Raw genomic sequence first — 57,671 nt, 5'->3', positions numbered from 1 at the left:
GAAGAGGTTCTCAAACAACAATTAAAATCAACCAACCATTAATTTAAAATTTCAACGGTATTTCCTTTGATCCATGTTTTGAATTCATCACCGTAATAGGGGTAAACAGTGCTGGCAGGAGCTTGGTACTTTCCAGCGATATCAGCTTTAAGATCTAATCGAATTGTCTTAATTTCTTTCGGGTTAAATGATCGCCAATAAAAAACCAGATAATTATCAAAAATCTCGTAATACGCTACTTTCTCTTCTTCCAAAATAGCTTTTAATTGCCATGGTTGTGCGGTCGTTCCAGATGGCAACCCAATTATTGAAGTCACCATTCCCAACGATTCGTTTTTTAAATTTTTGACATCAATCGTCATACTCACATTATCACCAACATTAAATGATTGATTTGCAACACTGGTTTTTAAATCCAGAAATGGAGTGGTCGAAGAATCGGGCACATAACTGTCCCAACCAATCGCCATAGTATAAGGAAACGTTGATTTTTCATTATTAAATCTAACCACAACGTTTTGCTTGCCTTGTTTTAAATATGCACCCAAACCGTCAACAGTAATTTTACCATTAGCACTGATTTGTAATTTTGAATTTAATGACTTCCCGTTAATTACGATTTCTACGGAATCATTTTCATTGATCACCTTTTGTTTCTGTTGCTTTGTATAAGTAATCAAAGCCTTTAAAGCCATTGCTGTAGATTGTGTAGAGCCAAATCTATTATGTTGTCTTTGGCCTACTAAATACTCAATGCCTTTTGCAATAAGAGCGTCATCTGGATTTTTTTCTCGCATCAATGCTAGTAATGTAAACGCTGTAGTTTCTAAGTTTTTAGCATTTCCGTAAGATTTTGTGATGGTTTCTTCAACTGGTAATTTGTCGAAATCATATGTAGAGATATTCTTTTTAATTTCAGAAAGTAATACTGCTGCATTTTCGGTCTCTTCTAAATTATAACTTGCCAATGCCATCATGGCCATTTTATAGGTATCCTTACTTTTTAAAGCATCTTTAAAAGCAGTTTGGTACTCAAAACTAACGTTGGCATCAACTCCAGATTCGGAAATCGCATACACGATATAAGCGTTGGCAACATCAATGGTAGAACTTCTAAAACTATCATAGCCTTTTTCGCTTTTTTTGAAACCACCATTTCCATCTTTTCTGCTCATGAGCCACTTCACGGTTCTATCGATCATTTTTTGATCGACGCCATCAAAAACAGATTTCATTTCTGTAAATTCCAAAACGCCATAAGCAGTTAAGGTTTCGTGAGGAGGCGTTTTTCCAAACCATTCAAATCCATTTTCTCTGGTTTCAAAACTAATAAGTCTTTTATACCCTCTTTCAATAAAATCTAATGCCTTAGCTTCAATTTCTTGATTGCTTTTTCCAGATTCTTTAAGATATTGAAGCACCATAATATTTGGGTAGGTTGACGATGAGGTTTGCTCAAAACAACCGTAAGGTTCTCTAATAAGTGCATCAATTCCATCCATCACATCGCCAATAACATCTGTGTATAAATTGAATTCTGCTTGAAGACTTCCAGGTACAACACTGTTAATATCAAACTTAAAAGCTTTTGAGCTTGATCCAGAAATTGATGTTGCTGTTGGAAAATACGGACTCAAAATTGTGACTTCTTTTTTGACAATATCACTGTGCTTTTTTGATTTTACTGAAATATATATCGTGGTATTTTTAACCGTTTTAACTGGGATCACAGCAACATTTTTCAATACGGAACTATTAGCAGCAATGCTTACTTTCTTTTCATAATCGTTAGCAAATTTTAAATGTTCTGGTAACGAGATATTCAAATCTGCTTCGATAGGGTTTTCTGTGTTATTTATGATTGTTATTGGTAAAATGACTTCATCTTCAAGAGCCATATAGTTTGGTGCCTTGAAATCTACATTCAATAATTTTTTGGTAGCGTAGGTCTTTTCTATTCTGCCAAGTTTCCCGTTATAGCTTATACCTTCCGCAGTAATTTTAAAAGAGGTGATGGCATCACTGTTGTAAAATTCTAATTCTGCTTTTCCATTTTCATCGGTTTGAACAACAGGGTTCCAATAGATGGTTTCTCTAAAATCTGTTCGCTCCTCAGGTACATCTTTAGATTCATATTTTGGGATATAAAACTGTTTGGGTTGATCAATTCCGATAGGTTTGTAAAAAGTGAATTGTTCAACAGCATAGTTCTTGTATTTTCTGTTATTGAGTTTTTTCTTCCCGTAGTTATTAATATAATAACCATTGTTTGTTGAGATAACAATAACACCTCCAGCAGCTCGATTACCATAAACTGCTGTGGCAGCTGCATCTTTGAGAACAGTCATGGATTTGATATTTGAAGAACTCAAGTTTCTAAAATTACTTTGATCAACAGGAACACCATCAACAATAAACAAGGGCTCAACATCACCAGAAAGACTATTTCTACCTCTAATAAGAATCGTCGCACTCTGTCCAGGTTGCCCAGAGCCAGTAGATACATTTACACCTGCTGCCTGACCTTGCAATAACTGGTCAATAGAATTTGTTGGAACAGAAATAATACTTTCACTACTAACTGTTGCTACAGCACTTGTGATTTTACTGCTGTTGGTTGCTCCAGCGTAACCTGTTATGACAACTTCATCTAAAGCCGATTGATCTTCATCCATAGCGATTGACGCCACTGCTTGCTGCTCATTTGTAATTGCCCTAGGGGATTTGTCTTTAGTTTTAAAGGTCTCAACTTTTTTGGTGTTCATTTCATTTTCAACCAATTTTTGATTAGCAATTTGATTTCTGTTGAGTTCAAATTTTTTGATGGTTACCGGTGTTTTGTCATCGCGGTAAGCCAATAAAACCAGAGAACGATTATCGCCAAGTTTGAAGGAATATGAGCCATCATCCTTTGTGTCAAAAACCAGTATTTTATTGCCAAATTGATCCAATAAAAGTAAATGTGCAGTAGTAGGATTTCCTTTTTTATCTACAATAAAACCAGATTGTGTGGCATGTTGCTCTGGTAAAAAAGAGGTCGTTTCAATGTTAGCTTTTGCTTCATCTCTGTGATTTCTCCAACCATGGGTGAGCATAAGATAATCCAAAGCCTCTGTAGATTTTTCTTCATTTGGATTAAAATAAAAACTCGGTTCATGGATTTTTCCTTTTAATTCTGAAGACAATAATAAGTAAGATAAAATATGATCTTGTTTGTCATCTGCGAAGGACAATAATTTATTGTCTGCAACCGAAATTGACAGATTTGACGGTATGGGGTTTCCGTTAGAATCGCTGGTAGTTATGGTCAAATTTACTTTTTCACGAGTTTGGTAAACGGTTTTTTCCATCTCGATATCAATACACAATTCTTTGTTAGCATTGATAAAAACCAACCGTTCTGCAACGATGTTTCCTTTTGAATTTTTAATACTGAAGGTGGAAATCCCCATCGGAAAATCTTCAGTATCTATACTAATTGGCTTTCTATTTGGTGTCACTTTCTTTTGAAATAAGACAGCTGTTGCATTTGATACTTCTAAAAGTAAAGGCTCATTTTCCGAAGAAAAAAGCTTGAGTTCTGCTTTAGAATTTTGGGTTTTTACAGTAAACCGTGTGCCTTTATTTTCAACTTGTGGCAATCTTACAATTCTAGTAGAAACGAATGGTGTTTTCAATTTGGCGACATACTGTTCTCCTTTTTCTGCGGAAATCGTAACACTTCCCATCCCGTCGTGAAAACTGGAAAAATTAGCAACGATTTGACCTTTTCCATTTACGATATCGCCACTCACATCAACTGGTTTTGCAAACTCATTGATGGCTTTAAAGGCTATTGTGTTTTCTGTGCCAGCGATGAGTTGTCCGCTCTCTGCAAAAAACTGAAGATCGATAGTATCTAAAACTATAGGTACTGCACGTGAAATAGCTTCTGTACTGCCATTGTGCGGTATCAGCACATTGAGCACCACATCTGTAGATTCTAAATCATTGGGTAAAGTAAATGTAGGTTTTGCTTTTCCGTAGGCATCGGTTTTAATGGTTTGAGTCAATAAATGTTCTCCTTTGATGGTGACTTCAAAAGTGATTTCTTTTTCTGTTAACAGATTATTGTTTAAATCTTTAGCTTCGAAATTGGCGATGACATCAGAGCTTTTTCCGTAGCCTTCTTTTTCAAATTCTAATTTTAATAGCAAGTTGGGTTTTACGACTTTTTGTACAGTTATTTGTTTTGTAAAAAAGGAGTCTTCTCCAAAATTTCGCATCCAATTTGTAAACACTTTTAGTGTGTATATGCCACCAACCCAATTAGAATCCACATAAAAATCGCCATACACGTAACCGTCTTTTGCAGCAAGTTTAAGTGAGTTGACCACTGTGCCTCTTGGAGAAATGAGCTGTGCATGCACCACATCACTAATATTAGAAATCGTGTGATCTTGATTTACCAAATACGACTTGAACCAAATCGTTTCGCCAGGAAAATAAAAAGGTCTATCGGTTTGTGTATAGATTTTTTCGACTGGAGCCATCGTCTTTTTGTAAGCTTTAAAAGCAGTAAAAGACAAGGTGGTAACTATTGCAAAAAGCAACAATTTGAGTTTGTTTTTTATAGTATTCATAACGTTATATTTTAATGTTGAGTTTAAAACCAACTTCACTTGTAATTGGCATATTAAAAAAGTTTAAAGATTGACCAGATGGAGAATCATAGAGGTTTCTATAAGGCGATGCGCCTTCAAAAGCAGTCCAGGTGATGAGGTTATTGGCGTAGAGAGTAACATCAATTTCCCTAAAAAACTTATGGTCGTTTTTTCTGTTGATTTTATAGGATAGTGCTATTGATTTTAGATTGATATAACTCCCATCCTCAATAGAATCTTCGTCAACTCCCGAAAATCCGTAGCGCACAAATCTGTTTTGTGAAATATCGTTTTCAGGGTTGTAGAAATCAACAGGAATTGTGTTTTGGGAACCGTCTTGATTGACACCTGCAAAAATGAAATCTGTGATGGTTCTCTCGTTTGCCGATTGTTGTGAGGTGCCCAGATAATTGAGTGTATTTTGTGTTCCGTTCCAAACATCACCACCTTTTTGAAAGTCGAAAACAAAATTGAGATTAAAGTCTTTAAACTTAAGGTTGTTTTCAAAACCCAAATTGAAATCTGGAATAGGATTGCCTATTATTTTTTCTTCGGAAGCCACTATTGGAAATCCATCATCATCGATAATCATATTATTTTGTGCATCTCTTTCATATGCAGATCCAACAATAACACCTGCCTGTTCTCCAGCAATTAGGTTTTTTGATACTGAAGAAAATCCAGCGATTGGGATTATTTCAGCATCATTGTATAGTTTAAGAACTTTGGTTTTGTATGTGGAGAATACAATACTTGGTGAATAGTAAAATTGATAATCTAAATAGACGTTTGTATTTAGATTTAATTCAAAGCCACTGTTGCTAATATTTGCGGTGTTTTGAAGTGAAAACGTGTTATTTTCCAAAACAGGAAAGACAGAACCTTTGGTTTCAGAATTGTAATATGAAGCAGTAAATTCAAAAGATGTATCAAATAAATAATAGTCTAATGTTGCACCTAATTCAAAGTGGCGTTTTTCTTCTAATTGAAGCGTATTACTTAAAAAAAGATCATTATTTGTGGTGTAAGAAAGACTTTGCTCTGGAGTAAATAAAAGACTGTTATGACTTGTATTGTTATAGAATAGTTGGGGTTCTTTCACATCGTAAGATGTTGTCGCAGTTAAGCTGAAAAGATCAAGAAAATTAATATTTAAAAGTTCTTCCACATCAATTTCTAATTCAAGATATGGCAAAAACCACTTGTTATTTTGAATGGAGGAGAGGTATGAATTATTGGCAAGAGTAATTTTAATATGTTCTTTTTTAAAATCCTTTGCCCAAGAATTCAGCAATCTTAGACTCGATCTTGTAAGTGTTGTAGTGTTGGAGTTTTCTGTAGTTGGATTTTGAAATGAAAATGGCGCAAAACCAGAAGCCTCATTGAATGCGTAGTTCATTTTTTCCGAAGAAAAATCAAATTGCGAGACAGCCTCAATGGACGGATTGTATCTCCTGCTTTTAAAATGAAATTTTAATAAAGCATTGAAATCATCATTTTTTATAGATTTTGAAGTTAGATAACCATCTTCAAATCCAGCAGTAGTTGCTATTAAACCGAAATTCTGGGTGTTTTTATTTTGAGTATAACTCAGGTTGCTTTCAATGTTTATTTTCTCTGAAAGATCTATGTCATTTTGAAGGGTTGCAATAAAGAATTGATTGGTATCGCTGTTTTGATTATTGCCAAGTAGCCAATTGGGATTATTAAAATTTGCATTAAAGCGACGAGGAGAGAAATCTTGAAGAACAGTACCTTGATTATTGCTAAACGTTGGAGGTGTTGCCCAAGTATTGAGCAAAACGTTATTTATGAATCCGTTGATATTGGGTTGGTTGTTTTCAAAATCGCCATACTTTACAAAAGCCATCCAGTTAAGATTATTGATGCTTTTACCTTTTCTTTTAAATGAGAAACTTAAATCATTTCCTTGGCTTTGTTCCCTGTTAAAAACATCTTTTAGTGTTGTATTTATGTAATTCAGTTCGATGAGGCTTTTTTCTGAAGACATATTAAAAAACAAATGGTTTGACGTTTTAATAGAAGTGTCTAAAACCGAATTATCATAACGATTTGCCAAATTGCCATTACCTGCTCCCAACGCAACTAATTGACCGTTTAGATCATATTCGTAATTACTGCCATCAAATTCTAAATTGCTAATTTTTGGTCCGTATGAAAACGGATTCCCAGTATCTGCACCTTGAAATGTGAGTTCCCCATTTTGAGATACACCTTGCGCATAGGTAGATTGGAGCTTTGGAAGATTTCTATCCTTAAAATACTGAACTCCAAAAATACTATTAAAGCCAACTTCATAAAAAATACTGGGATCAAAATAGGTAAAGTTTACGGTTTTGTTTTTTACGTCAATATGTTTAATTTTTTGGTACTGATAATCATTTAGTTTATTGTAGGTACGATTGGTTTGTTGTAAATCGGGAATCAATAGTTTAGCACTTGTCTTGTCTTTTATGGCTTTTTTATACGCATCGCTTTCGATGGGTTTAACAGGGATTTCCTCTATAATCGCGTCATGTGTTTGACTTTTAAATAACTGAGGCGTCACTCTCACCTCACGAGATTTCATCCCTACAAAACTGTAAATAAGCGTTTCGCCAACCCAACATTTGATACGGTAATAACCATCAAAATCGGTTTGCACGCCTCTTGTTGTGCCTTTTACAATGACGCTCACGCCTGGTAATGGCAACCCGTCTGTTTGTGATTTTAATGTTCCGGAGACAATGCCTTCTTGTGAATATGCTATTGAAGAGATTAAGAAGATAAAAAGTAGAAATCGAGTCATAGTGTGGTGGTTTGATGACTCAAATCTATAATAGCATTACGATTTTAAAAACCAGTAATGAGTGAACAGGTGTTTTTAATTAGGGAAGTATAAAAAACCTCTATTTTCCGAAGTATGGAAAGAAGAGGTTGATTCAAATTTCGAAACATATTTATTAGCTCTTATTCAAAAATTTATTTCCCTTTTTAAGTTTGCGTTCTTCAAAAGAGTTTACCAACCCATAAATTAAAAATGCAATTCCCACTAGTCTCCAAACAATGCCTTGAAATATTAGTTGAGGGTCAATGGTGTAGAGAAATACATAATACGCCAATAAAAGTGCTAGTGCCAGTGATATAAAAACTAATGGTTGTTTAGGTGAGAGAAACCCAAAAATTATAAATAGTAATCCCAAGATGAAGTAGAACATATAATCAACCATTTCAAAACCTTGATAAATAGCAAGAACTCCATTAAAAACCTGAAATCCTCCTATGATATAAAGAATAAGTCTTACTTTATTCTGAGACGCTTTAGCGTTACCAATTTTAGATTTATTTGCAATTTGTTTTCCAATAAAAATTGATTTTTCTTTTTCAGTTCCAGATATTGGAAACCCACAGTTAGAGCATTCAAATTCTATTTTTGAAATTAATTCTTGGCAATTAGGACAATAAGAATCTTCCATAATTAATATTTAGATCCATCATGCTTACCAACCTCAAAACCATGCTTGCCCAAATATTGGTTTCCGGTTTCTACCGCTCCCTCTTCAATGTCTGTTCCCATAGAATCATTCCAACGGTTGAGATAACCAAACAATGAAATAACTCCAAGCATTTCTACGATTTCTCCTTCATTCCAATGTTTGTATAAACGCTCTTTAATATCTGCATTTACAGCATTTGGTACTTGAGAAGCAGCGAGACTAAAATCTAGTGCAGCACGCTCTGCTTCGCTAAATGCACTGTGTGTTCTGTAATCCCAAATATTATCTAATTGCTCTTGCTCTGCACCATAACGTTCTGCAGCACGAATAGCGTGAGCTTGGCAATAACGACAACCTGTAGCGTTACTAGAAACCCACGCAATCATTCGTTTTAAAGCAGAAGTCACACGACCCTCATTAGCCATTACAGCTTTGTTTAAATTTATAAACGCCTTTGAAATGGCAGGACGACGTTGCATTGTTAATACCGAATTTGGACAAAACCCAAGCGTCTCATTAAAAAAGGTTGCAAGTTCTTTTGTTTCGGGATCATGTTCCGCAGATAAAGGAGTAACTAATGCCATATTTTGTTTTTTTTAGTAGTATTTTTGAGTTAACAATAAACGAAAAATTCTTTAGATATGTCTCATAAAGTCGTCACTCATTGGAAAGGAAATTTACAGTTTGAGTCTGATAATCCTAGTGGTCATCTACTAACTATGGACACCTCACAAGAGCATGGAGGTCACAATTCTGGTTTAAGACCAAAAGCAATGATGTTGTCTTCTTTGGCAGGATGTTCTGGATTGGATGTGGTTTCGATTCTTAAGAAAATGAAGGTGCCATTTTCCGATTTTAGGATTGATACCTATGGCGAATTGACCGACGAACATCCAAAATATTACCATACCGTTTCAGTAGAATATCATTTCTACGGAAATGAGCTAGACCAGAAAAAGATTGAAAAAGCAGTTCATATGTCTATTGATACATATTGTGGTGTTATGGAAATGTTCCGAAGGTTTTCCGAAGTAAAAACATCTATTCATTATCATAATTAATACCTATTATGAAACAATTATTTGTTCTTACAGGTTTCTTGTTTTTTGGTTTGTTTTCATCGTCAATAATGGCTCAAGAAGATCCTTTTATTAAAGACTTTTTAGAACGATTTGAGAATTCACGCAAGTATTTAATTCTTGTTGCCGAAACAATGCCAGAGGATAAATATAACTTTAAAGCTTCTCAAGAATCATTGACATTTGCTGAAAATCTATTGCATATTGGATACGCTGTAGATTGGCATAGTCAATCCTTATTAGGAGGAAGAGAGGCTCGAGATTGGAAAACCGATACTGTATTTAAGACTGATAAAAAGTCTAAAAAAGAAATGATTGTAACCATCAATGACACATTTGAATCTGCAATACAGCTTCTTAAAGAATTTGATCCAAAACAATTGGGCGACGAGCTGGATTATTTTGGATTAAACAGAACAAAACGACAAATTTTCTTATTACTTGCAGATCATATTACACATCACAGAGGGCAAATGTTAGTTTACATGAGACTTAACGGACTTGTGCCACCAAGATATGTGTTGTTTCAATAATTAAAATTCTCTACAAAACTATGCGTTGGACGTTAAAGCCAAAACCAGATTCTAAAACTGTTGAAGATTTGCAAAAGTCGCTTCAGGTAGATGAATCTGTTGCAACTTTACTCGTTCAAAGAGGAATTGAAACTTACGAAGAAGCCAAGCGTTTTTTTAGACCAAGTTTTGAGGATTTGCATGATCCTTTTTTAATGAAAGACATGGATAAAGCAGTCGCAAGAATTGAAGATGCACTACATAACAATGAAAATATTTTAGTCTTTGGAGATTACGATGTAGATGGCACGACCTCTGTAGCATTGATGTCGTCGTATTTGAAAACAAAATCACATAGGATTGCAACCTACATTCCAGATCGCTACGATGAAGGTTACGGGATTTCATACAAAGGCATCGACTTTGCCCAAGACAACGAGTTTTCGTTAATAATAGCATTAGATTGTGGTGTAAAAGCGATTGAAAAAATAAATTATGCTTCGGAAAAAGGCATTGATTTCATCATCTGTGACCATCATAGACCAGGAAGTGAATTGCCAAAAGCGGTTGCTGTATTAGATCCAAAACGAGACGATTGTGACTATCCGTTTAAAGAACTGTGTGGTTGCGGAGTTGGATTTAAACTCGTTCAAGCTTTAGCATCAAAAGATAATAAAACTATTGAAGATTTAGGAGAATACCTCGATTTGGTAGCCACAGCTATTGGAGCAGATATTGTACCCATTGTTGGCGAAAATCGTGCGTTGGCCTATTTCGGTTTACAAATTATAAACACACAACCACGACCAGGAATAAAAGCCATTATAGAACAAGTTAAAAAAGAAGAACTTACTATTACCGATGTTGTTTTTATTGTGGCTCCAAGAATTAATGCTGCAGGCAGAATGAAGCATGGAAATTATGCAGTAACATTATTGACAGAAACCAATGAAGAACTCGCCAAAGAATACGCCAAAGAAATCAATGAGTTTAATTTAGATAGGCGAGAAGCAGATAGAAGAATAACTGAAGAAGCTCTCGTTCAAATTGAGGAAAACAATGAAAAAGATAGATTAACATCTGTAGTTTATCATGAAAATTGGCACAAAGGAGTAATTGGCATTGTGGCTTCAAGATTAACCGAAACCTATTACAGACCAACGCTCGTATTTACAAAAAGCGGTGATAGGTTAGCAGCATCTGCGAGATCTGTAAAAGGATTTGATGTGTATAATGCATTAGAAGCTTGCTCAGAGCATATTGAGCAATTTGGCGGACATAAATACGCAGCAGGATTAACGCTTAAAGAAGAAAATTACGAAGCGTTTAAACAAGCCTTTGAAGACGAGGTTACGAAAACAATTGATAGAAGTTTGCTCACTCCAGAAATACGAGTGGATATGCAAATCGATTTAAAAGATATTACTCCGAAGTTTTATAGAATCATTAGCCAATTTGCACCATTTGGTCCAGGAAATATGACACCAATTTTTATGACCGAAAAGTTAAGAGACACCGGTTATGGTAAGTGTGTTGGAGAAGATGATAAACATTTGCGAATAACAGCTATTCAGGGCAAAGAGAAAGTAGTTTGTATTGGTTTTAACTTAGGTGATAAATGTGATTTGATTACAGATAATAAGCATTTTGATGCAGTATATTCTATTGATGAGAATCATTGGCAGGGCAATACGAGTTTACAATTAAAATTGAGAGATATTAAAGCATAACCAATGGCTAAAAAAGATCCATACGCAGCATTGCGGTATAGGGAATTCAATATTTTTTTAATATTAAGGTTTGCGCTGGTTTTTGGCTGGTCTATGCAATTTATCATAATTGAGTGGCAAGTCTATTCCTTAACAAAAGATCCATGGTCATTAGGGTTAATTGGGCTAATGGAAATTATTCCTGCCTTTACTATGGCATTATTTGCTGGTCATATAGTAGATCAAAAAGAAAAGCGAAATCTACTCGCTATTTGTATCGCAGCATTTTCATTGATAAGTTTTGGGTTGTTTTGGTTAACTTCGGAAGACGTAACACAGAACTGGTCAACACAAAATATTTTATATAGCATTTATGCATTGGTGTTTTTTGGAGGGTTTCTACGTTCGTTTTTTGGGCCCACGATATTTTCTTTGGTTGCGCTCATAGTTCCGAAGAAAATATATCCAAACGCAGCGACTTGGAACAGTTCGACTTGGCAAATGGCTTCGGTATTAGGACCTGCTTTTGCAGGATTTTCTATCCATTGGTTAGGAAAAAACGACCAAATGGGTGTGCATTACTCATTGCTTATAGTATTTGGGCTTGTTTTGTTATCCTTGTTTGTGTTGATGTTTATAAAAAAGAAACCCATTTTAAACCCAAAAATTGGAGAACCTATTATTGAAAGTCTCACAGAAGGTGTGAAATTCGTATTTAAAACAAAAGTCATTTTAGGTGCCATAACTCTGGATATGATTGCGGTTTTATTTGGTGGAGCCATTGCTTTATTGCCTGTATTTGCACAAGATATTTTAAAAGTTGGTAGTGAAGGTTTTGGAGTATTACGAGCAGCTCCTGCTGTTGGTGCTTTTTTGACGATGTTGGTGACTGCCTATATCCCAATTAGTAAAAACGCTGGAATGAAATTATTGGCTGCTATTTTTGGCTTTGGAGTCTGTATTATTGTATTTGGTTTATCATCCATATTTTGGGTTTCGGTAGTGGCATTGTTTTTTAGTGGTGTGACCGATGGTGTGTCAATGGTGATACGTCAAACCATATTACAACTTAAAACTCCAGACCATATGAGAGGTAGAGTGGCATCTGTAAATTCAATGTTTGTTGGGTCGAGTAATGAATTAGGCGCTTTTGAAAGCGGACTCACCGCAAAATTAATGGGAACTGTGACTGCAGTCGTTTTTGGAGGAACCATGACATTAATAACTGTGGTGACTACAGGATTGGTATCGCCTTCATTTAGAAAATTAGATTTGAGAAAGGATATTGAAGAGCATGAGAGGGAGGAACTCTAAACTATTTATAAGTCTTCAGCTCAAATTCTTCACCATCAAAAACACCATAAGTAAAATACTCTATCCAATCACCAAGATTGACGTATTTGGAGTTGTCGTTTAAAGCCACTTCCATAGGTAAATGGCGATGACCGTATATAAAATAATCGCGATGTTGTTTTTCTAATTCCGACTTGCTAAAGAGGATGAGCCATTCTTTGTCTTCACCCAAATAGGTAGCATCGTGTTCTCCAGAAATCAGCTTATTTTTAACAGATAGATATTGCGCAACTTTCATCCCAATATCTGGATGTAACCATTTAAAAAGAAACTTAAAAACTGGGTTTGTAAATACTTTTTTCATGCGTTTATAACCTTTGTCATAAGGTCCTAAACCATCTCCATGCGCAATATAAAATGTTTTATGATTGAAAATAAATTCTTTTGGTTTATGAAATACTGGGATATTGAGTTCTTTTTCAAAGTAACCATTCATCCATAAATCATGATTACCAACAAAGAAGTAAATCGGGATTCCTGAGTCACTAATTTCCGCAAGTTTACCTAATGTTCTTACAAACCCTTTAGGCACTACCGTACCATATTCAAACCAAAAATCGAACAAATCACCCAGTAAAAATATCGCTGCTGCATCTTTTCTAATCTCCTCTAACCAGGCTACAAACTTCTTTTCTCGTGGCAATGACGCTTCGTTTGTTGGAGCACCCAAGTGATTGTCTGACGAAAAGTAGATTTTTTTTCCAGCAGGTATTGTTATGTTATTTGGTCTATTCATTATCTGAAGCAAACCACTGCGCGTAGGAAGTTGCTGTTTCTTGAAGTTTTAAAGAATGTAATTTGATGTTGTTTGGTAAACGTTTTTTGATTTTTTCAGCAAAATCGATGACCATCATCTCACTTGTAGGCTGGTAATCTACCAAAAGCACATTATGGTCTCTTGATGCCAATTCCTTAGCCAATTCTACGTGAGGCGTATTTTTATTAAACACGGTTGCATGATCAAACACATCAACGATATCTTCTTTTACGATTTTTTTGAGATCACTAAAATCAATGACCATACCAAATTTGACGTTCTTATTGTCAGAAATAGGTTTTCCAATCACTGTCACATCCAGTCTATAACTGTGACCATGTACATTTTTACATTTACCATCGTAACCGTAAAGTGCATGGCCAGTTTCAAAAGAAAATTGTTTTGTGATGCGAATGTTGCTCATTTAATTATAGGTTTACAATGCAAAGATATTCATTTTGTAAAAGTAATTGGTTTTTAGATTACATTTGCGCGCTTTTAACGATAGAAGCTCTAATTTTTTTAAAATAAAAGTAATGATAGATGCCATGCCTAATCAACTTTTTGTAGAGATTCCTTTTGTTGAAAATCCAATCTACGAGCAGATTATTCAAGATATTGGATCCCATAAATTCAGTATTATAGATCATTTTTTTTCTTCGGAAACCGTCTCACATTTAAGAAAGTCCCTTTTTGATAAACACGAAGAAGATCGATTTAAAAAGGCTGCCATTGGCAATCGCGTTAATGAATTAATCATTAAATCTATTAGAGGCGATCATATTTTATGGATTGATGAAGCCAAAACAAACCCAGCAGAAGACTTGTTTTTTGATCAAATAAATGATTTAGTAGCTTATTTGAACAGAACTTGTTTTATGGGAATTTTAAACAAAGAATTTCATTACGCGTTGTATCCCAAAGGCACATTCTACAAACGTCACATAGATACGTTTCAAAATGATGACAGACGCAAACTATCGTTTGTTTGTTATTTAAATACTGAAGATTGGAAACCAGAAAATGGAGGAGAGCTCGTTTTGTATCTTGACGACAACGGTGTCGAAACCGAAAAAATAATTTATCCGTTCCCTGGACGCATTGTTGTTTTTGAAAGCCAAATTATAGAGCACGAAGTTAAACCCGTAGAAACTGAGCGTTTAAGTATTACAGGTTGGTTTAAAACGAGGTAACTAACGTCTTTTGTTTCGGTTATAGAAATATACAATAACAAGGACGATTCCTAAAATTAAAAAGAGTCCGCTACCACTAATAAAAGACATGAAATCCATAAGCTAATTTTTAGATTTTTTTTAAAAAGAAATTAAAGATCAAAGTTACGCCTTTTGTGAAAGTGACAAAAATAGTTGTCTAAATTTTATGATCAAGGGGAAGCCTCTTGCAATAATCCAAAAAGTCAAGGCAATAAATACCGCATATAATTTTAGGTCCAAGCTGTCTAATAAAAATAAAATTGGGATAAATACGAGTCCGGTTGAAAGCAACAATAAATTTCTAAGAAACTTCATTTTACCCATGCCTTTAAACATCCCATCAAAAATAAAAGCTAATGCACAAAGTGGTTGCATTGCTAAAACAATCCAAAATATAATATAAAACTGTTCTAAAACTTCTGGGTCTTGAGTAAATACAGAGCCCACAAAGTTATAAGCAAGAAGTCCTAAAACGGTTAGGATGATGCCCACTCCAATTCCGCATTTAATGAGAAAATTACTTAGTTCAATGAGCTTTTCATATTGCTTTGCACCTAAGAATTTTCCGGAGAGAATATTACCAGCACTAGCATAACCATCAATAATAAAAGCACCCAAAAACCAAAGATTAATGGCAATGGTATAAGCTGCAATGTAGGCTGTACCATACGATGTTGCAAACCGGGTTGCAAAGTAGAGAGTTGCGTTTAATGCCAAAGTGCGCACAAAAAGATTGAGAACCATCAAACTAAAGTTTATAATTTCTTTATTAAACGGAAATGAAACTCGTAAAGAGATATCTGTTTTTTTGAGTAAATAATAAGCAGAGCAAAGTGCCATCACAATTTGAGCAATCACACTAGCATAGGCAGCTCCTTTGATATGCATGGGGTTTATAAAACCATCAATACCATAAACAAAAGCAAAGTCTAATATTATATTTACAATAGTACCAATAATGGCAATGATCATTGGGTAAAATGTATTTTGAAGCCCTCTAAATGTCCCAAATATGGCGATTGTGAACAGCGTAAAAGGAAACCCGAAGACTCTAATTTGGTAATATTCTGTACTGTAATCTAGTATTAAGCCCGATGCATTGTAGAGTTTAAAAATTTCCGAAGAAAAAGGTAATGTGAACACAATGATTAAAAGGCTAATAGATGTAATTATAAAAATAGCTTGGGCAGGAAGATTTTTTACAGCATCTAATTTATTAGCACCTAAATGTTGCGATACAATTGATGAAATGGCGCTTCTGGTTTGTCCTAAAACCCAAATTAGCATTGAAATAAACGTTCCAACGATGCCAACAGCAGCTAGAGATTCTGCTGCGTTGTAATCTACATTTCCAATTATTGCAGTATCGGTTAAAGATAATATAGGCTCTGCCACTCCCGAAATTAATGCAGGAATAGCCAATTTATTTATATTTTTTAAGGTGATATCTGTTTTCAAAGTACTAACTCATAACAGTGAAATGGATATTTACTTTGCTTCGGAAAAAATATATCTCCCAATTTTTTATAACCTCTTTGCTCATAGAATTTTTGGTTTCTTTGGTTTTGGGAAAACGTGTCTAATCTTATGGAATTTTTATGGTTTTTACGAGCGTGAATTTCCGCATAAGCCATTAAATCCTGGGCATATCCTTTGCCCTGATATTGTGGATGGACTGCCAATCTATGGATATACATATTATGTTCATTTGGTGTGAGCCATTGTATTGGTATATACTCATCGTCCATGTGAGTGGAAATAACAATGCAGCCAATTACGGTATCGTTATTTTGGAGCACGTAGAGTTCGTCTCTTTCCAAATCATTTTCGAAAGCTTCTTTGCTGGGATAATGTTCGTTCCACTGAAAAATACCTTTAGAAACCATATGTTTTGCACATGCTCTTGTGATTTTTAAAATTGCTTCAAGATCTTTGGATGTTGCTTTACATATCATTATAATAGTTACCTTTGCGAAATATTTACACAAAGTTACTTTTAAATATTTGATTATGAAGTCTATTCTCGTCCCAGTTGGATCATCTAAAAACGCAGAGAGCCATTTACAATATGCTGTTGATTTTGCAAGAGCTTTTGGCGCAAAACTTTATGTGGTTCAAATTTATAATGTCTATACAAAAGCTGGCACTATGATAAAAGTGGACCATATTTTAGAACGTGAAAGCTTAACCTTTTTAAAGAACCATGTTGCTAAAATTGATACCAAAGGTGTTGAGGTTGTAGTTAAAACCTTTAAAGGGAAATTAGTAGATACTTTAGAGTTGGCTTGCAAGGCGTTGGATGTCGATTTAATTTTGCTTGAGCCAAGAACAAATTCTATAAAAGATGAGGTTTATTTAGGTAAAACTTCTGGTAAAATTATTAAGCAAACCAACATCCCCTCTTTAATAGTGCCAGAAGGTTATGCTTACAGGCCAATTATTTACATTTTGATTGCTTTAAAATCTGCAATTATTAAAAATGAAGATGCACTTGATCCTTTAAAATCTATTAAGGATCAATTTAAATCTATTGTAAATTTATTATTGGTAAAGACACCATTTCACAACGAAAACGATTTTAACGTTGGTGAGGATCTGGCTTCATTAATTACAAATACAACTTATTCTGAAAACCCAACAACGTTTCAAGGAGTTCTTGAACACCACAAAGAGAACAAGCCCGATTTGTTGTGTGTAGTAAGACGTAAAAGAGGTTTTTTTACTAAACTTTGGGAAAGTAACACCATACTAAAAAAGGATTTTCACAGTTCTAGTTTACCTGTTTTAGTTCTAAGCGGATTGAAGTAAAACATGCGTTTAAAATTTTTAAATTATTTAAAGTCATAGACTTCTAGATTGTTTTTCAATTTTTATGAAAGATGCATTTCGTCGAATATTTTGAAAATTAAAATCCACAAACGTTAGAATTTCGTAAGTTTCATTGAGTTAAATGCCCCAAACGTGAAACTAACACTACTATTTACCCTTTTTTTAGGCTTGAGTTTATATGCTCAAGACGTAACTTATAATCCAGAAACTAGTAAAGGCAAGCTCTTTGAGTATGCTGAATTTGCTAATGTTGGCAAAGAAACATTTGGTCTGGAATCCATCTTAACAAACCCTGACATCGAGTATGAAAACCTAGAGTCTGAAAACCATAGTGTTGGTTTTACAACAGATAACTTTTGGGTACGTTTTAAGTTGGAAAATTCAGATGATATTCAAAAAACGTATTATCTAGAGACCGCTAGACCTATTACAGATATTGCTTTGATGTATCAAATTTCCGAAGAAGGGATAACTACAGCAAAAAGTGGAGATCAAATTCCATTTAAAGAACGTCAATTAAACCATAGGGCCACGATTTTTAAATTAGAGTTGCCCGCCAACTCAACCCATCAAATCTATTTACACTTAAACAGTGATGGCGAAACTATAAATATGCCTCTCAACCTTTATAGCGAGACTTCATTTTGGGAGATGAATTATAGGCAACAACTGTTTTTAGGCTTGTTCTATGGTCTATTGTCTTTAGCTGCTATCATTTACCTGTTTTTCTACACAAGTCTAAAAGAAAAAACATTTTTGTATTATGGGATCTATGTCTTTTCTATTGGTTTAATGCAAGCTGCGCTAGATGGATTTATACATCAATATATACTGCCAGATGGTGGTTATTTAAATGGCAGAACTGTTTTAATTGCTGCTTTGTTTTCTAATTTCTTTTTGCTTAAATACTGCGAATACTTTTTAAAAGTTAATGAAAGACTGGCTAGTTTCAAAAAGTTTTACAATGCTATATATTTAGTTATTGGTGTTCTTTTTGTGATGATTTTTATAAGTCCAAAAACACTAGAATTGGTTTATCCAATAAGTAATCTTAATGGTCTTTTGAGCTTAATACTTATTTTGTCTACAGTATTTACATTGCGGTTTAAGAGGATGTCAATTGATCCTTATTTTTCCTTCGGAATATTCTTTCTCGTTGTTGGGCTTTGTGGTTTTGTAATGAACAATTTAAGCTTACTTCCAAATAATTTTTATACGCTAAACAGCGCTAAATTTGGTTCTGGATTTGAGGTTATATTTTTATCGCTTTCAATGACGAACCTTATTAGAAACTTACGTCTTGAAAAGGAAAAATCACAGAATGAGGCACTTTACAAATCTGAAGAAATAAGTGAGCTTAAAACCTATTTTATGTCCAATATTAGTCATGAACTACGAACTCCAATAAACGCAATAATGGGTATTGCTGAGTTAGAAATAAAAGATCAAAATAACACCGTTGAATCAAGAAAACAATATGAAATCATTAAGAATGCATCGTTAAGTCTACTGAGTAACGTAAATGATATTTTAGATTTTGAGAATATTCAAAAAAATGAACTGGAGTTGAAACATGAAGAATTTAACCCATCTATAGCAATTCGTCAGATAAGTAATAACTGGAAGGTTGAAGCTGAAAATAAAGGGTTGGCATATAGTTTTGAAATGGATCATGAAATTCCAACAAAAGTTATTGGTGATGCAGAGCGTTTTATGCAGATTATTAATAATGTGTTGGGCAATGCAGTTAAATTTACAGAGGAAGGTTATGTGAAATTCAAGTTGAAATGTTTTACACAGCCTAATAATATCTCTCGTTTTTCTTTACAAATATCAGATTCTGGCGTTGGTATAGATACAGAACGTAGAAGAAGCATGTTTGATAGTTTTAACCAAATGAAATTAAACCATAAACGTAAATTTGGCGGGATTGGTTTAGGGTTAACTATTGTTAATCACTTAGTCGGGCTTTTTGGAGGGACCATAAATTTAGAGAGTCAAGAGGAAAAAGGTACAGATGTATTTATTGAGTTGCCATTAGAATATATACCTAAAGCTGATGCACCAACAAATGATGATATTCAAACGCAATCAAACCCACAACATGTTTTAGTTGTAGAAGATAATAAACTCAATCAAATGGTTATGAGAAAATTGTTGAGCAGCTCATCCCATATCAGTTTTGCAATTGTTGATAATGGTCAAGAAGCACTTGACGCCTTAAAAAATGATGTGTATGACATTATTTTAATGGATCTTCAAATGCCAATTATGGATGGCTACGAAGCAACAAAAATTATAAGAAGTGGTCAATTAGGCTTAGAAATTGGAGGTATCCCAATTATCGCTGTAACTGCAGATGCCATGCAGGAAACAAGGCAAAGAGTTTTAGGATTAGGAATGAACGATTATATGACCAAACCGGTTAATAAAGAATTACTCTTCAAAAAGATAGACGAATGTCAAAGCAAACAACACCTTAAAATCGCTTAATTATTTATAAACCCGATACTTTTTTCAACAACATTGTTAAGTGCTTTTGGCAATTTAGAGTCATCCCATGGGTGACGAGATCCAAATACGTGGTCTGAATTATTTATGGTAACGAGTACGTTGTCATGATTCCAAGAATATAGATCTTCTGCTTCAGAATATGAAACTGAAGGATCTTCTAAAGCATGAATAATCATCACAGGGACCTTAATGTTTTTTATTGCAGGTTCTATGTGCAACCGTTTTTCATTGGCTTTAAAATCTTCATAAAACTGAAAATTATGTGGCATTTTTTGTTTTGTCCTTCCGTTTAAAACATATTTGACACCATCTTTTCGCCATTGTTCTAATTCGCCAGTTGTTGAAGCCCTTTCTCCAAAATCACTTATACTGGCCCAAGTAATTAATCTTGAGATACGCTCGTCTTCATTTGTTTTTATGATAGCGATACCACCACCTCGAGAGTGCCCAATTAAGGTTACATTTGTGGTATCAATTTCATTTTTATGTTTAAATTCTTCGGAAAGCAGATGGTTTAACATTTCATCTAAATCATCAAGTTCTTTAGTGTAATTATTTTCTGCAAAGGCATTTAAATCTGGAAAATCAATAGGATTTTCTACTGTGCCACCATTATGGGAAAAATTGAATTTCACAAAAAAGTGATTATTTTCACTAAATGAACTGGCAACGAGGTCCCAAGTTCCCCAATCTTTAAAACCCTTATAGCCATGACAGAATATAACTAGTGGTTTTTGCGTTCCGTTTTCATTGAAAAAAGCATCCCAAACTATTGGTTTTTTAGGGGTTCTGTCTAAAACTTGATTTTTGATAACCATATTAAATTTCTTTTTCTTTGAAGTTGATGTCTTTATTAAAGATTTCGGTTATTAATTTTTTGAGCTCAATTTCAAATGCGCTTAATGTTTCCGAAGTAATTAAAAAATCCTTTGATTGACTTCTTGAAGAAGGTTTGGTTGCGAATTTTAACAATCCAGCATTTAAGTTTTTAAATGATATAATTCCTGCCTCAACAGGTAAGCTTATTTTGTTCTCTTTTTGCATCATGTAAGCATACATAAGTATTTGAAAACTTTTGCTGTACTTCTCATAGTCTGTAGTTAAGTCTTCCCAATCTACGATTTCTACTTTGTTTGACTCTACTTTTCCTGTTTTGTAGTCAATAATTCTAACAGTCCCATTATAGTTATCTACACGATCAACTTTACCGGTTAAATGAATGGTTCTTGATAATGATTCTATGTAAATTGGAACTGTGTTTTTTGTTTCGATAGCAATGATCTTGATGGTATTTCCTTGTTTTAAATCTTTTATTTCAAGATTTAAAAAATTTGAAACATATCGTTTTGCAATTTCAAAAATGATGAGGTTCTTGCCTCTTGTGATATCACCTTCTTTAAATTCTTGATTAAAATGATGGGACACTTTATCATCAACATTGGTAATCATCTGTTTTAAAGAATCAACGGTTAGGAATTGATTTTCCAAAGGTTTGTAGAAATCTTCCAATGTATTGTGAATGACTGTTCCCAGTGTGTTATAGGCTACGCTTTCTTCTACATCTTCAAATTTTTTTATGCCCAAAATTTTCTCATAATAAAAATCAATGGGATTTCTCATATAGTTGGTTAATGCGGAAGGCGAAAACCCTTTTTGACCTAAAACATTTAGTGTTTCAATAATATTAGGCGTCTTTATTATTTCTTTTAAATTCTGCTCATAAGAAGGCACATGAGCAGAAACAATTTTATGCTGAATATTATGAATGTTCTCGATTTCTAATTGGGTAATAAATCTACTTTTTTCACCACCGTTTAGCACATCTGGTTCTGTATTGTATAATATGAAGGCTTTTTTAGCACGTTGTAATAATCTGTAGAAATGATAGGTGTACACCGCATCTTTCTCTTTATAAGTTGGTAGGTTGTTTTCAACTTTGACATCAAACGGAATAAAAGAATTATGACTTTTACCTGCTGGTAAAATACCTTCGTTTACAGATGTAATAATTACAGTCTCAAAATCCAGAACACGGGATTCTAGCATACCCATGATTTGTAAACCTCTCAAGGGCTCTCCTTTGAAATCTAATGTTTCACTTTTAATTAGTTCTCTGTACAGGCTAAAAAGTGTTGCAATAGAGTTGATGTGGGAGAATGAACTATTTAGTGTTTCTAGGGTGTTAAAAATTTGATTGAAACGAAATAGATATTCTAATGAAAGGTGGTTAGTGGTTTTGTCCTTTTCTAATTTGTTCTTAATTCTATAGATTAGTTTCGAGCAGTTTTTTAAAGCTTTTTTAGGGTTATCTTCCCAATTGCCAAATATAATTTCTAAAAGTTCATGATTACTATCTACAATATTTTTAATTTGTTCACAATTTAAATAAACAATGTTGTTGGTTTGAATGTGATTTATTAGAAATTCTGCACCATTATGATGTTGTGAATCAAATAGGTGCTTTATAAATGAATTGGATAATAGACTAACAATATCTTTATAATAATAGTTTTGATTTAGTGATTTGTTGACATTAAAAAGACTCTCAAATAATGAAGCAAGAGGTATGGATTTTAAAGGCAAACCCATAGTAATATTAATGGCTTTAATAGAGTTGGGAATAGAATTAAGTAAGGGGATTAATAAGGTCTCATCACCAAGTACTATTGCAGTATCTTGAAGATTATTATTTTCTGCATAGATGTTTTCCAAAATCTCACCAACATACTTGATTTGGGTAATGTTTTTTGGAGCTCCAATGATTTGGATATTCTTTTCTTTGGAATAGTTTTCTCTTATCCAATCAAACTCATTCTTTTTAAAATAAGTCCAAGAATTTTTATGTGCTCTTGTAAATAAGCCAGCATCATGAATAGGATTTTCAATAAATACCTTATCAATATCCCAATAAATCATTGCTAGGTCTTGTTGCAATAATTCTTGTATGATAATTTCTTCAGCTTTATTGAGAGCGTTAAAACCTACGAATACATACTTATTGTGAGTATTGAGGGCAATGTACTGTTCAATATTATTAACAGCTTCTTTGTAAATAAAGCCTTGATAGGCTTTCTTCTTTATTACAAGTTGTTCTTTAAAGTTGCTGTAATAAGTTTTTAGTCGATTCCAGAATTCCAGATAATTTTTAATATACTGAGTAGGTTCTTCGTCTAGAGACCAATGTTGGTTTTCAATTTTTTTAATAGCAGTTAAATAATCAAATACTTTATTCGATTCAATTAGATAGCGGTCTAATTCGTTAAAATCCTGTAATAATATTTGTGCCCATTTAGAAAACTTATCGAAAGGCTCAATATTAGATTTTGGTGTAATTTTAAGATATACATCGTAAAACTCAAAAAGAAGCTCTGCATTTGTGGCGTACTGAAAGTCTGAGAGTGTTTCAACAAATTCTTCTATCGAAACTATGGTTGGAGCGAATAATGTTTTATTGACATGTTTTGAAATACTTTTTTTCAAAAAAGTACCAGCACGTCTACTTGGGAGAACAAATGTAAGTTTAGAAATATCAATTTCTTTTTCTAGTAAATCTAAAATGACTTCATCTATAAATGTTCTCATTCTATAAAAATAAAAAACGCTCCGATATTCGGAGCGTTTTTTCTATTAATTATGATTGTAAGTATAACTTATTTAAGTTTTACTTCAACACGTCTATTATTTTTTCTTCCGTTTCTAGTGTTATTAGAAGCGATAGGAAACTCTTCACCGTAACCCTTAGCAGTTAATCTGTCTGGGTTGATTCCATTTGCAACCAAATGATCCATAACAGAGTTAGCTCTTCTTTCAGATAATAATTGATTAGTCTTTTCAGAACCTACACTATCAGTATGACCATCAATAGAGAAGTTTGCTTGTGGGTATTCTTTAAAGATAGCTATCATTGCAGCTAATACTTCGTCAGATTCTTTTTTGATTGAAGCTTTACCAGTATCAAATAAAATAGTTCTAGCATACTCGTTTAATTGCTTCATTACTTCTTCAGTTGGCTTAACTTCAGGGCAACCGTTGTTAGCAACAGTACCAGCTTCGTTAGGACATTTATCATCTTTATCTAAGATACCGTCACCATCTGTATCTGGCCAAGGACATCCTTTGTTAGCAGAAGGACCTTTTTCATTAGGACACTCATCATCTTTATCAGCAACACCATCACCATCAGCATCAGGACAACCGTTTAAAGCTTTTAAACCAGCAACTGTAGGACAATCGTCATCCTTGTCAGCAACACCATCGCTATCTCCATCAGGACAACCGTTAAACTCAGCTAAACCAGCTTGGTTAGGACAATCATCTTTAGAATCTTCGATACCATCGTTATCAGAATCTGGACATCCGTTGAAAGCTTCTAAACCAGGAACATCTGGACAAGCATCATCTTTATCGTATATACCGTCACCATCTGTGTCTTTACCACCAAATTTGATAGCTAAACCAACAGTATGTTGCCAGTGCTTAGGAAGATAATCTTCAAAAGCATGCTTATATGAAGTTTGAGCAGTAAGACCGATATTGTCAGAGAACCAAAAGTTGATCCCAAAAGTACCATTTAAAGTACCTGCACCAATATCATCAACCCAAGTGTAACCACCACCAACTCCTAAGTAAGGGTCAGCCCAGCCACCAGGACCATTGATTAAATCTCTAAAGCTGTAAGATACAGTACCATCTAAAGCGTAGTAAGATAAATCATCAGCACTTGAATCGCCAATCTTGTCAATTTCGTTAATAGTTCCTGCAGCAGTGAAAGTAAAACCATCACTTAAGTATCTCGATACAGAAAGAGAAGACAACGATGGTAACATATTCCAGTGATCTTCAGCATTGAAGAATTCATCAAAATACTCACCACGTGGAGCTGTTTCTCCAACAGGATAAAGATCAACTGCATTAGCACCAATTCCAATCTTCCAAGGATTGTTTTCATCTTGTGCATTTGCATTGAAGCTTAATACTAGCAACAAAGCGAAAAATAATCTGCTAAGATTTTTCATATTCTAAATAATTTTAATTTTTAAGTGTTAATTAAAGGCAAAAGTAAGTTGTTAAATTTTATTAACAAAGACAAATATATAAAAATATTGCCTATTTGTACTAAAAATAGGGAGTTTGGAATAATTTTAAATAACATCCAGTTCTTTTCCTACCTTGATAAAAGCAGCTATTGCCTTATCTAAATGAGATTTTGTGTGCGCAGCAGATAGCTGAACACGTATTCTAGCCTTCTCTTTAGGAACTACAGGGAAAAAGAATCCTATGACATAAATACCCTCTTTTAATAGCATTTTTGCCATGGTTTGAGATAATTTCGCATCATAAAGCATTACTGGGACTATAGCAGAATCGCCATCAATAATATCAAATCCAGCATCCATCATTCCTTTTTTGAAATACTTTGTATTGCTTTCTAATGTATCTCTCAATGATGTGTCATTTGCAAGCATATCAAAAACTTTTATAGACGCTCCTACAATTGCTGGAGCCAAAGAATTTGAAAACAGATAAGGTCTTGACCGTTGTCTTAATATTTCTATCACTTCTTTTTTAGCGGTTGTGTAACCACCCATTGCGCCACCCATTGCTTTTCCTAATGTTCCGGTAATAATGTCTATTCGACCTAAAACACCTTTTTCTTCTAAGGTCCCTCTACCGGTCTCACCAATAAAACCAGTTGCGTGACATTCGTCAATCATGACCAATGCATCATATTTATCTGCTAAATCACATATTTTATCTAATGGAGCGACTAAACCATCCATAGAAAATACACCATCTGTTACGATAATCTTAAAGCGTGCACCATTGTCGTTTGCAGCAATTAGCTGTTCTTCTAGATCCTTCATGTCGTTATTGTTATAACGATAACGTGCTGCTTTGCACAAGCGAACACCGTCAATAATGGATGCGTGATTTAAAGAATCTGAAATTATGGCATCTTCCTTGCCTAAAAGTGGCTCAAAAACACCTCCATTTGCATCAAAAGCTGCAGCATATAAAATGGTGTCTTCTGTTCCGTAGAAATCGGCAATTTTTTGTTCGAGTTCTTTATGAATATCTTGTGTTCCGCAGATAAAACGTACAGAAGACATTCCAAATCCATGCGTGTCCATAGCGTCTTTTGCTGCCTGTACAACATCTGGATGTGAGGATAGCCCCAGATAGTTATTTGCACAAAAATTTAAAACTTTCTGTCCTGTATTCAAAGTTATTTCTGCGCCTTGTGGAGAAGTGATGATTCGCTCTTCCTTAAAAAGCCCATCATTTTTTATAGATTCGATTTCGTTTTGTAAATGTTGTTGGATTTTTCCGTACATACTATAAGTGTTTTTTACAAATTTAAAATTCTTTTATCACAATGTCGTCGTTTATATAAATTAGAACTTTTCTAACAACGTTAAAATTCATTTCTTCCAAAATATATTGGTAGTCAAATAGCTGTTCACGATGTTTGGAATCTTGTAAACCTGTTTTGTAATCTATAATTGTTGCTTGATTATTTGAGTCTACTACAATTCTATCTGGTCTGTATATTCTGCCATTTTTTGAAATGACATCCCGCTCATTGTATATCGTGAGGTTTTGATCAAAATAGGGTTTAAGGTCTTTGTGATTTACAATGCGATGTATTATGGTTTTTAAGTCCTCAAATTGTTCAGTATTGATAGTTCCAGAACTTAGAAAATGTTCAAGTGCAAAATCCACATCGTCTAAAGTTGATATATGAGCCATAATTTCATGTACCAAATCACCGTGCTCAATGGCCTTTTCCTGGTCTGTATCCCATAAATAGCCAGAACTTGTGATGATATTGAGATTATGTTCCTCCTTTTTTGTGGAGATGAGCTTTTGTTGTTCGATATTAATTTTTTGTTCTTTATTTATTTTTTCTTCGGAAGTTCTACCGCTCTCACCAAAACGGTACGTTAGAACATTATCACTCCATTTCTCAATAGCTTTTAGATAGTTGATAAACAATCCCGAATAAAGCGTCATTTTTTCGCTTTCGTTTTTTCGCTCTACATCGTATTCTGAAATGATATACAACTGTTCAATTGCTCTGGTTAAAACTACGTATAACAAGTTCAAACTATCTAATTCTAATTGTGAGCGATATTCAGAATAGACCTCTTCACCTAATTCATTAAACGATTCTAGATCTTTATTTAGATTGATGTATAAATGGGAAAAGCCATTAAATTTCTTTTCATCTACAGGAAACCAAACCTTCGGATTCATATCAAAATAAATGTCTTGATTAGCATACGGGAAAATAACCACCGGAAATTCCAAACCTTTAGATTTATGGATCGTCATAATCTCTATGGCATCTTTATTGGATGGAGATACAATGCTTAATTTGTCTTTCTTTTGCTCCCAATAGGCCAATAAGCCTTGAAAACTTGCATTGTATTTTTGCGAATAGTCAAAAACTTCGTCCAAATAAAATTGGAGGTAAGCATTTGAGTTATTGTTCAAATTATAACCCCTTATAATACTTTCTATCGCCTCATAGATTGGGAGCTGTAAAAACTCATGGAAATTAAAATGGTACCCAAATGTATTTAGTTTTTCAAAAAACCGATTGCTTTTTAAATGAATGAGGTTCTCAAAAAATTCATGGTTATCGTTGATATTTGAATTGCTATCTGCTATAAAATTTAAAAGATGAATTTTAACTTCATTATTTTCTGGCTGTAAGGTTAAGGTGATGAGTTGATTGATGAACTGGACTTCGGGAGCATTCTTTATGAGTAAGCTTTCCGAAGAAATAATATCAATATTTAGATTGGTCAAAAATTCTGCTACGGCGAAACCTTCTTTCTTTTTTCTAACGATTACGCAAATATCCCTATTTTTGAAACCATTCTCTTGTGCTTTTGTAATAGCACCTAAAACCGCCTCACATTGCAATTGATCTCTGTCCTGATCTTTGGTTTCTAAAAAAGATAATTCTACATAACCCGTTTTATCAATGATTTGCTGTTGTACAGCATTTTTAAATATATGTTGATGTTGCGCATTAGAAAATGAAACATCTGCAATATGATTAAAAAAGGTATTATTGAATTCTACTATGGTTGAATGACTACGATAATTATGAGGAAGGTTTTTAACATTTTGAGATATTGAGAATGGAGTAGAATTCTCATTGTATAATTCTATAAACTGCTCTGCTCTTCCACCACGCCATCTGTAAATAGCCTGTTTGGCATCGCCAACCAACATCGCAGTACCAGTTTCTCCTTTTAAATTTTCTCCAGAAACGATATTATTTATTAACGGAATGAGATTTTCCCATTGTAAGCTAGAAGTATCCTGAAACTCGTCAATAAAATAATGTTTAAATTTTTCTCCAATACGTTCATAGATGTATGGCGCTGGTTGTGATTTTATTTCGGTATTGATGATAGCGTTAAACTCTGAAATCAACAAAATATCATCCTCGTCCTTTATATCCTGAAGTGTTTTGCCTATAGCACTCAAAACAGATAGTGGCGTGATATTTTTTAACGCATTTAAAAGGAATTTAATCCTAAATATGGCTATTTTAGAAATTTGAAAAGCCTCTATTAATTGAGGTCGCAAATTATCTATTGTGGCTTCAACATCTGCAGAGACGCGTTTTGGATAAATTGAGCCACCTTCTAACAGGTCTGTTTGCCATTTATTAGATAAGGCTACATTAAAATCTGCTATTGAAAGCTTTATAAAATGTTTTGGCAAGTAACTGCTTGAAAAATCACTGTGCTCCAATTGAGCATTTTCTATTATATCGAGAACACCGTTAGCGACATCAATAATTTGTTTTTCAAGTACGTTTTTTTGTGTAAGCAGATTATTTTTAAGCGCCTTAAAGTCTTGCAGTGTTTTATTCTTGAGCAAATCTAGATAATGCATGTCATTTTCATTCACTAGCAATTGTGCAATAGCGTTAAAATCGAATGAAATATCCCAACTTTTATTATCGTCGGTTTTTTCGATGGCAAAATCCACCAATACTTTAGTGAGCTGCTCATCACTTCCAGCTCTGTCAATGAGTTTGTCAACTGCTTTTGCGAGTATGGTTGCAGTATCTAATTCTACCTCAAAATTTATAGGTAGTTTAAGATCATAAGCAAAAGTTCTAATAAGCCTATGGTTAAATTTATCTATTGTAGAAATGTCAAAGGCAGCATAGTTATGAATAATCGTTTCTAAAAGCAGTTTTGACTTTTCTTGAAGCTCCTTTGGAGATAGATTTAAATCACTCGACAGTTCTTTGAACATATCGTTTGGTGTGTCCAATATTTTTTCTTCGGAAAATATCTTGAACATATCAATAATACGCTCTTTCATTTCCCCAACCGCTTTATTGGTAAACGTAAGTGCCAAGATATTTCTAAACGCCAACTTACTTTTAGAAGTAAACAAAATCTTGAGATAATCCTGGACTAGTGTATAGGTTTTCCCGCTTCCAGCAGAAGCATTGTAAATCGTAAAAGCAGAAGATGAACTCACTTATAAATTTTCATACAAGATAAAAAACCCATTTATCTTATCGGTATTTTGCCAATAAATTTTCCGAAGAAAAAATACGCACCATAAAATGTTTGATAACGTTAAAATTTTCATAAGTATTGGTACCTGTGGGCTTTATAATTTTCAATTACGCTGTATTATGCTTAAATTTGAGAGAATAAATTATTAACAACAAAAACCAATAATACTATGGCTTTCGAATTACCGAAATTAAAATACGCATACGATGCATTAGAACCACATATTGATGCTCGTACAATGGAAATACATCATACAAAACATCACCAAGGTTATACAAATAAACTTAATGATGCCATCAAAGGAACCGATCACGAAGGAAAAACTATTGAAAATATCCTGTCAAATTTAGACATGGATAATAAAGCAGTTAGAAATAATGGTGGCGGATTTTACAATCACTCCTTATTTTGGGAAGTGATGAATCCAGAAGGAAGAGGAAATTTATCTGGAGATTTAAAAGATGCTATTGAAAAAGCATTTGGATCTAAAGATGCATTTATGGAAGCTTTCAGTAAAGCAGCAGCAACTCAGTTTGGATCAGGTTGGGCTTGGTTATGCGTCCATAAAGGCGGAAAAGTTGAAGTTTGCTCAACACCAAACCAAGACAATCCATTAATGCCAGGAGTTGGTTGTGAAGGTACACCAATTTTAGGACTGGATGTTTGGGAACACGCATACTATTTAAACTACCAAAACAGAAGACCAGACTATATTGATGCTTTCTTTAAAGTGATCAATTGGAATGAAGTTGAGCGTCGTTACGCAGAAGCAAAGTAAATAATACTATCAAGATTGCAGAGTTCGACTGCGACTAGCAGTCAAAGTGACAAAGCTAAATCTTGTGAACATTATCAATATAGAAAGCAAATCCATTGGGTTTGCTTTTTTTTTACTTCGGAAAAAAGAAAATGAGTTTAGCTTAAAATGAAAAAAGCCGGACGAGAGTCCGACTTTTTTGCCCCAAATCTACCATAAACTTAACCTACTTATGTTATGGTGAAACAAATATAACAGCAGTTTTAATTAAAAGATTATTTTTTAGACAAACGACGAATAAATTGGCTTAAACGGGAAAAAGCGCGTATTCTTTAGATAATATACATTTTATAAAATGTCTAGGATAAAATTTGAGATCCCATAGCTGTCATGTAAATCGAATAAGAGCTTGATTTATGCCCATAAAAAAAGGTGAACAGAAGTTCACCTTTTTTTGCCCCAAATCTACCATGAACTTAACCTACTTATGTTATGGTGAGTCCAATGTATGCGTTATTTAGATAAACGTTATTAAATATTAGATGAAATGCAGTTTTATCCGTTAAATGTCAATTTTTTTAGGATAAAGTGCCATATTTCAGTATGTTATCTAGTATGCTCTTTCCTTATTACCTTCATAAAAGTTTACAAATGCTCTGTTAACCACGCGATTACCTCCTGGCGTAGGGTAATTTCCCGTAAAGTACCAATCTCCTAAATTTTTAGGACAAGCCTTATGTAAATTCTCAATAGGTTGAAAGATCGTTTTTACTTTAGCTTTTACAGAGGGATCAGAAATAAGTTCAGCAATTTTATCAGAAATTTCATCTGCAGTAAATTGGCTGTATAAATCTTTCACAAAATTCTTAACCTCTTTATCTTTTAATTCTAATTGAGCTTTGCATTTGTGATAAACATCCTCGACTAAATGATATTTGCCATTTTCTCTCAATAATTCTAGCATAGCCCTAAAAGCAATCAAGCTTTCAAGATTTGCCATATCAATACCGTAACAATCTGGATATCGAATTTGAGGTGCAGAGGAAACAACAACTATTTGTTTAGGGTTGAGGCGATCCATCATTTTAACAATACTCATTTTAAGTGTTGTACCTCTTACAATACTATCGTCAATAATCACCAAATTATCTGTTGGTTTGATAACACCGTAAGTGACATCATAAACGTGAGCTACTAAGTCGTCACGACTACTATCTTCTGTAATAAAGGTTCTAAGCTTAACATCTTTGATTGCTATTTTTTCAATACGAGGTCTTTCAGATAGTATTTCGGTGACTTTTTCTGCGGAAAGCTTTCCGCCACCGTTCAAAATAGCTTGTGTTTTACGCTCGTTTAAATGTTTTTCTACGGTTTCTATCATTCCGAAGAAAGACGTTTCCGCAGTATTGGGAATATAGGAAAACACCGTGTTTTTGGTGTCTCCATCAATAGCCTCAAGTACTTTTGGCATTAGTAATTTACCTAGATTTTTACGTTCTTGATAGATTTCTGCATCACTGCCTCGAGAAAAATAAATACGCTCAAATGAACATGCTTTGCGCTCTAGAGGTTCAATAATTTGCTCTATATGTACCTTGCCAGATTTTTTTGTAATAATAGCATGACCAGGTGCCAATTCCTTAACATCATCAAAATCAACATTAAAAACAGTTTGAATCACAGGACGCTCTGAAGCTACAACGACAATTTCATCATCTTCATAGTAATAAGCTGGTCTAATTCCCGACGGATCTCTTAAAACAAAAGAGTCCCCATGACCTAAAAGTCCTGCCATTGCATATCCGCCATCCCAGTTTTTAGATGCTTTCTTTAATATTTTAGAAACATTTAAACGGTCTGCAATTAATGGAGAACATTCATTTTTACTATATCCTTCTTTTTTTAATTTCTTGTAGATTTTTGCGACAGCGTCATCTAGAAAGTGGCCAATTTTTTCCATTATGGTAATGGTATCTGCCCTTTCTTTGGGATGTTGTCCCAATGTCACCAATCCATCAAATAGTTGGTTGACATTGGTCATGTTAAAGTTACCTGCAACAATAAGGTTTCTATGCATCCAGTTATTTTGCCTCAAAAAAGGATGGACACTCTCTACACTGTTTTTTCCGAAGGTACCATAGCGTACGTGACCTAAAAAAAGTTCTCCAATATATGGTACATGTTGTTTTTGGAGCGCTACGTTATCTTGATATTCTGGGTGCTCAGTTAACTCTTCATTTATGCGTTCATTTATTTGTGCAAAAATATCTTGAATTGGTTGTTGTGCAATTGAACGCACACGACTTATGTAACGTTCACCAGGCTTGGTATCTAATTTAATACTTGCAAAACCAGCACCATCTTGTCCGCGATTGTGCTGCTTTTCCATCATGAGATACATTTTATTTACGCCATAAAATGCGCTTCCGTATTTTTCTTTATAGAACTCTAAAGGTTTTTTGAGTCTTATGAGTGCGATTCCGCATTCATGTTTTAAAGCATCGCTCATTGTTGTGTTGTTATTTTTAAGTCTTTCAAAATTAAAGATTCTGAACCAAATTCAGAATAAAAAAACGCGCTCAATTTTGAGCGCGTTGGTTTATGATAATTCAATATTAAATTGAGTGATTTTTTTAAATTCTTTTAATCGGTGTTCAATATCCTTTTGAGTCAAATTTTGCATGCGCTCTGTGCCAAATTTCTCTACACAGAAACTCGCCAGTGTAGATCCATAGATGACCGCATTTTTCATATTCTCAAAACTATAATCTTCGGTCTTTGCTAAATAACCAGCAAAACCTCCAGCAAATGTGTCACCTGCTCCGGTTGGATCAAAGACTTCCTCTAAGGGTAAAGCAGGTGCATAAAACATATGTTCGTTATGAAACAATAATGCGCCATGTTCCCCTTTTTTGATCACTACATATTTAGGGCCCATTTCATGAATTTTTCGTGCAGCAACAACAAGGGAATATTCTCCGGTTAATTGTCTTGCCTCTTCATCATTAATGGTAATAACATCTACATTTTTAATTACCGACAATAAATCTTCTAAAGCAATATCCATCCAAAAATTCATGGTATCTAAAATAGCCAGTTTTGGCTTTTTCGCCATTTGGTCTAATACACCTTGTTGAACCATTGGGTGTAAATTGCCAAGCATTACAACTTCAGCTTCTTTGTAGTCTTGAGGGACAACAGGGTTAAAATGCTCTAAAACATTTAACTCTGTAACTAAAGTATCACGAGAATTCATATCGTTATGGTATTTCCCGCTCCAAAAAAAAGTCTTACCGTCTTTTACGATTTCAATACCGTCTGTATTCACATTTCTATCAGATAAAAGGTCTAAATATTTCTGCGGAAAATCGCCACCCACAACAGATACTGCTGCTGCATCTACATTAAAATTTGAAGCAGATAAACCAATATAGGTTGCTGCTCCTCCAAGAATCTTGTCTGTTTTTCCAAATGGTGTTTCAATAGCATCAAAAGCCACTGTACCAACTATCACTAATTTGCTCATAAAGCGTTTAAAATTTGCTGCAAATATAAGGTTTTTAAGAACTAAAATGCGAATTTATTTGCGCCCAAAATCTGCAGGAATTTCTCCCCAGGCTTTAGTTTCCCATTTTACAATAGTCGTAGTATAATCGTTCTCTTTTAGCCATTGCACAGCGCGATCAACCAAATCATATACGGGTTTGTTTTTAGCATTGCGATTAAGTTTAGAATTGCATGTTTTTTTTCGTACCCAGCTCATTGCGGTTTTAGAGTCTGTATAGATGATGCGATCGCTGTTGTGTCTTTTTAGAAAGCCTAAACCGTGAACCAAAGCTAGAAACTCGCCAATATTATTGGTGCCTTCAGCAAAAGGGCCTTGTATAAATAGTTGTTTTTTAGACTTGGTGTCGACACCACGATACTCCATGATACCAGGATTGCCAGAAGATGCAGCATCAACAGCAATGGAATTGTAATTGGGCTTGCCTATCTTTTTAAGTTGTTCTGCAGTGAGCTCACTATTAAAAGATATGCTCTTACCTATATAATCAAAGTAGTTTCCTTTTAGAGCTTTTTTAGCAGCATCAAACGTTGCGAAGGATTTGTATTGGGCACCCTCATAATTTTTGATTTGAGCTTTGCAGTCGTTCCAAGATTCAAATACACCTGTGTGATGACCTTTCCAAACGGTGTAGTATTTTTTCTTTTTTTTACTCATTTAAAAGTTTATCAACCACCTTAGGAAAATGTTCCATCTCTAATTCATGAACCTTATCTGCAACATCTTGGGCAGAATCGGTTTCGAGCACAGCACATTTCGCCTGAAAAATAATAGCACCTTCATCGTAATGTTCGTTGACGTAATGTATGGTAATCCCAGTTTCGGTCTCTTTATTCGCAACGACAGCTTCATGAACATGCATGCCATACATGCCTTTTCCGCCATATTTTGGTAAAAGCGCAGGATGGATGTTAATCACCTTTGTAGGAAATTCGTTTAAAATATGCTTCGGAAACATCCATAAAAAACCAGCTAGGATAATAAGGTCGGGTTTTGAATTCCGAAGTACATTTAAAACTTCATCGGTTTTGCTGAATGCTATTTTGTTGAATGATAGTGCACTAACATCAAGTTTTTTGGCACGATCCAAAACTTTGGCATGAGGATTGTTAGTAAGCACCTGAATGACAGAAGCATATTCTCTGTTGTGAAAAAACTTAATTAAATTTTCAGCATTAGTGCCACTTCCGGACGCAAAAATTACAATACGTTTCATTTACAGACAAAAAGTTAGTGTTATTCAAAACAAAAAAAAGAATAATAATTAACAATTAGAACGTAAAACATAAAATCTTCAAAGTAATTTTACTAAATTACCATCACATTTTTAAACTAAAGGTGTGTATTGAAATAAAGTTTTTTTATTTTTGCGACCTAATTAAAACTTAAAATTAAAAAATTATGTCAGACATTGCATCAAGAGTAAAAGCGATTATCGTAGACAAGTTAGGAGTTGATGAAAACGAAGTTGTAACTGAAGCGAGCTTCACTAACGATTTAGGAGCAGATTCATTAGACACTGTCGAGTTAATCATGGAATTTGAAAAAGAATTTGATATTCAAATCCCAGACGACCAAGCTGAAAATATCGCAACAGTTGGTCAAGCGATCTCTTATATAGAAAAAGCAAAATAATTCAATAAAATTTTTATGGAATTAAAGCGAGTTGTAGTTACTGGTCTAGGCGCACTTACACCTATTGGCAATACCAAAGATGAATATTGGGATGCATTAATAAGTGGCAAAAGTGGAGCTGCTCCAATAACGTATTTTGATACTGAAAAGTTCAAAACAAAGTTCGCTTGCGAATTAAAAAACTTTAACGCTACCGATTTTTTTGATAGAAAAGAGGCTCGTAAAATGGATAGATTTGCACAGTATGCTATGGTAGCCTCAGATGAGGCTATCGTAGATTCTAAGCTAGATCTAGAAAAAATAAATAAATTACGAGTTGGCGTTATTTGGGGAGCAGGAATTGGAGGTCTAGAAACATTTCAAGAGGAAGTTTTAAACTTTGCATCTGGAGATGGTACACCAAGATTTAACCCTTTCTTTATCCCAAAAATGATTGCAGATATTGCGCCAGGAAACATCTCTATTAAGCATGGATTTATGGGACCTAATTACACAACAGTATCTGCGTGTGCATCCTCTGCCAATGCTATGTTTGATTCATTAAATATGATTCGTTTGGGTCATTGTGATGTCATTGTAACGGGCGGAAGTGAGGCAGCAGTAACCATTGCAGGAATGGGTGGTTTTAATGCCATGCATGCACTTTCCACAAGAAATGAAAGCCCAAAAACAGCTTCTAGACCTTTTGATGCAACCAGAGACGGTTTTGTCTTAGGAGAAGGAGCAGGAGCAATTATTCTTGAAGAATATGAGCATGCAAAAGCAAGAGGAGCTAAAATTTATGCTGAAGTGTTAGGAGGCGGTTTATCGTCTGATGCACATCACATGACCGCACCACATCCAGATGGCATAGGTGTTATTGCGGTAATGAAAAATTGTTTGGATAATGCTGGTATCAAACCTGAAGAAGTTGATCATATCAACACGCATGGTACATCAACACCTCTAGGAGATGTTGCTGAACTTAAAGCGATTTCTGAAGTGTTTGGAGATCATGCAAAACATATAAACATCAACTCTACAAAGTCTATGACTGGACATTTATTGGGAGCTGCGGGAGCTATTGAAGCCATTGCATCTATCTTGGCAATGGAACATGGTATAGTGCCTCCAACAATAAATCACGAGGTTGTTGATGAAAATATTGATTCTAATCTCAATTTAACGTTAAATAAAGCACAAAAGAGAGATGTTAAAGTAGCTATGAGTAATACGTTTGGATTTGGCGGTCACAACGCATGCATAGTGTTTAAAAAAATAGATTAAATCTCGAATGAGCTTCATTCGTAACATATTAAAAAGTTCCCGTTCTGATAAAGACGGGAATTTTTTTTTAATACTCAACAAGATCGTTGGTTATAAGGTAAAAAATAAGTCCTTATACATAAAAGCTTTTACGCACAGATCTATGAATATTAAAGACGAAAAGGGTAATGCTCTTAATTATGAGCGTTTAGAATTTGTTGGAGATGCTATGCTTAGTGCGGTTATTGCAGCTTATCTTTTTGAAGAAGTCCCTCATGGCGATGAAGGTTATCTAACCAAAATGCGTTCTAAAGTGGTAAGTAGGGAGCATCTCAATGAATTAGGGAAAGAATTAAAATTAATAGATTTGGTAGAAAGTAAAATTCCTAAATCTAACTTCGGAAACAATATTCATGGTAACCTTTTTGAGGCCTTAGTTGGTGCGATTTATCTAGACAAAGGTTATAAATGTTGCGAAACTTTTATCCATAAACGTGTCATAAAACCTCATGTTGACATTGAAACTTTAGAAGGTCGAGTAATTAGTTACAAAAGTTTGTTGATAGAATGGTGCCAAAAAGAAAAGAAAATTTTTGATTATAATGTTTATGAAGACACTGGTAATGACGACTTAAAACATTTCTCAGTTAAATTATCGATTGATCATAAAATTATCGCCAAAGCTAGAGCAACTTCCAAAAAGAAAGCAGAAGAGAAAGCTTCAAAGCGTGCTTTTTTTGTGTTTCAGAATGAAATAAGCAAAGCCATCTAAAGGATATTATTTTACCCAAGCCAATACTTGTTAACTACAACGTTTTCGCAGTTTTAGTAGAGTAAGATTAATATAAACTTCACAATTAAATAGCTATATTATGCTATATTTACAACTTGTAGTTGATTAATTATGGCATTACACAAGTTACTCGTTGACGATTTTTATGATGCTTCTTATTCGCTAATTGCGATACATTGCAGATTAGAAGATTTTCGTTTAGCTTATCTTTTAAATAAATATTTAGATTTAAAGTTACAACGAAAGCTCCAAGATTTAGACTATAATTATTTTGATGCCTCCTTTTCAATTTACGAATGGGAAAATAAAAAATTAGATACTGTTTGGAACCTCGTATCCAATATTTGTAAAAAAGATGAGGCAACACTTCAAAGTTCGGGTTCATTATTTGAGAACTCAACAACAGTAACAAGAACAGTTAATTTACTTCCAGAACTTAAAACAGTAGATTATCTTATTAAAGTTTCTAATGAACAGAGAAACTTTAACGAAAAAATAATATTAAATAGAATACAATCTATACCTCAAGTAATAACAACTTACAGTGTAGATATTGAAAAAATAAAATCTAAAGATCACTTAATTTTTAACTAATGCTACGTAGAAAAAAAACCAAAATAGTTGCCACCTTAGGACCTGCAACAAGTACAAAAGAAGTACTTAAGGGCATGCTTGAAGAAGGCGTAAATGTATTTAGAATCAATTTCTCCCATGCAGACTATAAAGATGTAGAAGAGCGTGTAAAAATGATTAGAGACCTAAATGAAGAATTTGGCTTCAATGCATCAATACTTGCAGATCTCCAAGGACCAAAATTAAGAGTTGGAGTAATGAAAGGAGAGGTTATTGTTAATGAAGGTGATGAAATCATTTTTGCTACAGGAAAACGTTTTGAAGGCACAAAAGAACGAGTCTACATGACGTATGATAATTTCCCACAAGACGCACAGGCAGGAGAACGAATTTTACTAGATGACGGAAAGTTAATTTTTGAAGTCGTTTCTACAGACAAAAAATCTGAAGTCAAAGCACGTGTCATTCAAGGTGGACCTTTACGTTCTAAAAAAGGAGTGAACCTTCCAAATACAAATATTTCACAACCAGCTTTAACCGAGAAAGACATTGAAGATGCCATTTTCGCATGTAGCTTAAAAGTAGATTGGATGGCATTGTCTTTTGTACGTCATGCAGAAGATTTAATGCAACTTGAAGAATTGATCACAAAACATAGCGACCATAAAATCCCGATTATTGCAAAAATTGAAAAACCAGAAGCTGTAGAAAATATTGATAAGATCGTTGCATATTGTGATGGATTGATGGTAGCTCGTGGAGATTTAGGTGTAGAAATTCCTGCGGAAGAAGTGCCACTTGTTCAAAAGCAATTAGTCTTAAGAGCCAAAAGAGCTAGAATACCAGTAATTATTGCAACCCAAATGATGGAAACAATGATTACAAGCTTAACGCCAACACGTGCAGAGGTTAATGATGTAGCTAATTCTGTTATGGATGGTGCAGATGCAGTGATGCTTTCTGGAGAGACTTCAGTTGGTAATTATCCTGTACAAGTCATTACGCAAATGGCAAATATCATCAGGAGTGTTGAAGATTCAGACTTGATCAAAGTACCGCAATCACCACCACATATCAAAACCAAAAGGTACATTACAAAGTCTATTTGTTATCATGCAGCGCACATGGCTAATGATATTAATGCAAAAGCTATTTCTACATTAACAAATTCAGGATATACCGCATTTCAAATTTCAGCATGGAGACCAAGTGCGCATATATTGGTTTTTACATCAAATAAGCGTATCCTAACACAATTGAGTTTGCTTTGGGGAGTTGAAGCATTTTACTATGATAAATTTGTAAGCACAGATGAAACAATAGAAGATGTAAACGCTATGGCTTGTAAAAAAGGCTATCTCGAAGTTGGCGACATGCTCATCAGTTTAGCTGCGATGCCAATTCAAGAAAAAGGTATGGTAAATACCCTGAGAGTTTCTGAAATTACGAGTTGTAGTTTTTAATCACATAATAATTTAGAGTGGTGAGAATACTATTAGGGTGATACCGGTAATAGGCTGTACTTAATCAAGTTGCTCTCTGTTAGAAGTTCCAAAAAATTGCTCAATTATTTAATAATCGAGATTTCTTGATTATACAAAATGAACGAGTAATCGCTAACGCAGAAACGTACTACTTATCTTTTATTTTACCTATTTTAAAAAACTCATCCTTAGATTTTTTTAAGAAATCTAGAAGTTGAGTAGGATATACGTCTTCATTATTTAAAGGAAGCAATGAGATTGAATTACTTAAATGTAAAATATTAAAAGTGTCATTATTAGGTTTTAATACAAACACTGTACGTATTTTATCAAACTCTGGCGCATTCTCAAAAACGGGAATATACCACAACGAAACTGCAGCTACGATAATACATCCATTTGTATCTAATCTAGAATCAAGATCTGTAATTTTAATTTCAAAAGGATTTTTTATTTCATGAAAATCATGCTCGATTGCTTTAATCCAGCTTTGTTTGTTATAGATTGTAGTAGAAATTCCATCAAACCCTATAAAATTGTCATCAAAAAACGCTACAATATCTAGCTCTCTTTGAGAATACAATCTTAAATAATTTTTAACAAACCTATGGCTACTATTTAAAAGGGTATTTTCCATTCATCATCATTGATTATTTCTAATCTTTAAATTAATAAACTAATTTTAGAAAGTCAAGAGAATACATATATTTAGTGTTAAATTTCTAATTGTTAGAATGTACTCAAAATTCAAACCTCAATTGCATACTAACAGGTTTTTCCGTTTTTTCAACTTTTTTATTTTTAGAACTTTCGGTATTTAAATTAGACAAGGAAATCCCTAATAGTCGTACCGAATTACTCATTTTTTCCTGATACAGTAAATCTTTAGCAGTTTCAAGAATCATACTTTTATCGCCTATAAAGTATGGTAAAGTCTTGCTTCGGGTTTGTAAGGTGAAATCACTGTACTTTATTTTGAGCGTCACTGTTTTTCCAGAGACGTTACTTTTGCTGAGTCGCTTGGCAACCTCTTCTGCAATATGGTTTAGTTTTTCTAGCATAAAAATTTCCGAAGATAAATTTTCACTAAACGTACGTTCTGCAGCGAGCGATTTTCTAATACGATTGGGTTTGACTTCGCTATTATGGATGCCACGAACAACGTGATAATAGTAACGTCCCGATTTTCCGAAGTTATCATCAAGATACTCCAAAGATTTTGCTTTTAAATCCTTACCGGTAAAAATCCCTTTTTGGTACATTTTCTCTGCGGTGACTTTACCAACGCCATAAAATTTTCTAATATCGAGATCCTCTAAAAATTGAATGACTTCTTCTGGATTCACGGTTTTTTGTCCGTTAGGCTTGTTGTAATCGCTAGCTACTTTGGCTATAAATTTATTGATAGAAATCCCAGCAGAAGCAGTTAAACCAACTTCATTTAAAATACGAGCTCTAATTTCTTGGGCAATTAAGGATGCACTTGGATTTCCTTTTTTGTTTTGAGTAACATCCAAATATGCTTCGTCAAGGGAGAGGGGTTCTACCAAATCTGTATAATCATAGAAGATAGTTCTAACCTTTTGAGAAATGGTTTTGTAACGATCAAAATTAGTTTTTACAAAAATAAGATGAGGACATAATTTAATCGCCAAACGTCCAGACATAGCGCTTTTCACTCCAAACTTTCTCGCTTCATAACTGGCTGCGCTAATGACACCTCGAGCTCCACCACCGCCAACAGCAATCGCTTTTCCTTTTAGACTGGGATCATCCATTTGCGCTACAGAGGCATAAAATGCATCCATATCGACATGAATAATCTTTCTAATTGGTAAATCGTTTTGCATCATGTAAATTTACTGATTCCTGCGCAGGCAGGAATCTCTATTCATGAGAATTGAGAAATTAATTAAATAAGATTCCCACTTTAATGGGAACTAAAGATGATAGAAATAGAACGTAAATTTTTAGTGACTTCGGAAGATTTTAAAAAAGATTCCTTCAAGCATACGCGAATTATTCAGGGTTTTCTTAATACACATCCAGATCGAACAGTTAGAGTTAGGGTTAAAGGAGACCAAGGATTCGTAACAGTTAAAGGAAAATCTACTGAGAATGGCTTGTCTCGTTATGAATGGGAAAAAGAAATTTCTAAACAAGACGCTGAATCACTTTTAAAGCTCTGTGAAAAAGGTGTGATTGATAAAGTGCGTTACGAGGTCAATATAGGACAGCATGTGTTTGAGGTTGATGTGTTTTCAGCAGAGAATAAAGGTTTAATTGTTGCTGAGGTTGAATTAAATCATGAGGATGAAAATTATAAAATACCAGATTGGCTTGGTGAAGAAGTAACCGGTAACAAACGTTATTACAACTCGCAGTTAAGTAAGCATCCATTTAAAGATTGGAGCTAAAAAAACCACTCATTTGAGTGGTTTTTAAAAATTTGTCTAACTAAAATTATGCTTTTTTAGAACAGCAGTCTTTTTTACAATCTTCTGCACAAGCCATTTTTTTAGAATCCTCAGATTTTTCTGCACAACATGCTTTATCACAATTAGCTTTGCAAGCTTCTTTTTCCGTAGAAAAAGACTCTACGGTTTTCATGTCTTTTACTTTGTAAGTATCACCCGCTTTTGAAACAGCTTCCTCTAAAGTTTTTGGAGTAACCATGGCTTCATCGTACTCAACCATTGCTATTTGTTTGTCAAAATCTACCTTAGCAGATTTTACGCCATCCATTCTAGCCATTTTCTTTTCTATGGTTTTAGCGCAACCCATAGCACAAGTCATTCCTTCAATACCAAATTCCGCCTTTGCATAAGTAGCATTCGGATCTAATTTTTTAGCTGCGTTTGTATTGATTTGTGAGGTAGATTCTACAGTTATAACTTCTGGATCTTTATCGCTTTTACAAGCAACAATTGAAACCGAAATCAATGCAATCGCAAATATGTTCTTTAATGTTTTCATAGTATATGTTATAGATAGTACCAACAAACTTAATAAATATTGATGTGCATTGCATTAAAATTAACGAACTTTGTGAATTACTTAAGAAATCTTATGAGTGATACTACTAAGAAATGGCTTTTCCTCTTTGTTCTATCTATTATTTGGGGGAGTTCATTTATATTAATTAAGAAGTCACTATTAGGATTAACACCGTATCAATTAGGTGCTCTACGAACAATTATTACTGGAATTTTTCTATTTTCGGTGGGTTTAAAAGGACTCAAATCAATAAAAAAAAACGAATGGAAATGGATCGTGATTTCAGGATTTATAGGATCATTTATACCTGCTTTTTTATTTGCTATTGCAGAAACTGAAATCGATAGTGCAATTACTTCAATTTTAAACTCGTTAGTACCTTTAAATGCCATTTTGTTAGGATTCGCCATTTTTAAGATTGGGTTTACAAAACGTCAGTTATTTGGAGTTATCATTGGTTTTGTAGGAACAAGTATCCTTATTTTGAGAGGAGCTGAAATGAATCCAAATCAAAATTATTTATACGCTGGCTTTGTAATTATCTCAACAGTCATGTATGCGCTAAATGTGAATATTATAAAAAAGTACCTTCAAAATGTAAAGCCATTGAGTATTGCTACGGGAAATTATGTTGGTATTATAGTTCCTGCGATAGTAGTTCTCTTATTTAGTGATTTTTTTACTGATGAAACATTTGCCAATCCAAACTTTAAAATGTCAATGGTTTATGTTATCATTTTATCTTTCTTCGGAACTGCGCTCGCCAAGGTACTCTTCAATACTTTAGTGCAGATATCAACACCAGTTTTTGCATCTTCTGTAACCTATTTAATGCCAGTTGTTGCTTTAACTTGGGGATTGCTGGATGATGAAGAATTTGGATGGTTTCAAATATTGGCCAGTGCCATTATACTGGTAGGTGTGTATTTAGGTAATAAGGGTAGATATAAAAAAAGCCCGAAATAATATTACTTCGGGCTTTTAGAATTATAAGTTTTGAATCTTAGTCAAAATCTGCATCAGATACACCTTCGTTTACTTTAACAGATTTAACTGTAAAGTCAAAGCGACGTGGTCCTGCAGTTTGCCCTATTTTAAAAGGAAACTTGATACCTCCAACATCTTTATATTCATCATAGAATACAGATTGTGATCCTGCTTCACTAGTTTCAACTTGTTTTATTTTTAAACCTGTTTCAACATCATAATATAAAGATTTGCTGTCGCTTACATTTACTTTATACGCTTTGACACCATCTACCATTTCAATTTTTTCTAAAGTAACACCACCGTTTAAATAGTTAACTTCAGGAAAAGGAGATGATTCTACCTTAGCATCTTTCAATTCTTCAGGTGTCATGTCTTTACGTTGCCCTTGCTGGACGATATATCCACCTTCAGGATTAACAACAGATTTCATAAATGATTGTCCCATTGCAGACACTTCTGACATGGCTTGGTTTTTGGATGTTTTCTTCATCTCCAAGTTCATCATCACACCAGGTTGTAATTCCGCTTCCGCAGTCATATAAACAGAGTTTACTTTATCTAAAGCAGCTTTTCCACCAATGGCATCTATATAAGATTGCATTACTTTGGTAGCGTCCATATCTGCTGGCATTTCAATTTCGTAAGATGGTTTTTCTGTTTCAGCTGCAAACTTATCGTAGTATTTAATAGGAATTCCTGTTTTTTGAAGGTTTTCTAATACTTCGCTTCCTTTACCAATAACGACGATACGAGCGTTTTCAGTTTTAAAATACTTGTTGGCCACACGATTTACATCATCTGCAGTAACTGCATTAATTTTTTGTAAATAAGTCGTGTAAAAATCATCTGGAAGATCATTAAGCTTAATATTTAAAGCGTAACGTGCAATAGTTTGTGGGCTTTCTAGAGCCAACACAAAATCTCCAACATATTTAGCTTTTGCGTTTTTAAGCATATCTTGCTCAATAGGCTCAGTTTTAATACGGTTGATTTCTTTCAAAGTTTCAACAACTGCGCTATCTGTTACCATATTTCTAACAGCTGCACCTGCGGTGAAACGTGATGCATATTCATCTGTACCAATTCCAGATCTTGCGCCATAGGTATAACCATGTTCTTCACGAAGGTTCATGTTTAAGTAGCTATTAAAGCCTCCACCTAAAATTTTATTGGCAATTAAGACAGAATGGTAATCGTCATCTTTCATTTCTAAATCTACATTGTTTGTCAAAGAGATATTAGATTGTACAGCGTTTGGCATATCAACAAAGTTAATTTGTGTGTACTGTGCATTTGGAGCTTCATCGGGAACTGTATAATCTATACCAACAGATTTTTCCCATTTAGAAAAATGTTTTTCAATTTGCTTTTTCACGTCCTTAAAAGATACATCTCCAACAACAACTAGATAAGCGTTGTTAGGGTTGAAATATTTTTCGTAAAATGCTACAGCATCACCATAGCTTACATTATTTACAGTTTCTTCTGTGGTAAATTCTCCATAAGGATGATTTTTACCATAAGCCAAAGCAGACCCAACTCTTCCAGCCACTGCATCAACGCTATTTTCTTCAGATTTTAAACCGTCTATAAGTTTAGCTTTTTCTTTCTCAAATTCTTCCTCGATTAATAAAGGGTTAATTGCAGCATCTGCCATTAATTCTAAGATACGATCAGAATATTTTGATAATGAACTTGCGTAGCCTCCTCTAAAACTAAAGCCAATATTTGCGCCTAAAAAGTCTACTTCTTCGTTAAATTCATCTTTAGAAATGTTTTTTGTCCCGTTACCTAACATAGCGCCAATTAAACTCTCAACTCCTGCTTTATCACCAACAGTCATTGGCTTATTATCAATTGTTAAGGAGTATGATACTCTTGGTAACTTATGGTTTTCTACCACTAGAACAGTAAGTCCGTTTTTTAATTCAAATTCTTGAGGCTTCTCCAGTGATATTTTTGGAGCAGGACCTGGTTCGGGCATTTTAGATCGATCAACTTGTGCAAATGCACTAACCGACATTAAAAATGCTACGACTAATATGGATATTTTAAATTTCATTTTCATTTATTTTTTAGTTGTCAGTTTTCTCTTTTGGTAAATATTCTAACTCTACACGTTGGTTAGGATTCAAATATTTTTTTACAACATCTTGAATTTCCTGTCTAGTAATTGAACGGTAAATTTCAATTTCAGAATTTATTAAATTGATATCGTCATAAAGCATATAATTTGTTACCAAAGAGCTCGCAATACCTTGAATACTTGAGTTTGAGTTTACAAATCTGTTTTCAAATTTATTTTGAAGTTTTTGATAATCTTTTTCTGAAATGAGCTCGTTTTGCATTTTAACAATTTCTTCATCCATCTCCTTAAGCAAAGCATCTAGAGAAGTATCTCCCAATGGAAGACCATAAATGGCATAAATACCATAATCCATTTGATCGATGTTGATAGCACCAACTTGAAGTGCCATTTTTTTATCATCCACTATTTTTTTGTATAATTTTGATGTTTTACCATCACTTAAATAAGCAGATACCATACTCAAAACATAAGAATCTCTTTCTTTAAAACCAGGAGTTCTATATGCTGTAATAATTGCAGGGATTTGAATATTTGGATCGAAGAATTTTGCGTCGATTTTTTCTGTGATAGGTTCTTCTTTAGCAAAATTTCTAGTTGGTACTGGTCTACTCTTTATGTCTGCAAAATATTTTTTTACTAATGTTTTTGCTTCTTTCTTATCAATATCACCAGCAATTACCAGAGCAGCATTGTTTGGTCCATACCAATCTTTAAAATATTGTTGAAATTCCTCTAAAGTAGAGGCGTCTAAATCTGCCATTTCTCCAATATTTTTATTTGCATAAGGGTGATTTTTAAATAAATTTTCACTCACAGCAAATAAAAACTGTCCATAAGGGGAGTTATCATACCTTAGACGCTTTTCTTCCTTAACAACTTCGTTTTGAGTATCTACTCCAACTTGGTCAATAACTGGGTGAAGCATTCTTTCAGATTCCATCCAAAGACCTAATTCTAAATTGTTAGAAGGGAAAACTTCATAATAGTAAGTTCTATCCAATGAGGTGTTTGCATTATTGCTACCACCATTTGAAGATACGATTGTAAACCATTCTCCTCGATCTATATTTTGGGTACCTTCAAATAAAAGATGCTCAAAAAAGTGAGCAAAACCAGTACGAGGTGCTGCAGCAGTACCTCCCAAATCTTTTCCTCCTACATCATACATAACACCAACGGTCACTACAGGAGCAGTATTATCTTGGTGTAAAATAACGTGAAGTCCGTTATCTAAATCAAATTCTTCAAATTCAACCTGTTGTGCATTGACAGAGAAGCCAACAAGCACAAAAGAGGCTAAAATTAATAGGTAATTTTTCATTGTGAGTTTGTTTTAATTAATTGTGATTTTGTGTTAATTTTTATATAATGTTAAATTAGTGTTCGGTTTAGTTAAAAAGTTACACTATTTCCACAAAAATAGCGAATAACATAGCTTATATTACTGTTTTTAGTGCAAAATATATCTTAAAATTGTTTTCTCATATTTATGCAAAGTAGATAAAGTGTTCGAGTTTTAAAATTTCTGCATAAAAAAATTATATTATTATTCAAAATTCATATATCGTTTGTAAATTAATGAATTAGGATGTATATTTGCACCCGCTTTCTAAGGAGGAAGCACCTATTTTAAACAAAATAATTAATAAAAACGTTACGCTATGTACGCAATTGTAGAGATAGCAGGGCATCAATTTAAAGTTGAAAAAGACCAAAAAGTTTTTGTTAACCGTTTAGCAACAGAAGAAGGTAAGAAAGTAGATTTCGATAACGTTCTTTTAATTGGTGATGGTGACAATATTACTTTAGGCGCCCCAGCTATAGGCGGAGCACTTGTAAGTGCAAAAGTCTTAAAGCACCTTAAAGGTGACAAAGTAATCGTCTTCAAAAAGAAGAGAAGAAAAGGTTACCGTGTAAAAAACGGACACAGACAATCTTTATCTGAAATCCTTATTGAAGGTATTACTACTTCTGGAGGAAAGAAAGCTGAAAAAGCTGAACCTAAGAAGGAAACTAAAAAAGCTGAATCAAAAGAAGAAGCTAAAAAGGAAACACCTAAAGCGAAACCAGCTGCTAAAAAAGCAACAGGAAAAGCTGATGATTTGAAAAAAATCGAAGGTGCAGGACCTAAAGCTGCTGAAGCTTTAGTAAACGCAGGAATTGATACTTTTGAAAAAGTAGCAAATACTGATGCTGCTAAATTAAGTGAAATTCTTACTGAAGAAAGTTCAAGATTAGCGCACATCGTTACAGATACTTGGCCAAAACAAGCTAGATTAGCTGCAGATGGTAAGTGGGACGAATTAAAAGAATTACAAGACAGATTAGATGGTGGAATTGAAAAGTAAATTTTCAATAACATTAATTATTAACAATATAAAACCTTAAGACAATGGCTCATAAAAAAGGAGTAGGTAGTTCTAAAAACGGTAGAGAATCAGAATCAAAACGCTTAGGTGTTAAGATTTTTGGTGGACAAGCTGCTGTTGCAGGAAACATTATCGTAAGACAAAGAGGTAATACACATCATCCAGGTGAAAATGTGTATGGCGGAAAAGACCACACTTTACATGCTAAAGTAGATGGTTTAGTAAGATTCACAAAGAAAAAAGATGGTAAGTCTTTTGTTTCTATTGATGCTTTTGAAGCATAATTTGAATTTTATCCCATAGTATTAAAAACCCATTCTAGTTTAGAATGGGTTTTTTGTTTTTGTGATTTAGATCGAATTGAAGAATTTCATTTTTATTTATTCTAATCATCAAAAAATTTTTTTTGTGTTGATCTGAATGATATTTATCTTACTAATCCACAATCTGCATCTTCTTCAGTAAAAAGCTTGCATTCATATTTTGGCAAATACCTTGTTTGAATTTATAGTCAAAATATAGTTCGTCGTTAACGATTTCAGCATCAAAATAATAGTTTTTGACGTCCTCAAGTTCTTCGGAAATTTCACAAAGACTCAAATCGTGAGTTGCAATAATACCGGTTGCGTTTCCTGCCACTAGTTTTTCTACAAATTTTCTTGAACCGATTGCTTTATCTGTACTGTTTGTACCTTTTAAGATTTCATCAAGAATAATAAAATAAGATTCTTTTTCTATAGCATCAACAATGAATTTTAGTCGAGTTAATTCACTAAAAAAGTAACTACTATCATCTGTGAGTGAATCGCTCGTACGCATGCTCGTTATAAGTTTAACAGGAGAATAGATACTTGACTTTGCACAAACAGGCAACCCAACGTTTGCCATTACAATATGAAGAGAAATGGTACGAAGAAACGTACTCTTTCCTGCCATATTAGCTCCCGTTACAATAAAGAATTCTTGATTATCGATAGTGACATCACTATCTACTCTTTTTTTAGGGTTTAAAAGTGGATGTCCTAATTGAGACGCTTTTATAGTTGATTTTCCGTTTGATATTTCAGGAAATACATAGGCTTCATGGTTAAAAGCATAATTACCTAAACTGTTGTATGCGTCAAAAAACGACACCACTTCAAACCAATCTTCTACTTTGTGGGCGTATTTTAAAACCCATTGTTCAACGTTATAAGAGTTTTTGATATCTAAAAGTAAATAGCCATTCCCAAAAAGAGCACCAATAAGATTATTACGGTTATCCAAGGCATCTAGGTGTTTAGAAAATTCCGAAAAAATCTCTGAAGCCTTTTTGTTTTCAGATCTTATTTTTTGCTGTTTTTCTTTTAATAATTTTGATGTAAATGTCTCATTTTCTATTTGTAATAACAGTGATGCATATTGTCTAAATGTATCTTTAGTTTTATCTGCATTTAAAGCGAGATCATTTATTTTTTTGAGATATATGCCTGTAATGCCAAGTCCTGCAAAAATCCAATACCCAAAAAATCCAATCCCAATAACTTCAAAAATTGCTAGGGCTAATAGTGTAATTGATAGTAATGCAAATAACCAAGTAGCTAAAAACATCTGTTTTGGAATAAACGTTTTATGGGTTTTTAACCATTTTATAATTGTTGGAGCAGGCGTTTGGGTTTTAATTAAGCTAGCTGTTGCTGCATATAATTGTGTCCATTCGGTTTTGGTTGATAATTCTTTTATCGCGTCCTGCCTGTCTTCTATATTGGCAACATTATTTGCTTTTAAAGCATTTGCGAGCTGCAATTCACCTTCCGAAGTACTTGTTCTATTTAAATATTGAAAAAATGATCCTTTTCCGAAGAGATCAATATCCAAGCTATAAAAGTGCTTTGGGTCTTGAAATTGATCTCCTGTTTTTCTATGCTGAAATTCGCCAGAAGCAATTTTTATTTCCTCTTCATTAATTGTTGCTAGTGCCTTATGAAGAGTTCGTTTATTTTTGACACTGGTATATTTAGAAAGTAGAACTATAAACACCGAAATTCCTGACAAACCAATAACAATGGCAATTTGCCAACTTTGGAAAGTAAAATAGATAGCGATTGCTGTAATGAGAAAAACAAGCAGTCTTAAAAGGCTTAAAAGCGTCGTCTTTTTATAAAGTTTCTTTACTTCTAATTGATGATTTTCAAGGCTTTTTTTAAAATAAGTTATTGCGACAGACATATTTAAATTTAGGACATAAAGTAACAAAAAATCCCAAGCATTGTGGCTTAGGATTTTTAAATTTATAATTTCTTTGGTTCTCTGTTTTGGGATATTAACCTTTTAAACTTGCTGCTAAATACTCACGATTCATACGTGCAATATTCTCTAAAGAAATTCCTTTAGGGCATTCCACTTCGCAAGCTCCAGTATTGGTACAATTACCAAAGCCTTCTTCATCCATTTGTTTGACCATATTCAATACACGATCTGTCGCCTCTACCTGACCTTGTGGTAACAAGGCAAATTGAGATACTTTTGCACCTACAAATAACATTGCAGAGGCATTTTTACAACTTGCAACACAAGCACCACAACCAATACACGTGGCAGCCATAAATGATTCATCTGCATCGTGTTTGTTTACCGGGATAGCATTTGCATCTACAGTTAAACCAGATGTATTAACAGAAATAAATCCTCCTGCATGTTGGATACGATCAAAAGCGCTTCTATCTACAATTAAATCTTTAATTACAGGAAATGCCTTAGCTCTAAAAGGCTCAATGGTAATAACATCACCATCTTTAAACATACGCATATGCAATTGGCAGGTAGTTACACCTCTATCAGGACCATGTGCTTCGCCATTTATATATAATGAACATGAACCACAAATACCTTCACGACAATCATGATCAAATGCAACAGGTTCTTCTCCTTTGGTTATGAGTTCACTATTAAGAACGTCTAGCATTTCTAAGAAAGACATATCTGGAGAGACATCGCTAATGCTATAGTCTACCATTTTCCCTTTGTCATTGGCTCCTTTTTGTCTCCAAATCTTTAATGTAAGGTTCATATTTTCTGTTCCCATTTCTTTGTTCTTTTTTTATTTTGAATACATAATTAAGTTGTAGACCTAATTATTTATAACTTCTTTCTTTTACTTCAATATTTTCGTAAGACAGTTCCTCTTTATGCAATACAGCATCTTTTGGCTCTCCTTTATATTCCCATGCAGAAACATACTGAAATTCTTTACGACGCATTGCCTCACCTTCTGGAGTTTGATATTCATCTCTAAAATGTCCTCCTGCAGATTCTTCTCTTTGTAAGGCATCTTTAGCGAATAATTCTCCAAGTTCTAAGAAATCTGCAACGCGACCAGCTTTGGCTAGTTCTTCATTAAATTCATCTGCAGATCCTGGAACCATAACGTCTTTCCAAAATTCAGCTCTTAAATCTGAAATCTCATGAATAGCAGATTTTAAATCCTCTGCATTACGTGCCATTCCGCATTTGTTCCACATGATTTTTCCTAAACGTCTATGGAAATAATCAACAGGATGCGTTCCTTTATTATTTATTAAGTGGTTGATATTATCAACAACAGTTTTTTCAGCTTCTTCAAATTCCTTAGTATCAGTAGGTATTTTTCCAGTACGAATATCGTGGGATAAATAGTCACCAATCGTGTAAGGCAGTACAAAATATCCATCTGCAAGTCCTTGCATTAAGGCAGAAGCACCAAGTCTGTTAGCACCATGATCTGAAAAATTAGCTTCTCCAATGGCATACAATCCTGGAACTGTAGTTTGTAAGTTATAATCTACCCAAATACCACCCATTGTGTAATGTACCGCAGGGTAAATCATCATAGGAGTTTCGTATGGGTTTTGATTTACGATTTTCTCATACATCTGGAATAAATTTCCATATTTCGTTTTCACGATTTCCTGTCCTAATTTTTTAACAAGCGCATCATCATTTTCGTCAAGACCTTTAACGTGGGCTTGCTCTTTTCCGTAGCGCATAAAAGCAGCAGCGAAATCTAGATAAACAGCTTCACCAGTTTTATTGACACCAAAACCAGCGTCGCAGCGCTCTTTTGCTGCACGAGAGGCAACATCACGAGGTACTAAGTTACCAAAAGCAGGATAGCGACGCTCTAAATAGTAATCTCTATCTTGTTCGGCAAGTGCAGTTGGTTTTAATTTTCCAGCTCTAATAGCTTCAGCATCTTCTTTTTTCTTCGGAACCCAAATACGTCCATCATTTCTTAAAGACTCAGACATCAATGTCAATTTAGACTGATGTTCTCCAGAGACAGGGATACATGTTGGATGAATTTGCGTGTAGCATGGATTTGCAAAGTAAGCACCACGTTTGTGAGCTTTCCAGGCAGCGGTAACATTACTTCCCATCGCATTGGTTGATAAGTAAAATACGTTACCGTAACCTCCAGTTCCTAAAACGACTGCGTGCGCAGAGTGACGTTCTATTTCACCAGACACTAAATCTCTAGCGATTATTCCTCTAGCTTTTCCGTCAACCTTGACGACATCTAACATCTCATGACGGTTGTACATTGTAATTTTACCGCGTCCAATTTGACGGTTCATTGCAGAGTAAGCACCTAAAAGTAATTGCTGTCCTGTTTGTCCTGCTGCATAAAATGTACGTGATACCAATACACCTCCAAATGAGCGATTGTCCAATAATCCACCATATTCACGAGCAAAAGGAACACCTTGAGCAACGCATTGGTCAATAATATTTGCAGACACCTCTGCTAAACGATAAACATTTGCTTCACGAGAACGGTAATCACCACCTTTTACAGTATCATAAAATAATCTGTAAGTGGAGTCACCATCACCTTGGTAGTTTTTTGCAGCATTGATACCACCTTGCGCAGCAATTGAGTGTGCACGTCTAGGTGAATCTTGAAAACAGAAAGCTTTCACATTATAGCCTAACTCAGCTAATGTTGCAGCTGCAGAGCCACCTGCTAAACCAGTACCAACAACAATAATGTCAATATTACGTTTATTGGCAGGATTAACTAGGTCAATCGTGTTTTTATGATTTGTCCACTTATCTGCAAGTGGTCCTTTTGGTATTTTAGCATCTAAAGCCATATTAGATATATTTTAGTGAGTAAAGTGGTGAAATAGTGCAATGAATACAAATCCTGCTGGAATTATAATAGCATACGCTTTTCCAAAACCTTGTAACCCTTTTGTGTATTTATTGTTCATTCCAGTTGATTGGAATGCAGAACTAAACCCATGTAAAAGGTGTAGTGATAAAAATATAAAAGCAACGCAGTATAGAATAACACGCCACATATCTTCAAATTTATGATGGAGTTCTTCCCAGTATCTAAATCCGCTATCAACATTATCAGGATCTAAAAGGCCACTCATATCACCTTTAAAATATTTGACATTGATTTCTGGAGCCCAAAAATCGTAAAAATGGAGCCCAATAAATGCTAAAATTGCCAATCCGCTCCAAATCATATTTCTACTCATCCAAGTTGAATTTGCAGCACCATTGTTTTTAACGTAGCTAATTTTTCTAGCATTTCTGTTTTTGATTTCTAATACAAATCCCATTACGAAATGGAAAATAACACCTAAAATCAGTATAGGTTGTAGCACAAATTGAATTAACCAAAACGTACCCATAAAGTGAGACACATTATTAAAAACGTCCTCACTAAATACAGATAAAATATTGATTGAAAAGTGTTGTAATAAGAAAATCATCAGGAAGAGTGCCGAAAGTGCCATAGCAAATTTTCTTCCAATCGTAGAATTTAAAATTCCGCTCATTATCTAAGAAGTTAGTTTATATGTACAAAGATAAGGAGCAAGCCTAAGCTCTACAAGGTTTTCGTTGTAATATTTGTTATTTAGAATGGGTTTAATTTGTAGAGCTCTAAAAATGTTAACTTGAATTGTTATTTCACTTCAAACATTGTTTTTTCATCACCAATTTGAATTGAATATTTACCTTTTGGCAAGTAGTATTTATCGTTATTAGCCTTATTAATATCAATATTTGTGTTTTCTTTTAATAATGCTTTTCTGCCTTTTTCGGTAAGCGTTAAATCGTATTTCGAGTAATTAAATCCTTTATCTGCTTTAACTTTCATCTCATTTAAAAGTGTTCCACTTTCCGAATAAATCTTTATGTTTTTTTCTTCGGAAACATTAGAATAATAAGTAACATCTACAGTTGGTTCATAAGCGTCAAACCATTTGCTCCATGAACTTCCCCAGCGCGGAGAGAATCTTGCGTCATTGACTTTAAATAACGTTACAGCTTTTGATTGCATGCTTGAATTTATTTGCTGTATAGGACCAATTTCGGTTTGGTAAATGCTGCGACCATGTGTTCCCAGTAATAGATGTTTTGCTTCTGGTTGGATCACGATATCGTGAACAGCAACATTTGGCAACCCGTTACTGAATGCTTCCCAAGTACTGCCATTATTGAAAGAAACATACGCTCCATTATCTGTTCCCAAATAAAGAATATTTTCATTTTCGGTATCTTCTCTAATCACGTTTACTGGAGATGCAGGAATGTTGGAGCTAATGTCTTTCCATGTCTTTCCATAGTCATCACTCATGTAAGCATAGACTTTAAAATCATCCCAACGATACCCGTTGAGTGTTGCATAAACGCGTTCTTTTTTATGTTTGGATGCAATTACGCGACTTACCCAAAGGTCTTGTGGTAACGTGTTTGAAATGTTTCTCCAATTGCCACCACCATCATTAGTGATATGAATCAAACCATCATCACTACCTGTATAAATCAACCCAAATTGAAATGGAGATTCACTAACTGTTGTCAATGTACCGTAAGCAACGTTTCCTTTTTTACCGCCATTTGTGAGGTCTCCTGAAATGGCAACAAAATCGCTGCCTTGATTCATAGAACGCATTAATTTGTTTCCTCCTAAATATAAAATATCCTGATTGTGAGGAGAGAGTAAAATAGGTGTTTGCCAGTTAAAACGATACGGACTTTCGCCCAACTCATGTTTTGGCTGGATGTACGTTTGCTCATCGGTCTCTAGATTGAGCCTAAAGTAATTTCCAAATTGAAAACCTGTATACACCACATTGTGATTTCTACTATCAATCTCAATTTGCATCCCGTCGCCACCCATGATACTCTTCCATGGGTATTCACCACTTTGATGCCACGATTTATCTTCTGGAGCACCAAAAGCACCTTTCCAAACACCATTATCCTGCAAACCACCATAGACATTATACGGTTGTTCATTATCTACATTGATAGCATAAAATTGACCAACAGATGGTGAGTTGTTTTTAATCCAATTTTCACCATCATCGTAAGTAATATTTACACCACCATCGTTACCATTTATCAAATGGTTTGGATTTTTTGGATTGATCCAAAGTGCATGGTGATCTGCATGCACGTTTTCTGCACTAATAGAGGTAAATGTTTTTCCGCCATCTTTAGATTTTACGATAGGTACTCCATAAATATAAATGTTATCTGCATTATTTGGAGCCACATAAATATGGCCAAAATAGTAACCGTAACTGTAATAGATTTCGTCGAGGTAGTCGTCGTGAGTTTTTTTCCACGTTGTTCCGCCATCTGTACTTTTATAAACTTCGGTGCCAATAACAGGTGTGTCAAAAAGCATAGAATTTGCATCTTCTAGATAATTGGCAAGATCAATAGGTTTTAGGTTACCGCTTCTCACCATTTGCTTTACATTGTCGGCTTTATATTTTTCCTGAAAACCGTTTGTTTTTAAATAGGTATTTATTTTGTCATCCTCTAAATCCAATAATGCTTGGGCTGTCATGGTTTTAAAGTCTTCTTTTGACAATACGTTTGAGCTCTCTTTTTTTTCTTCGGAAGGTCTGCGAAACTGGTTATCATGAACTGCATAAACAACATTATCATCATAAACCGCTAAGCCAATTCTACCAACGCCTTGACCGGTTGGGAAACCGCTGTTTTCCGTAGAAACCTTAGTCCAAGTATCTCCAGCATCTGTACTTCTGTATATAGCGGAATTAGTTCCATTTCCTTCAAAATTCCATGCTTTACGATCTTTTGTCCATGACGATGCGAACATTAAATTATAGTTATTTGGGTTGGTTTGTACGTCTATAATCCCACTCATGTCATCAACGAATAGTTTTTGTGACCATGTGTTCCCGCCATCGGTTGTTTTATAAATCCCTCGTTCTTGATTTGCAGAATATAAATGTCCCGTCACACCAACAACGACTTCGTCAGGGTTATTAGGATTAATGAGAATGCGTCCAATATGATGGGAATCTTTGAGACCCATATTTTGCCAGGTTTCTCCATTATCTGTTGATTTTAAAATCCCAATGCCTGCATAACTCGATCTTGAACTATTGTTCTCACCGGTTCCAACCCAAATGGTTCTGGTTTTCCAATCAACAGCAATGTCTCCTACATTTTGAGTTTCCGAAGTATCTAAAATTGGAGAGAATGTGGTGCCATTATTTTTGGTATGCCAAACTCCACCAGAAGCGTAACCCACGTAAAACTCGGTTGGATTTTCTGAATTAACTGCCAGATCAACCACACGACCACTCATTATGGTTGGGCCTATATTTTTAAATGCTACATTTTTAACTAAGGAATTCTTGACAAGTTCTTCTTTTTTTGCCAGAGCATCATCAATGGTTTGTGATGATGTTGCTGGTTGTTGAGCACTAACAAATAGTGTTGCTCCAAAAATAAAATAACAGATATATTTTAACATGGTGGTTGGATTTATTGGTATGGATTTAAAATGAAATCTAAAGGTAATAAATATTGGGTATTGAATCCTAAAATAAAGAACTAACTCAATATGTTGGGATTAAATAAAAAAAGGCGCTCAAAATTAATTTTGAACGCCTTAAATATTATGTGTGTTTTGTGTTACTCCACAATAAATTTCTTTGTGGTTGATGTAGAATCCATACCAATTTTAATAAAGTAAACACCTGCTTGCAATTGACTTACATCAATAGCATGTAGAGTATTGTCTGATTTATTTAAATCTCGAACCATGACTTTTCTTCCTTGTACATCAAAAATAATTGCAGATTCTAATCGCAAATGGGATGCTGCATCAATATTTAAAATGTGTTTTGCTGGATTTGGATAAATCGAAATATGTTCTGCCAGGATAGCTTCATCCATCCCAAGTGTAGAACAACTTGATGCAGTCATAGAATCTGTACCGCAAACAGAAGTGTTGAGGTTCCTGTCCATTACATCTGCAGCACCAGCAATATCACTAGACCCTAAATTTCTACTATTTTGACCATTCGCAATTGAGAAATGCATGACTTCACCAGGATTGATAATGTGTGCCAATTGATGGCCATGTCCTAATTCATGTACCGCTACACTTTCAAAATCGACCTCAAAACCAGAGGCTGTTCCTGGACCAAACTCCCAAGACAATACTGAAAAATCTCCTGTAAATGCATCGTTAAAAACAAT

General features: G+C 34.2%; 45 protein-coding genes (1 of these 45 cut by a window edge). 17 read left to right on the top strand and 28 right to left on the bottom strand.

All coding sequences use genetic code 11. The features are described 5' to 3' along the window. Nucleotides 1-38 precede the first annotated feature (38 nt). From GQ40_RS12525 to GQ40_RS12510, 4 genes are all read right to left on the bottom strand, one after another. Nucleotides 39-4,622: a TonB-dependent receptor plug domain-containing protein gene (locus GQ40_RS12525; RefSeq protein ID WP_156115583.1), complete on the bottom strand. Its 4,584-nt coding sequence runs from the start codon at nt 4,620-4,622 to the stop codon at nt 39-41. Nucleotides 4,623-4,626: 4 nt separating this feature from the next. Beyond that, the gene (locus GQ40_RS12520; protein ID WP_047548918.1) at nt 4,627-7,452 is read right to left on the bottom strand and encodes a carboxypeptidase-like regulatory domain-containing protein; all 2,826 of its coding nucleotides are present in this window, start codon (nt 7,450-7,452) and stop codon (nt 4,627-4,629) included. 154 nt (nt 7,453-7,606) lie between these two features. Further along, nucleotides 7,607-8,119 carry a hypothetical protein gene (locus GQ40_RS12515; protein ID WP_047548915.1) on the bottom strand — a complete coding sequence of 171 codons (513 nt, stop codon included), beginning with the start codon at nt 8,117-8,119 and terminating at the stop codon, nt 7,607-7,609. 2 nt (nt 8,120-8,121) lie between these two features. Beyond that, nucleotides 8,122-8,724, bottom strand: a complete 603-nt coding sequence (locus GQ40_RS12510) for a carboxymuconolactone decarboxylase family protein (RefSeq protein ID WP_047548912.1) — start codon at nt 8,722-8,724, stop codon at nt 8,122-8,124. Nucleotides 8,725-8,781: 57 nt separating this feature from the next. On the opposite strand from GQ40_RS12510, the gene GQ40_RS12505 reads away from it, so the two are divergent. The 4 genes from GQ40_RS12505 to GQ40_RS12490 are packed head-to-tail and all read left to right on the top strand — an operon-like array spanning nt 8,782 to nt 12,754. Then, nucleotides 8,782-9,201: an OsmC family protein gene (locus tag GQ40_RS12505; protein ID WP_047548909.1), complete on the top strand. Its 420-nt coding sequence runs from the start codon at nt 8,782-8,784 to the stop codon at nt 9,199-9,201. A gap of 8 nt (nt 9,202-9,209) precedes the next feature. Next, nucleotides 9,210-9,752: a DinB family protein gene (locus GQ40_RS12500; RefSeq protein WP_047548905.1), complete on the top strand. Its 543-nt coding sequence runs from the start codon at nt 9,210-9,212 to the stop codon at nt 9,750-9,752. A 20-nt stretch (nt 9,753-9,772) separates the two neighbouring features. Further along, entirely contained in the window at nt 9,773-11,461 is a 1,689-nt protein-coding gene (gene recJ / locus GQ40_RS12495; RefSeq protein ID WP_047548902.1) for a single-stranded-DNA-specific exonuclease RecJ, read from the top strand. Between the two features lie 3 nt (nt 11,462-11,464). Continuing rightward, on the top strand, nt 11,465-12,754 hold the full coding sequence (locus GQ40_RS12490) for an MFS transporter (RefSeq protein WP_047548899.1): 1,290 nt from the start codon (nt 11,465-11,467) through the stop codon (nt 12,752-12,754). Between the two features lies 1 nt (nt 12,755). Here GQ40_RS12490 and GQ40_RS12485 read toward each other — a convergent pair whose 3' ends face one another. Together GQ40_RS12485 and GQ40_RS12480 are read right to left on the bottom strand one after the other, a co-directional pair. Then, on the bottom strand, nt 12,756-13,511 hold the full coding sequence (locus GQ40_RS12485; RefSeq protein WP_047551925.1) for a UDP-2,3-diacylglucosamine diphosphatase: 756 nt from the start codon (nt 13,509-13,511) through the stop codon (nt 12,756-12,758). A gap of 10 nt (nt 13,512-13,521) precedes the next feature. Next, on the bottom strand, nt 13,522-13,974 hold the full coding sequence (locus tag GQ40_RS12480) for a 6-pyruvoyl trahydropterin synthase family protein (RefSeq protein WP_047548896.1): 453 nt from the start codon (nt 13,972-13,974) through the stop codon (nt 13,522-13,524). Between the two features lie 112 nt (nt 13,975-14,086). On the opposite strand from GQ40_RS12480, the gene GQ40_RS12475 reads away from it, so the two are divergent. After that, nucleotides 14,087-14,743, top strand: coding sequence for a 2OG-Fe(II) oxygenase (locus GQ40_RS12475; protein ID WP_231565573.1), 657 nt, complete (start codon nt 14,087-14,089; stop codon nt 14,741-14,743). Nucleotides 14,744-14,887: 144 nt separating this feature from the next. Here the strand turns inward: GQ40_RS12475 and GQ40_RS12470 are convergent, their stop codons facing one another. Together GQ40_RS12470 and GQ40_RS12465 are read right to left on the bottom strand one after the other, a co-directional pair. Continuing rightward, nucleotides 14,888-16,222 (bottom strand): MATE family efflux transporter, encoded by a 1,335-nt coding sequence (locus GQ40_RS12470; protein WP_047548893.1) that lies wholly within the window; start codon nt 16,220-16,222, stop codon nt 14,888-14,890. Beyond that, on the bottom strand, nt 16,219-16,719 hold the full coding sequence (locus GQ40_RS12465; RefSeq protein WP_047548890.1) for a GNAT family N-acetyltransferase: 501 nt from the start codon (nt 16,717-16,719) through the stop codon (nt 16,219-16,221). Before GQ40_RS12465 ends, GQ40_RS12470 begins: the two co-directional genes overlap by 4 nt. A gap of 55 nt (nt 16,720-16,774) precedes the next feature. Here GQ40_RS12465 and GQ40_RS12460 point away from each other — a divergent pair, with 55 nt between their 5' ends. Together GQ40_RS12460 and GQ40_RS12455 are read left to right on the top strand one after the other, a co-directional pair. Then, the gene (locus tag GQ40_RS12460) at nt 16,775-17,572 is read left to right on the top strand and encodes a universal stress protein (RefSeq protein ID WP_047551921.1); all 798 of its coding nucleotides are present in this window, start codon (nt 16,775-16,777) and stop codon (nt 17,570-17,572) included. Between the two features lie 153 nt (nt 17,573-17,725). Next, nucleotides 17,726-20,086 carry a hybrid sensor histidine kinase/response regulator gene (locus GQ40_RS12455; RefSeq protein ID WP_052184248.1) on the top strand — a complete coding sequence of 787 codons (2,361 nt, stop codon included), beginning with the start codon at nt 17,726-17,728 and terminating at the stop codon, nt 20,084-20,086. Here GQ40_RS12455 and GQ40_RS12450 read toward each other — a convergent pair. From GQ40_RS12450 to GQ40_RS12430, 5 genes are all read right to left on the bottom strand, one after another. Next, complete coding sequence (locus GQ40_RS12450; protein WP_047548883.1) at nt 20,083-20,925, bottom strand: alpha/beta hydrolase family protein; 843 nt, start codon at nt 20,923-20,925, stop codon at nt 20,083-20,085. The genes GQ40_RS12455 and GQ40_RS12450 overlap by 4 nt on opposite strands. 1 nt (nt 20,926) lies before the next feature. Continuing rightward, a complete protein-coding gene (locus tag GQ40_RS12445; protein WP_047548880.1) occupies nt 20,927-23,689 on the bottom strand; it encodes a PD-(D/E)XK nuclease family protein in 2,763 nt (920 codons plus the stop codon). A 68-nt stretch (nt 23,690-23,757) separates the two neighbouring features. Beyond that, complete coding sequence (locus GQ40_RS12440; protein ID WP_047548877.1) at nt 23,758-25,122, bottom strand: OmpA family protein; 1,365 nt, start codon at nt 25,120-25,122, stop codon at nt 23,758-23,760. A gap of 126 nt (nt 25,123-25,248) precedes the next feature. Further along, on the bottom strand, nt 25,249-26,442 hold the full coding sequence (gene kbl / locus GQ40_RS12435; RefSeq protein WP_047548874.1) for a glycine C-acetyltransferase: 1,194 nt from the start codon (nt 26,440-26,442) through the stop codon (nt 25,249-25,251). A gap of 22 nt (nt 26,443-26,464) precedes the next feature. Continuing rightward, nucleotides 26,465-29,626: a UvrD-helicase domain-containing protein gene (locus tag GQ40_RS12430; RefSeq protein ID WP_047548871.1), complete on the bottom strand. Its 3,162-nt coding sequence runs from the start codon at nt 29,624-29,626 to the stop codon at nt 26,465-26,467. A 210-nt stretch (nt 29,627-29,836) separates the two neighbouring features. Between GQ40_RS12430 and GQ40_RS12425 the strand changes: the two genes are divergently transcribed. Further along, on the top strand, nt 29,837-30,445 hold the full coding sequence (locus tag GQ40_RS12425) for a superoxide dismutase (RefSeq protein WP_047548868.1): 609 nt from the start codon (nt 29,837-29,839) through the stop codon (nt 30,443-30,445). A 589-nt stretch (nt 30,446-31,034) separates the two neighbouring features. Here the strand turns inward: GQ40_RS12425 and GQ40_RS12420 are convergent. The 4 genes from GQ40_RS12420 to GQ40_RS12405 form a co-directional block, all read right to left on the bottom strand. Beyond that, nucleotides 31,035-32,933 (bottom strand): amidophosphoribosyltransferase, encoded by a 1,899-nt coding sequence (locus tag GQ40_RS12420; RefSeq protein WP_047548865.1) that lies wholly within the window; start codon nt 32,931-32,933, stop codon nt 31,035-31,037. A 90-nt stretch (nt 32,934-33,023) separates the two neighbouring features. Next, nucleotides 33,024-33,950 (bottom strand): PfkB family carbohydrate kinase, encoded by a 927-nt coding sequence (locus GQ40_RS12415; protein WP_047548861.1) that lies wholly within the window; start codon nt 33,948-33,950, stop codon nt 33,024-33,026. Between the two features lie 54 nt (nt 33,951-34,004). After that, on the bottom strand, nt 34,005-34,646 hold the full coding sequence (locus GQ40_RS12410) for a viroplasmin family protein (protein ID WP_047548859.1): 642 nt from the start codon (nt 34,644-34,646) through the stop codon (nt 34,005-34,007). After that, the gene (locus GQ40_RS12405) at nt 34,639-35,205 is read right to left on the bottom strand and encodes a phosphoribosylglycinamide formyltransferase (protein WP_047548856.1); all 567 of its coding nucleotides are present in this window, start codon (nt 35,203-35,205) and stop codon (nt 34,639-34,641) included. Before GQ40_RS12405 ends, GQ40_RS12410 begins: the two co-directional genes overlap by 8 nt. A 185-nt stretch (nt 35,206-35,390) precedes the next feature. On the opposite strand from GQ40_RS12405, the gene GQ40_RS12400 reads away from it, so the two are divergent. The 5 genes from GQ40_RS12400 to pyk all read left to right on the top strand — a co-directional run bounded on the left by GQ40_RS12400 (nt 35,391) and on the right by pyk (nt 39,698). Further along, entirely contained in the window at nt 35,391-35,624 is a 234-nt protein-coding gene (locus GQ40_RS12400) for an acyl carrier protein (protein WP_010227409.1), read from the top strand. Between the two features lie 15 nt (nt 35,625-35,639). Beyond that, nucleotides 35,640-36,890: a beta-ketoacyl-ACP synthase II gene (gene fabF, locus GQ40_RS12395; protein WP_047548852.1), complete on the top strand. Its 1,251-nt coding sequence runs from the start codon at nt 35,640-35,642 to the stop codon at nt 36,888-36,890. A gap of 7 nt (nt 36,891-36,897) precedes the next feature. Next, nucleotides 36,898-37,641 (top strand): ribonuclease III, encoded by a 744-nt coding sequence (rnc, locus tag GQ40_RS12390; RefSeq protein WP_047548849.1) that lies wholly within the window; start codon nt 36,898-36,900, stop codon nt 37,639-37,641. 132 nt (nt 37,642-37,773) lie between these two features. Then, complete coding sequence (locus tag GQ40_RS12385; RefSeq protein WP_047548847.1) at nt 37,774-38,256, top strand: IPExxxVDY family protein; 483 nt, start codon at nt 37,774-37,776, stop codon at nt 38,254-38,256. Further along, the gene (gene pyk / locus GQ40_RS12380; protein ID WP_047548844.1) at nt 38,256-39,698 is read left to right on the top strand and encodes a pyruvate kinase; all 1,443 of its coding nucleotides are present in this window, start codon (nt 38,256-38,258) and stop codon (nt 39,696-39,698) included. The genes GQ40_RS12385 and pyk overlap by 1 nt, the downstream gene beginning before the upstream one ends. A gap of 169 nt (nt 39,699-39,867) precedes the next feature. Here the strand turns inward: pyk and GQ40_RS12375 are convergent, their stop codons facing one another. Both GQ40_RS12375 and dinB read right to left on the bottom strand, forming a co-directional pair. Next, complete coding sequence (locus GQ40_RS12375; RefSeq protein ID WP_047548841.1) at nt 39,868-40,356, bottom strand: nuclear transport factor 2 family protein; 489 nt, start codon at nt 40,354-40,356, stop codon at nt 39,868-39,870. 103 nt (nt 40,357-40,459) lie between these two features. After that, nucleotides 40,460-41,569, bottom strand: a complete 1,110-nt coding sequence (gene dinB, locus GQ40_RS12370; protein ID WP_047548838.1) for a DNA polymerase IV — start codon at nt 41,567-41,569, stop codon at nt 40,460-40,462. Nucleotides 41,570-41,665: 96 nt separating this feature from the next. On the opposite strand from dinB, the gene GQ40_RS12365 reads away from it, so the two are divergent. After that, nucleotides 41,666-42,136, top strand: coding sequence for a CYTH domain-containing protein (locus tag GQ40_RS12365; protein ID WP_047548835.1), 471 nt, complete (start codon nt 41,666-41,668; stop codon nt 42,134-42,136). A 46-nt stretch (nt 42,137-42,182) separates the two neighbouring features. Here GQ40_RS12365 and GQ40_RS12360 read toward each other — a convergent pair whose 3' ends face one another. Beyond that, nucleotides 42,183-42,695, bottom strand: coding sequence for a heavy-metal-associated domain-containing protein (locus GQ40_RS12360; RefSeq protein WP_047548832.1), 513 nt, complete (start codon nt 42,693-42,695; stop codon nt 42,183-42,185). A gap of 93 nt (nt 42,696-42,788) precedes the next feature. Here GQ40_RS12360 and GQ40_RS12355 point away from each other — a divergent pair, with 93 nt between their 5' ends. Next, the gene (locus GQ40_RS12355) at nt 42,789-43,682 is read left to right on the top strand and encodes a DMT family transporter (protein ID WP_047548829.1); all 894 of its coding nucleotides are present in this window, start codon (nt 42,789-42,791) and stop codon (nt 43,680-43,682) included. 37 nt (nt 43,683-43,719) lie between these two features. Here GQ40_RS12355 and GQ40_RS12350 read toward each other — a convergent pair whose 3' ends face one another. Together GQ40_RS12350 and GQ40_RS12345 are read right to left on the bottom strand one after the other, a co-directional pair. Next, nucleotides 43,720-45,768 (bottom strand): M16 family metallopeptidase, encoded by a 2,049-nt coding sequence (locus GQ40_RS12350; protein ID WP_047551920.1) that lies wholly within the window; start codon nt 45,766-45,768, stop codon nt 43,720-43,722. Nucleotides 45,769-45,781: 13 nt separating this feature from the next. Then, on the bottom strand, nt 45,782-47,116 hold the full coding sequence (locus GQ40_RS12345) for a M16 family metallopeptidase (protein ID WP_047548826.1): 1,335 nt from the start codon (nt 47,114-47,116) through the stop codon (nt 45,782-45,784). 340 nt (nt 47,117-47,456) lie between these two features. On the opposite strand from GQ40_RS12345, the gene rplU reads away from it, so the two are divergent. Together rplU and rpmA are read left to right on the top strand one after the other, a co-directional pair. Then, on the top strand, nt 47,457-48,143 hold the full coding sequence (gene rplU / locus GQ40_RS12340; protein ID WP_047548823.1) for a 50S ribosomal protein L21: 687 nt from the start codon (nt 47,457-47,459) through the stop codon (nt 48,141-48,143). Between the two features lie 44 nt (nt 48,144-48,187). Further along, nucleotides 48,188-48,448 (top strand): 50S ribosomal protein L27, encoded by a 261-nt coding sequence (gene rpmA / locus GQ40_RS12335; RefSeq protein WP_047548820.1) that lies wholly within the window; start codon nt 48,188-48,190, stop codon nt 48,446-48,448. Nucleotides 48,449-48,599: 151 nt separating this feature from the next. Here the strand turns inward: rpmA and GQ40_RS12330 are convergent, their stop codons facing one another. From GQ40_RS12330 to GQ40_RS12305, 6 genes are all read right to left on the bottom strand, one after another. Then, on the bottom strand, nt 48,600-50,372 hold the full coding sequence (locus tag GQ40_RS12330; RefSeq protein ID WP_047548817.1) for a MutS-related protein: 1,773 nt from the start codon (nt 50,370-50,372) through the stop codon (nt 48,600-48,602). Nucleotides 50,373-50,466: 94 nt separating this feature from the next. Then, the gene (locus GQ40_RS12325) at nt 50,467-51,213 is read right to left on the bottom strand and encodes a succinate dehydrogenase/fumarate reductase iron-sulfur subunit (protein ID WP_047551918.1); all 747 of its coding nucleotides are present in this window, start codon (nt 51,211-51,213) and stop codon (nt 50,467-50,469) included. 64 nt (nt 51,214-51,277) lie between these two features. Further along, nucleotides 51,278-53,275 (bottom strand): fumarate reductase/succinate dehydrogenase flavoprotein subunit, encoded by a 1,998-nt coding sequence (locus GQ40_RS12320; RefSeq protein ID WP_047548815.1) that lies wholly within the window; start codon nt 53,273-53,275, stop codon nt 51,278-51,280. A 12-nt stretch (nt 53,276-53,287) separates the two neighbouring features. Next, on the bottom strand, nt 53,288-53,974 hold the full coding sequence (locus tag GQ40_RS12315; protein ID WP_047548813.1) for a succinate dehydrogenase cytochrome b subunit: 687 nt from the start codon (nt 53,972-53,974) through the stop codon (nt 53,288-53,290). Between the two features lie 128 nt (nt 53,975-54,102). Continuing rightward, nucleotides 54,103-56,940 (bottom strand): VPS10 domain-containing protein, encoded by a 2,838-nt coding sequence (locus tag GQ40_RS12310; RefSeq protein WP_047548811.1) that lies wholly within the window; start codon nt 56,938-56,940, stop codon nt 54,103-54,105. Between the two features lie 161 nt (nt 56,941-57,101). Then, on the bottom strand, nt 57,102-57,671 hold the 3' end of the coding sequence (locus tag GQ40_RS12305) for a T9SS type A sorting domain-containing protein (protein WP_047548809.1). It continues 1,239 nt past the right edge of the window; only the last 570 of its 1,809 coding nucleotides appear in the window; the start codon falls outside the window, past its right edge; the stop codon is at nt 57,102-57,104.

This window comes from Psychroserpens sp. Hel_I_66 (assembly GCF_000799465.1).
Taxonomy (GTDB): domain Bacteria; phylum Bacteroidota; class Bacteroidia; order Flavobacteriales; family Flavobacteriaceae; genus Psychroserpens.
Note: the sequence above shows the minus strand (reverse complement) of the source record. Positions and strands in the feature narration are given on the sequence as shown.

What these genes read in the sequence shown, in the direction of transcription:
- GQ40_RS12360 (WP_047548832.1), bottom strand. Translation starts at nt 42,695, where the DNA reads ATGAAAACATTAAAGAACATATTTGCGATTGCATTGATTTCGGTTTCA.
- GQ40_RS12475 (WP_231565573.1), top strand. Translation starts at nt 14,087, where the DNA reads ATGATAGATGCCATGCCTAATCAACTTTTTGTAGAGATTCCTTTTGTT.
- GQ40_RS12445 (WP_047548880.1), bottom strand. Translation starts at nt 23,689, where the DNA reads ATGAGAACATTTATAGATGAAGTCATTTTAGATTTACTAGAAAAAGAA.
- GQ40_RS12345 (WP_047548826.1), bottom strand. Translation starts at nt 47,116, where the DNA reads ATGAAAAATTACCTATTAATTTTAGCCTCTTTTGTGCTTGTTGGCTTC.
- GQ40_RS12315 (WP_047548813.1), bottom strand. Translation starts at nt 53,974, where the DNA reads ATGAGCGGAATTTTAAATTCTACGATTGGAAGAAAATTTGCTATGGCA.
- kbl (WP_047548874.1), bottom strand. Translation starts at nt 26,442, where the DNA reads ATGTACGGAAAAATCCAACAACATTTACAAAACGAAATCGAATCTATA.
- GQ40_RS12440 (WP_047548877.1), bottom strand. Translation starts at nt 25,122, where the DNA reads ATGAAAAATCTTAGCAGATTATTTTTCGCTTTGTTGCTAGTATTAAGC.
- GQ40_RS12500 (WP_047548905.1), top strand. Translation starts at nt 9,210, where the DNA reads ATGAAACAATTATTTGTTCTTACAGGTTTCTTGTTTTTTGGTTTGTTT.
- GQ40_RS12325 (WP_047551918.1), bottom strand. Translation starts at nt 51,213, where the DNA reads ATGAACCTTACATTAAAGATTTGGAGACAAAAAGGAGCCAATGACAAA.
- GQ40_RS12480 (WP_047548896.1), bottom strand. Translation starts at nt 13,974, where the DNA reads ATGAGCAACATTCGCATCACAAAACAATTTTCTTTTGAAACTGGCCAT.
- GQ40_RS12410 (WP_047548859.1), bottom strand. Translation starts at nt 34,646, where the DNA reads ATGAGTAAAAAAAAGAAAAAATACTACACCGTTTGGAAAGGTCATCAC.
- GQ40_RS12375 (WP_047548841.1), bottom strand. Translation starts at nt 40,356, where the DNA reads ATGGAAAATACCCTTTTAAATAGTAGCCATAGGTTTGTTAAAAATTAT.
- recJ (WP_047548902.1), top strand. Translation starts at nt 9,773, where the DNA reads ATGCGTTGGACGTTAAAGCCAAAACCAGATTCTAAAACTGTTGAAGAT.
- GQ40_RS12310 (WP_047548811.1), bottom strand. Translation starts at nt 56,940, where the DNA reads ATGTTAAAATATATCTGTTATTTTATTTTTGGAGCAACACTATTTGTT.
- fabF (WP_047548852.1), top strand. Translation starts at nt 35,640, where the DNA reads ATGGAATTAAAGCGAGTTGTAGTTACTGGTCTAGGCGCACTTACACCT.
- GQ40_RS12515 (WP_047548915.1), bottom strand. Translation starts at nt 8,119, where the DNA reads ATGGAAGATTCTTATTGTCCTAATTGCCAAGAATTAATTTCAAAAATA.
- GQ40_RS12420 (WP_047548865.1), bottom strand. Translation starts at nt 32,933, where the DNA reads ATGAGCGATGCTTTAAAACATGAATGCGGAATCGCACTCATAAGACTC.
- GQ40_RS12450 (WP_047548883.1), bottom strand. Translation starts at nt 20,925, where the DNA reads ATGGTTATCAAAAATCAAGTTTTAGACAGAACCCCTAAAAAACCAATA.
- GQ40_RS12400 (WP_010227409.1), top strand. Translation starts at nt 35,391, where the DNA reads ATGTCAGACATTGCATCAAGAGTAAAAGCGATTATCGTAGACAAGTTA.
- GQ40_RS12365 (WP_047548835.1), top strand. Translation starts at nt 41,666, where the DNA reads ATGATAGAAATAGAACGTAAATTTTTAGTGACTTCGGAAGATTTTAAA.
- GQ40_RS12415 (WP_047548861.1), bottom strand. Translation starts at nt 33,950, where the DNA reads ATGAGCAAATTAGTGATAGTTGGTACAGTGGCTTTTGATGCTATTGAA.
- GQ40_RS12320 (WP_047548815.1), bottom strand. Translation starts at nt 53,275, where the DNA reads ATGGCTTTAGATGCTAAAATACCAAAAGGACCACTTGCAGATAAGTGG.
- GQ40_RS12490 (WP_047548899.1), top strand. Translation starts at nt 11,465, where the DNA reads ATGGCTAAAAAAGATCCATACGCAGCATTGCGGTATAGGGAATTCAAT.
- GQ40_RS12350 (WP_047551920.1), bottom strand. Translation starts at nt 45,768, where the DNA reads ATGAAATTTAAAATATCCATATTAGTCGTAGCATTTTTAATGTCGGTT.
- dinB (WP_047548838.1), bottom strand. Translation starts at nt 41,569, where the DNA reads ATGCAAAACGATTTACCAATTAGAAAGATTATTCATGTCGATATGGAT.
- rpmA (WP_047548820.1), top strand. Translation starts at nt 48,188, where the DNA reads ATGGCTCATAAAAAAGGAGTAGGTAGTTCTAAAAACGGTAGAGAATCA.
- GQ40_RS12405 (WP_047548856.1), bottom strand. Translation starts at nt 35,205, where the DNA reads ATGAAACGTATTGTAATTTTTGCGTCCGGAAGTGGCACTAATGCTGAA.
- GQ40_RS12505 (WP_047548909.1), top strand. Translation starts at nt 8,782, where the DNA reads ATGTCTCATAAAGTCGTCACTCATTGGAAAGGAAATTTACAGTTTGAG.
- GQ40_RS12355 (WP_047548829.1), top strand. Translation starts at nt 42,789, where the DNA reads ATGAGTGATACTACTAAGAAATGGCTTTTCCTCTTTGTTCTATCTATT.
- GQ40_RS12525 (WP_156115583.1), bottom strand. Translation starts at nt 4,622, where the DNA reads ATGAATACTATAAAAAACAAACTCAAATTGTTGCTTTTTGCAATAGTT.
- rnc (WP_047548849.1), top strand. Translation starts at nt 36,898, where the DNA reads ATGAGCTTCATTCGTAACATATTAAAAAGTTCCCGTTCTGATAAAGAC.
- GQ40_RS12385 (WP_047548847.1), top strand. Translation starts at nt 37,774, where the DNA reads ATGGCATTACACAAGTTACTCGTTGACGATTTTTATGATGCTTCTTAT.
- GQ40_RS12465 (WP_047548890.1), bottom strand. Translation starts at nt 16,719, where the DNA reads ATGATATGTAAAGCAACATCCAAAGATCTTGAAGCAATTTTAAAAATC.
- GQ40_RS12520 (WP_047548918.1), bottom strand. Translation starts at nt 7,452, where the DNA reads ATGACTCGATTTCTACTTTTTATCTTCTTAATCTCTTCAATAGCATAT.
- GQ40_RS12330 (WP_047548817.1), bottom strand. Translation starts at nt 50,372, where the DNA reads ATGTCTGTCGCAATAACTTATTTTAAAAAAAGCCTTGAAAATCATCAA.
- pyk (WP_047548844.1), top strand. Translation starts at nt 38,256, where the DNA reads ATGCTACGTAGAAAAAAAACCAAAATAGTTGCCACCTTAGGACCTGCA.
- GQ40_RS12510 (WP_047548912.1), bottom strand. Translation starts at nt 8,724, where the DNA reads ATGGCATTAGTTACTCCTTTATCTGCGGAACATGATCCCGAAACAAAA.
- GQ40_RS12425 (WP_047548868.1), top strand. Translation starts at nt 29,837, where the DNA reads ATGGCTTTCGAATTACCGAAATTAAAATACGCATACGATGCATTAGAA.
- GQ40_RS12460 (WP_047551921.1), top strand. Translation starts at nt 16,775, where the DNA reads ATGAAGTCTATTCTCGTCCCAGTTGGATCATCTAAAAACGCAGAGAGC.
- rplU (WP_047548823.1), top strand. Translation starts at nt 47,457, where the DNA reads ATGTACGCAATTGTAGAGATAGCAGGGCATCAATTTAAAGTTGAAAAA.